Raw genomic sequence first — 57671 nt, 5'->3', positions numbered from 1 at the left:
ATTGGCTCCGCTTTCAAGCAAGATTGTATAGGACATGTCGGAAGGATTGACCTTGATAAGCCGCCCTTCCATCGTCCCATACACAAACCCATCCTTCCCGGCTACTAGCCTCGCATTGCTGAACCTTCCAGAAATCGCATTTAGGATTTTTACCGACCTAAAGTGATTCAAATAGGGATTATAGGAAAAAATTGTCCCGTCTGCCGCTCCCCAAATATCTCCGTCTGGCCCCTTTATGAGTGACATGACCATTGTGGCCTGAACAGGCAAAAAGAAGAATTCTTTGTCTTCTGGATTAAGTGGATTAAACCGGAAGAATTTTGCCCTAAACTCGGCCTGCTGGTAATTTGAATGAATGGAAGTACCGGCGTAAACATATCCATCATCAAAAAGCAGCGAAATAATGCTTTGATTGGTGATATAATCTTCGTAAACCCGGTAATCACCCGTAATTACATTGTAATCCAGCAGAAGTCCGCCCTTCTTTGAATCCTGGGCATAAGTACCCGCAAACAAATGGCTATTGCTGTAGCCTGCCATTGCGGTAATCCGTTCCTGTTTATATTTATCGAGGGCAACCAATTCTTTTACAGCGGACTGATCCCATAATTCGTTTGGAGCAATTTCTATTAATCTCGCCTTTGGATATGCACCGCCGTAAAGCTTCCCGTTCATCATAATGCCGCTTTCGAGCTGATTAATTCCTCCCAGCTGGACTCCCTTTCTGTCAATCGTATCGTATTTGGTCAGTCCGCCAGTCATAAACCCGTTTACGTAAATATGCCGTTTGTCCGGATCTGTAAATAAAGTATGAAGATTTACCGGTTGAGAAGGTAAAATTGCTTTTTGGGTTGTTACTATATTCGTATAAGGATTATAAAGATAATAAGTCCCTTCATTATCTATCAAACCTGTCAAAATATTGCGTGAAGGGTTATTTTTTAATTGGACAAAATCTAGCGACAAGGCAGTCCTCTTCCTGGGAAGCCGAGCATTAGTATTCCGGATCGTACCGCTTCCAAGCTCATATGCATAGAAATTCCCATCGTACGTATAATAAAATTCGTTTTTTTCAGGCTCCTTCGGTGAGAATCCCCTTGAGTCAGCTAAGAATTCCCTTAAATAAGCGCCGTTTGAAAAACTATATATGTTCGATCGTTTTGACGGATAGAATTTCACTACAAGCAGGTCATCAATCCGTTTCATTTTTTCTGCATAGGACTCTGAATTATATCCGTCCATTGTAATCGGAATTTTCAAGTCATATTTAATATCCCATTTAAAGAGATCCGCCAATGGTCCGGTGCTTACATAAAGATAGCTATCATCCGCATCGGCTGCAATCGACTTTGCAAATTGCTTGCCAAAGGATGCTGTGCGGATGATTTCCCTTTCACCCGTCATTTTATTAAAGGCAAAAACAGCGGCTCCGTAGGCTGTAGAACCGTATACATATTGATTGGTTACGGCCAAATCCTGAATTGTCGTTTCCGCTGTGCCGATAAGCATATCTCCATGGTCCCTAAATTCATTCGTATTCGGGTTATAGCTATAAAGATTCCCATTTGTTGTACCGCCTACCCAAACGGTTCCATTGTTATCGACTTCTATTGCCCAGGCACTTGTTGAATTCCATAGGGAAAAGCTGTGCTTTGTCTCATTTGTATTTAGGTCGACGACAGCTAAGGAAGATGGCGTACCATGAAGGATGATATATAAATACGCATTCCCGTTTTGGTCCATGCCCGCTCTAGAGGCAAGGGTGCTTAGGTTGGAAACCTGGGGTCCAAGATTTATAGGCTCCAATTTGGGCTTCTCAGGTGGCTTTTCCACTGGAGGTGGTGTTCCTTCATTGCCAGGAGGCGTTGTTGGGATTTCAGGTTTCGGATTCGCACATTTAACAGCATTTAATTTTTGCTTGGACGGTGTGCGATAGTCAATACGTTCATCCCGCTTAACATAATAGCCTCCACCAACCCCAAGATATTCCGCTTTGAAATTGTAAATCCTATATGTACTTCCCTTCTTCAATATCCGCTCGATTACTAGCTCTCCATCAATGAATCGGTAAAGCGGTGTATCCTCCAAAATCATCAATTTTCCAATTTGGCCAGACTTCAATTCAACACCATCCCAATTAATTTTTTGCCCGATTTTGATCCCTGTACAATCATACTCTGCTGCCTTCACTTGTCCCATAGGAAATACATTCATTATGATAGCTGCGACCACTACTAGAAGAAAAAGACGTCTCATATGAATAACTATCACCTCATTATTTTAAATTTCATTAGGCACAGGAAATTAGAGGGAAATTAGGATGACTTGCTCTATTATACTACATTATGTTTATGTTTGGTTATTAAAGCCAGTTACTATACTAATTGTAAACATTTCCATTTAGTGGGCATTACCATTGCAGCGGGATAACATGCGTTGTGAGGATGATAACTTTACTTTTGTTAAATGAGAAGCCCCTTTTAGTTTTATCTTGATAGTAAGTGACCTAGCTAGTCATCCTTCTCAAACTAAATACTTATTAAGTTTGTCATTTTGTCTCCCAATCACAAATAAGAAAAAAAGAGGCTGCCCAAAAGCCACGATATATGACTTTTGAGGACAGCCTCTTGAAAAATTTATGATTGGTTATCTTGTTTGGTAGTTCAATGAAAAATCTAAAACCTATTATTGAGCCGGTGTTGTTACTTTTACAATACGTCCTTCAACGGAAGGATTTACTGTTTTGTTAGGCTGCGCTTCAATATAGTCTCTTAAAATTTCCCAATCAACAAATCCGGGCTCACTTACGCGGCCTTCATCATATGCTTTCTTGAATACAACAAAACCATCTCCACCTTTAGCGGTGAAAATATTTGTCGCCACGACATAGTCTTTTTGCAAATCAAGTTGGCTATAGTTACCATTTTTGTCCTGGACTTGAACAGTCAATACTTTTTCGTTTAAAGGCTTTGAAGTGTCATAAGTGAATTTAAGGCCTGAAACTTGTAAAAATCCTCCAGACGCAGTAGGTGCATCCTTTACACCATGCTCAAGTGCAGCCTTAATTTCGCTTCCCTTTAGGGTCATAATCCCGAGTGCGTTACCAAATGGCAGGACTTTAAAGATATCCGCTAATGTAATATCTCCCGCAGCAAGGGTATCTCTAACCCCTCCACCATTTTGAAGCGCTATTACAGTATCAGGGTTTATTGTCTTCGCTTTTGCCAGCATCCCATCTGCAATAAGGTTACCGAGATTTGTTTCCCCTGTCCTTGCAGCCGGATTTCCGCCAACCAATTGAACGGATGATTTTCCAACAATCGTAGCTTGCTTTTCGTCGACCTGTGCTTTGTACGGAGCAAGTTTTGTTACCGCTTCTGCATCCGATTGAAAAACATATGGTGCATCTGGTGCTGTACTTGTTTTTCCATCAATTTGAATCAAGTTACGAGCGTGGCCAATGACTTTTCCATAGGAATCAAACTGAACATCAAGTGTTCCTAGGTACTTGTTATACTCATTCGCCTGGACAATTACTGTTGGCTCTTCACCAGTTGTATCAATGACTGGCTCTAAGAGAAGGCTATGGGAATGTCCACCCACGATAATGTCGATGCCTTCAACAGCCTTAGCCAGTAAAAGATCGTTATCTCCACCGCCATCGTTATAGCCGATATGGGTTAAAGCTATAATCTTATTAACACCTTGAGCTTTCAAAGCATCAACGGATTTTTGGGCTTCCTGGATATAGTTTTGGAAAGCAACATCGTTTCCAGGACTTGATATACTAACAGTTTCAGCTGTTGTTAAGCCGAAAATCCCAATTTTTTCTCCATTAACTACCTTAATTATAGCGTTGTAGATATTACCATCTGCCGGTGTACTAGTTACTTCAACATTTTTATGGTAAAACGCTTTCAAATTAGCATCAGCTGAGAAGTCTACGTTGGTTGAAACAAATGGGAATTCTGCTTCTTTTACAAAATTCGCTAGAGCTTCAGTCCCTAAATCAAATTCATGGTTACCGAAAGTCATCGCATCATAGCCAAGCCAGTTCATAAATTCCAAGTCAGCTAATCCCTTATATTCATTAAAATAAAGTGTTCCAGAGAAAACGTCTCCAGCATCTAGTAATAATGAGTTAGGATTTTTTGCGCGGAATTCTTTAATAGCGGTAGTTTTTCTACCGATATTGTCCAAATTGGCATGTGTGTCATTTGTATGCATGATTGATAGTGAATAACTGCTGCTATTTCCAGCTCACACTGGACCTACACCGTACGGGCGCCTTTCAGCGCATACGGCGTTCCGTCAGTGATCAAATTCTACAAATCTTATTTCCCCAACATCATTTTAACATAAATCCCCCCTATTTCCCTATATTTTTTTGTAATTTTGTAAAATATTAGGTATGCATTTTACAAAATTACAAAAACCAATCACAAATAAACGTGATTGGTTTTGGTTTTGGTAACGACATATTTTTGGGGAAATAAGTCGTAAAATAGAATTATCACTGACTGCACTTCTTCGCTCCCACCTGTTTTACCCTCTTCCCATGTTGCCATGGAAATCCAAACGGCAGATGATCAACACTACTACAAGTGCGCCGCCATTTTGCTAACGTCCTTGGTGCTAACACACCTCTTTTAGCAAAACTTCAAACGTTCCATTATTTCCTTCCCTACTTTTGATGACCTTAGGCCTCCACTATTCAGAAATGAGAAAGATCAGTTTAATAGTCAATTTTTCTGATCTCCAATCAACCATTCCGGATCGATGGAAAGATACCAAACTGTTAGCAATTCTTGGCACCCTCTACCTCACCCTGCCTAAACATGGATTCGTCTCCTAGCCATAGCCATCTTTTAAGGAGCCCCGCCTCATTCCTATGAGTACGACTTCACCTGACTTCACCCCTTTGGTCTGTTAGAACCGCACTGGATGCAGGAGGATTAGGCAATTGTTAATGACTATTCAACAAGGACAGGATTTTCACCTGTCAATGGGAAATAACAGTTCAAGAGAGCCCCATGTTTCAATAGTATCAACATGGGGCTGCACTTGACTTTTTTCACTAGCAAGCTAGCTTATAAAGTAACGTTTCGTTTATTATTGTTCAACAGTAGCAGAAAGTGCAGTTTTTGTAGCTTTTGCTTCAAAAGCTTTCACTTTGTTTTTAGAACCATCTTGTAGGTAAGTAACAGTAGCTTTAGTAGCCACAGTAAACTTAGTTCCAGCTAACTTATCAAGGTTTGCTTTTGTAAGTGTAAGTTTAATTTCTACTTTAGAAGCATCTTTGCTGTTATCAACAGTATAGTCTACTCCTGCTACATAAACTTTACCGTTGGCATCTGTGACTACAAAATCAGTTGCCTCCAAGTCACCTACAGTAGCTAAGGCTTCGTCAAATGAAACAGTAATTACCGCTTCAGTATCAGCTGTACGCTTAACAGTTACTGGATCAACAGATGCAAGCTCAGGTGCTATGCCATCTTTCACATTACCAGCTGTTACTTCCATACTATCTAACTTTTGACCAGTAATTGTTTCAAGCTTGTTAGCAACAACTCCTACAGACATTTTTGCTAGCTCGCCAGCAGACTTATTAGCAAGGTTTTCTCCTGCTTTTACCGTAACAGTTACATATGTTTGGCCGTCTTTAACTTCAACTTTGTCAACAGCAGCTACAGATGTTCTAGTCGTGTCAGTATCGCTTCCATCAACCAAGATACCATCTGCTGTTACAGTCTTAAGTTCAGCGCCAAATACAAGCTCAAGTTTATTTAGTCCAACAGCTTTCGCAGTGAAAGTAGTCGGTGCAGTATCATTTGTGATTGTGAAATTAGTTGCAAGGGCTGCGTTAATATTTCCTGCAGCATCTGCAATACGTCCAATCGTAAGATCATTCTTTGAATCAACTGCTGCATCTACAACTGCAGCTGGAGTTTCTCCACGGTACTTAACAGTAATACGTACACGCTTATTATCAGTACCAAACAATTCTACTTTATCAGCAGCTGCAAGTGCAGTTCCGTTGACCAGGTAGTTATCTTTGCTTAGTGCAGAATAAGCACCAGATGTAGCAACAGCTTCATTGAAAGTTACATAGATATACTGTTCTTTAGCTGCATCGTTTGTAACAACTTTAGCATCAACCTTAGTTAGATCGATTGGTGTTTTGTCAGAAACAGTGAATGGAACAGTAATAGCTGTCATTTTGTTCTTAGATAGGGAAGTATCAACAGCATCTTTAACTTCGATTGTGTAAGTTCCGCCAGCCAATTTAGCGCCTAGAGTTAGTGTTGCAGTCAATTTCTCGTTATCAAATGCAACGTCTGTGATTGCTGGAGTGATAGCTTTTCCAGCAGAATCTTTAATCGCAAATTTCGCAGTAGATGCATCGATTTTCTCAGAGAATGTAACTACTACTTTATTTTCTGCTGTAGCTTCAACTTTAGTAACAGTAGGCGCAACTTTATCTGCAGCAATTGTTGCAGATAGTTTAGCATCTTCTGCCATAGCATTGCCCCACTGGTCAACTACAGTGAAATCTCCAACATTTTTCAGAACAGTAACTGTCACATTGCCTTCAGGAAGAATGAAGTCTTGAGTTTTATCATCATTATCCATGAATTTCAATGTAAACTTCTTGTTGTCAGTTGTTTCAACAGCAACTGGCTTCCAAGCAGAATAAGTGTGGTAGAAGAAGTCTTTTGTTAACGCTGCTCCACCTTTTTGAGTTACAGCCTTGTCAAATTCTACAACTACTTCACTTTGAGAAGCAGATACTAGTTTCACATTAGGAGCAGCAACATCTTTCTTGTATTCAAGATCAAATGTTTTGCTCATAGCTGCAAAGTTAGCAAAATCAGCATAGCCGCTTACTTTAACTTGGTATGTTCCTTCAGGAAGGCTAGATGCGCCCAAAGTAACTGTTAGAGTACGTCCGTCTGCAGAAAGCACTTTGCTTGTAACGCCGTATACTCCATTGTTGATTAATACTTCAGCATTGTTTGTTGCCTGAACAGGCTCGCTGAATTTAACAGTGAAAGAATTTGGTCCAGTCAAAGCGATAGACTCAGCAACTGGGATAGTAACATCCATTACATTAATCTTGCTTACAACTGCTTCAGCAAGAGTCTTGCCGTTTTCAAACTTTAGGGATGTCTTAGTAGTGACTTCCACTTCGCCTTGCTGGGCAACTGCAGTTCCAAGAGTCAAAGTAGCAGATTTGTTATCTGCAGACAGCTTAACCAATGCAACAGTGTTGTTTTTAACAGTAAAGTCAGAAGTTTTTACATCTGCTTTTGAAACTGGGCTGTTGAAGTTAACAGTTACTTCTTTCAGGTTAGTTGCGCTGATGCCATCTACTTTAGGAGTAATAAGTGCATCGTATGCAGTTTTAACCTGAGCGGCAGTAGCAATCAAATATTTACCAAATTCGCTATCCTTGTCGACTTTTGGAAGGAACTCATCAACTTTAGCGAGTGCTGCTTTCGCGCCTTCAATGTCCTTTTCAGCAACTTTCTTAGTCGCTACATCGGAGTACATTTTTACTGTTACTTCTTCAGCAAGGCTGTCGCGAAGTGCTTGTGCTTCGTTTTTGAATGCTTTGATAAGAAGTTCACGAGTGGACTCGCCGTAAACACGGTGAAGGATCACTGTACGTGTCTTCAACTCATAAGAGATTTCATGGTAAAGCTTTTCTGCGCCGTTCCAGTCCTTGTCAGTAAGGGCTTTAGCAAGAGCTTCCCTCTTAGCGTCAAGAGCTGTAGCGTAGTTGTAAGCGTCGATGTATGTAACAACGCGCTTAGCGATGTAGTCATTGTAGTTGACATCCAATTGTGCAAGATATCCTTCTTTTTGAGCTCCGCCTGCTTTGTTAACAATCGCTTTCGCATTGTTGTAAGCAATTTTAGCAGCGTTATACTCTTTGTATACGTCTGCAAGGTCAGCGAATTTGCCAGTGGCTGTTACATCACTGTATGTGTGGTAAGCTTTCTTAATTTGGGTTACGGCTTTACTTACTTCTGTGGCAACGTTGGTTGCTGCATCAGCTTGTGCTGGTGCGTAAGCAACGAATGCAGAAGCGGCAACTGCAGAAGCAGCAGCTATTTTGATAGCTTTTTTCTTCATAAGTCTGGTTTTCCCCTTTCGGTATTTTAGTAGTACGACAGTTTCCGCCTGAAAGGCTAGAACTATCGCCTAACAAACTTAACGACAATTATACTAAAGCGGGCTGGAAATATCAACTAATATATGAATATCCTACCTGCACCTTAGTAATCCTGTGAAAAAAGCCAGGTATTGCGTAACCTGCCAAGTACTTTCACAATTTCTATAATAATACATATTTGTGGAGATTTCTACTTTTTTATGTATATATTTGGCGAAAGAACCATTGAAATACCTGGGTTTACTGGAAAAACATTCATATATAGGAAGATTTCATTCAAAATTTGGACATAATTTATTTTCAATTTGTAAAATTCCGAAGTTTCATCCAAATTCAAGAAGTCCAGGCTATGGAATTTAATGTGACATCCTTTTATAATCTTCAAGTTTCAGAGTTAGTCTCGGATCATCACCGATGACTTCATCGTTTAGGTCCTTTGCTTCGGTCGAGGCAAACTGATTCTAATTACCTACTAGACATTGATATAAGAAGTAACTAGCCCCTTTTTACTGGATAACAGGTAACAGTTTCATATAAAAAGTAACACCGGATTTATCTTAAGTATCTCTTTCGCTTGGAAAGTGCCCCAAAAATCGACATTTTTTTAAAAAATGGTTTGAATTATTGTTTCGTATGGTAAAATATTCTGTACTAGGACACTCTTTGGAGGTTAAGTGATGAAGAAAAAAGCAGCAGCCACTTTTGCGACAGTTGCCATTCTTTCAATGGCCTATTCCTCAAGCGCCTCCGCATCTGAACTATACACAGTAAAGAAAGGCGATACGCTTTCCGGAATCGCCGCAAAAGCGAAATCAAGCGTGGCTGATATTAAAACAATAAATAAATTGACCTCCGACCGAATCTTCCTTGACCAAAAACTTTTTTTGCCAGGCCCGGCAGTAAAAGCACCTGCCGAATTAAGCCAAGCTGGAAAAGCCACATCGGCGAAGGCAAAGACCTATATAGTCGTAAAGGGCGACTCATTAAGTGCTATTTCAGTTAAAACAGGCATTACAATCGGAAACTTGAAATCATTAAACAACCTAAAAGGCGATATAATCTATATTGGCCAGGTTCTAAAACTTGAGGCTGCTTCCACGGTTGCGGTAAAGCCGCCAACACCGACAAAGCCAGCCGACCAAGATAAAGCCACGGCTCCGCCGCCACAGACAAACAAACCTGAACCTCCTTCACAAACCATCCCGGAGAGCCTTGGAGTTTATGTTGTTGTAAGCGGAGATACACTCGGTAAAATCAGTCTGAACTTTAGAACCACAGTGGAGGATTTAAAGGGAATGAATGGTCTGGCTTCGGATATGATTCGGGTCGGCCAGGTGCTGAAGGTCCCGGCTACCGTTGAAACTGCCCAGCCCGCCACCCCTTTAGATGGGGATAAGAGCTTAACGGCAGCGGTTATTACCTTCGGAAAAAGCCTGGTCGGTACTCCCTATGTATGGGGCGGATCAACCATTGAAGGGTTTGATTGCAGCGGATTCATTTATTATGTATATAACCAGGCGGGTAACCAGCTTGTCCGACACTCGGCAGAAGGGTATTACAACCGGTCCTATGAAATTGATAAACCAGTTGCCGGAGATCTTGTATTCTTTGAAAATACATACAAAAAAGGAATCTCGCATATGGGCATCTACCTGGGGGACAACCTCTTCCTCCATGCCGATGCAGTTAAAGGTGTGACGATTACAAGCCTTGATGACCCATATTACAATTTACGCTTTGAGAGTTTCAAGCGGTTCTATTAAACTAGGAATTTTTTTATATCATTAAGTTATTCGAACAGGCACCCAAGGGTGTCTTTTTTCTTATGTTGGGAAACCTCTTGTTTTTTCTCCATCCAAGTTTACAAAATAGCTTGGAAAAATTATACTATCAATAGGATATACTGACTATTTCTATATTGTTTGCGGGACTTTCAGTTGGTTTAAAATGCCATTTTATCGGAGGAGAGTCATGAACAGTCAAATGAAGTATTTAGGCTGGAAAGTTAAAGAGCTTAGCGGTGAAGTGGCTGATAACTTGGACTTGCCCCGTAACGCAAATAAATACAGCGACCTCTATAGCCGGCTTGATAACCCCCGCTATATGAAAGGATACCTATTTTATCTGCTGGGGGAGTATCTTGCGGACCAGAGCCCTTCCTATAAGGAAGATCTTTTTTCCTTCGCAAATTTATTGGGTAGAAAGTCGGTAGGCGTAAGCGGCTCGCTTGATACGAGCATTGGCCTTTTAAATGAAACAAAAACAGCGATATTCGAACTTATTGAAAAAGAAATTGCAGCAGGTTCCATTACAAGCAGGGATCTATTTGAAAGCATTAAAATTCTCGACCCCCTTTATCACGCAGTACTTTCTTCCGTCGTTACCCATTATAACGACATTCTTTCGACGACGAGATACGCCCTTGATGAATCCGCGGAGGGCTTAAAGGTTACCCTTAATGAACTTGCGGAGCTTAAGATGGCTTTGAATGAAGCGACTATATTTGCAGTAATGGATGAGAATGATAGATTCATTTATGTGAACAGAAAGTTTTGCGAGGTTTCAAAATATACAAAGGAAGAATTGATTGGCAGTACAGCTGCTATACTCTTCTCTGGGTACCATCCAAAGGAGTACTTTGAAGAAGTTTGGGAGGATATTGGCCGCGGAAAGGTCTGGAATGGTGAAATCCTGAACAAGGCGAAGGATGGCACAACGTACTGGGTCGATACCACGATGGTTCCTTTCATTGATAATAAAGGAGAAAAATATAAGCACATCTCCATCCAATACGATATTACTGAGAAAAAGCGGACAGAAGAAACACTGCAAAAAGCCGAAAAGCTTTCAATGGTAGGCGAGCTTGCCGCAGGCTTTGCCCATGAAATCCGTAATCCGCTGACCACGATAAAAGGTTTTGTTCAGCTTCTTACCGAGACAACAAATGAAACCGTTTTCACGAAAACAATCCTGGATGAGATTGATAGAATCAATTCAATTGTCAGCGAGTTTATGATTTTCGCCAGGCCGCATCAAGCTGATTTTTCCAAGTGCAATCTTGCTTCAATTTTGCAAAGTGCTGCAAGATTCCTGGAACCTGAAGCCTTGCTTAGGAATGTTATCCTCATTACCTACTTCCCTAAGGAAGAGATTTTTATTTCCGGTGAGAAGAATCAACTGAAACAGGTTTTCCTTAATATCCTAAAAAATGCGATTGAATCGATTCCAAACGGAGGCATTGTAACCATTTCAATTGAAGAGCGGGACAAAGAGGTTTCTGTCAAAATTGAGGATACAGGAATCGGCATGACAGAAGAGCAGTTGAAAAAGCTGGGTGAGCCCTTCTTCACCACTAAAGCTTCCGGAAACGGGCTGGGCCTGATGGTTAGCTATAAAATCATTCAGGATCACAAAGGCCGTATAAATGTTGAAAGTGATGGCCCTAATAGAGGAACCGCATTTATTATTACATTCCCATATAAAAACTAAACTGAGGCTTCGCGAGGCCTCTTTTTCATTTTTGTATTCTTTAACACCATCTTTGAGATTACCCCGCTGGCTAATCCCCGTTCTTTCTTTAAATTCTTTTCGCCACCCTTCACGTTTCTCCTCACTCATTCGGCAAGCCTTGCATTTTGGTGGATTGAAACAGGTAAAAGCCTGTCCAATTTACTCCGAATTTGCTGGACGAATCTTCGTTTAGCCCTAAAAGAATCGCGGTAAAGGAAGATTAAGTAAATGAAGCGCTAAACCAGGTGGAATCTTCAAATTTTGGAGGCTCATCGCCTATAAATAAGGGGAGTTGAGAGGATGAAAATCAAGGCTGGGAATTGGAGCAGATTAACCTTACAGGAAAAGTTGTTCATTTTGCGGGCGATTAGCTATCGATCGTCCAAACTTAAGTTTTAAAGGGGATACGGTTGTACCCCTTATTTTTTTAAAAAAGTTTGACATAAACATTTAAAAGCACCCGGTGCCAAAATTGGCCGCCGGGTGCTTTGTTAATTAAGCTGATTTTTTGCCCTGTCCAGGGGTTTCCCCGGACTGTCCAGGAGGATTGCTTCCACCCTGTCCAGGCGTGTTGCCAATCTGTCCAGGAGGAGCATTTTTCTGCTTTTTCTTAACGACGCCATCCTTGTCTAGGTGGTACCACCAGCCGTCATACTCCGACCACTTGTCAGTCTGCTGGACGCCTTCCTCGTTAAAGAGGTAAGTCTTGCCGTTAATTGTGACTGGCCCGACCTGCATGACGCCATCTTCATTGAAGTAATATTTGGAACCTTCAATGGTTTTCCATCCTGTTGTTCGGGCACCATCTGATGCTGGATCGAGATAGTATTTCTTGCCATCAAGCTCTAGCCATCCCGTAACCTTTTTGCCTGCCTCGTCATAGTAGAACCATTGGCCGTTTTCCTCAACCCAGCCGGCCACGATTGCCGGCGGCTCTTCCCCAGCAATAATCCGCCCTTCGACTGTTGGTGAAATTGGGCTGTTCTTTTCGATATAGGAAGCTAGGACTTCGAAATCGACGACGAACAATTCATTGATACGGCCTTCATCCTTGGCTTTCTTAAAGGATGTGTAGCCGTCTCCGCCATCGGCAACGAATGCATTTGTTGCGACGCGGTATGTTTTGCCAAGATCAATGGCTTCGTATTTGTCGCCATTCTTCACTTCTACACTCCAAACACGGTCGTATGCCGGCTTAGCAGGGTCGTACTGGAAGCGGAGTCCTGAAACCTGTGGGAACTTGCCCTGCTTCGTTTCTACCTGTGAAACGCCATTTTCGAGCGCAGCCCAGATTTCCGCGCCTGTTAGTTCTAGGGTAACCAGTTGGTTCTCAAATGGCATTACTTCAAGAATTTCTCCCAGGGTGATATCGCCTACGTCAATGGAAGCGCGGATTCCACCGCCGTTTTGAATGGCAATCGTTGTTGGCAGCGACTCATTCGCCTTAGCAGCCATCGCGTCAGCAATCATGTTGCCGAGGTTTGTTTCCTTTGAACGGACATCATCACGGACACCGTTTAATGGAACAGTTGTGTGTCCAACTACCTGTTTCCTTAACTCGTCAAGCGGAGCTCTAAGCTCTGCAACGCGTGCTGCAGCCGCAGGGTCTGCCGCGTAATTTTTCAGTTCGAGCAGGATGCCGTTATGAGCTGTAATGACTCCGTTCTCGTCAAAAGAAACGTCAAGCTTGCCGAGATAATTCAGGTATTCGTTCGCCTGGACAATCAGCGTTGGCTCTTCTTTTTGCACGAGGATAGGCTTGTCCAGTTTTGTATGAGAGTGGCCGCCAACGATAACGTCGATGCCATCCACTTTCGCAGCGAGATCCTGGTCAGGCACATAGCCATGGTGGGAAAGGGCAATGATTTTATTGACCCCTTGCTCCTTCAGGGCAGCGACTGTCGCTTTCGCTTTTCCGATTGCATCATTGAAAACAATCTCATCGGCCGGATTGGCAAGGTATGTCGTATCGGTCGTTGTCAGGCCGAAGATTCCAACCTTTTCACCGTCGATTTCCTTGATGATGGCCGGATAAACTTTACCGCCTTCAGCATTTGCAGTAATTGTATTTTCAAAAAGCTTACCAAGCACAGCGTCTTTGCTGACATCAACGTTTGCGCTTACAATCGGGAAGTTCGCCTTAGATATAAAATTTGCCAGAGTTTCAGATGTTTTATCAAATTCATGGTTTCCGAATGTCATTGCATCATAGCTTAGCAGATTCATAAATTCAAGGTCTGCAAGTCCTTGATATTGCTTGAAGTACAGCGTTCCGGAGAACACATCGCCCGCATCGAGAAGCAGGTTATTCTTTGCCTGGCTGCGGATTTCATTGACTGCAGTCACAAGCTTCGGATACTGCTCGACATGCGCGTGGCTGTCGTTCACGTGCATGATAGTAAGATCAAGTGGTTTAGGGCCTGCAGGTGCCGGAGTCAGGTCAATTTGAGCCATAAGCGGGTCGTGGTCGCTGACTCGTCCCTGTGCCGCTGAAAAGTCTGAGTTCAAATGAACGATATCCAGTACAGCAGAGCCTGCCAAACGGTTGCAAACGAGCATATGGTCGAGTACCTGGGCATTGCCCTGATAGTTGTACGTATAGCGTTCTGGCTGCGGTACGCTTTCAATCAGATTGGTAAGGTCATCGCCTTTCAAAACTTCAAGCGGCTTGGAGAATTCAAAATCATTCAGGTCGCCAAGGACAACCACATTCGCTTCCGGATTTTTTGTTTGGACATCGGAAACGAAGTTGTTGACGATTCTCGCAATTTCAAGGCGCTGTGCCTCACTGCCAAGTACCGGCGGCTGATTTTTTCCGAAAATCGGCTGGTCCCCGCCCTTGGAGTTGAAGTGGTTAGCAATGACAATCACTTCTTCGCCGTTAAAGACGAACTCGGCTGCAAGCGGCTTTCGGCTTGAATTGAAAGCTGAATTTGTCGGTTCAATACGGCCAGGATTAAGGGTAAGTGAGCCATTTTCATATTTTACAGCCTGGCTCGCTGTTCCTTTAGGAGCACCTGTTGCCAGCTGGACCCTCTCTGGATTGTAGAGGTAGCCGACACGGATGTTCCCACCCGGTTCGCCGCCATCCTTCAGGTTTTCAGGCGCGATATCGGTCCACTGGTAGGCTGGACCCCCGGCTGTTTTTATCGCATCAATTAGAGCTTGATAGTTTTTCGACGCATCAGTGGTTCCATCATTCGTTGAACCATTGTTGTCCTGGACCTCGACAAGGCCGAGGATATCAGGCGAGTTCAGGTTTTTCACAATTGATTCAGCAATCTTCTTTGTTTTATCAACTTCAGAAGCGCGGTAGTTTTCCATATTATAAGTAGCTACTGTAAGCTTGTCCGCTTCTTTTTTAATGGTCGTTGTTTCGCGTGTTAAATTGCCTTCGACTAACTGAGGCAGGCTTGCCTTATCCGTCAGAAGTTTGTAATTTTGGAATCCGTAGCTGACAACCCCGGTAACGGTGCCGTTAAAGCTGTCACCAGTCTTGTTCACGTAGTCCTTGTCCCCCATCAGGATGTGCATCCGTTCAGGGTTCGCATTGTCCTTTGTTAAAATTGTCCCGCCTGCAATCGTGTAAGGCTTACCTTCCACCTTACCGGCAATGACAGGGATTTCTCCATACTTCTGCGGAGCGGTTGCAGTTGGATTTTCAATTGCGACACGCATTCCTTCAATGCTTTCATAAAAGTCGATTCCGTCCTCATCCGGGTCGAAAGTCCCGAACTTGTCATTATCGATAACTTCCGACGGAGGGAAGATGTCTTTTCCGATTACTAGTGCTGCCGGAAGTGGCTGGTTCTTGCTAATAACTGATACGGAAGCCCCTGTACCTGCGGCATTTAGCTCTGTCATTGCCAGGTCTGTTTGCAGTTTATCAGAATAGCCGTCGAGCACCCATTCCTTTACCAGCCCATCAACGGATACGAGATCGCCAACTTTTACATTATGGGTTGGTTTATAAACCAGAATGCCTTCGGAAGTATTCGGATCGGTATCGGGTGTTACGGATTGCATATAAAAATTGCTTGCATCCACTACATACGTAACAATTCCCCGTACGCCTTTTACGTTTTGGTCTTTATATGGTGATTCATGTGAGCTTCCTTGAATTTGGTGAATCTTCAGCCCTTCCGGAGATGGTTCCGGATCAGGTCCGGTTTCTCCAACGAAGCTCATCGCAGTTGGAGATTTCAGGCCCGGAACGGTGAAATACGCTTCCAGTGAGCCTGTGACAAGGATTTCCTTACCTTGGTTGATAGGATTGGACTTCAAATTAAACTTTGTCCGGAAATCTCCGGAAGGAAGCTGTACCGGCAAAATTTTAGCCGGGTCCCTTTCAGTTGCGGAGTCAGCAATCGCAATATTGGTATCCCCATCAAATGGAGCATCAAAATCGTAGCTTTTCGTTCCCTTGGTGAATGCAACAATATACCCCTTAACTGTTGCTGTCCCCTTGTTATTCGCAATCGCCTGAGCGACTGTTATATAGTTTTCTTCAGCGCCTGCTTTGCCAGCATACGGAAAAACCGTGCCAGCCAGCATGGTTAAAATGGTTGTTAAAATGAACAGTTGCCTTTTTAATGCTTTCAAATCGTGTTGCCTCCTTTTTATACCAAATTATTTTGTCTTCTATGCCCTTGCTGGAATAGAGATTGCATACCGCCGGACAAATATGGTAAAGGTAACACTTATCCCCTCCCGGATACTGATTTACTCAATTCCACGTCCCATTTTAGCCTACTAATAGTAATACGCCTATAGGGCAAAGTTCATAATTATTGTAAATATTCCAATTTTTTGTCGACTAAATTCCGCAAATTCCTTGCCTCTTCTCCCTCCATTTTCCTATTGGCCACTCAGTATTGGTAAGATGCTGCCTGAAAACGCTTTTTCCCGTCATTATTTGTTGAACGATTCTCTATTCAGTTTCCATGGAGGAGAAAGTATAGTGAAGGTGTTGGCAGAAAGTTGGTGTTTGCCGAAATATGAATAAATGAACAAGACGGGAGTGAACTTTGATGAAAATTCAAGTGAAAAGCTGGAGGATGCTATCTGCGGAAGAGAAGCAATTTTTATTGAAGGTGCTCAGCAACCGTTACAAGTGATAGAACGGATCTCCAACTATAAGGATGAATGAAGGCAGTGGAATCCCGCCGCCTTTTTTAATTGCTTAAAAAACCCCCTGCTTCGCTTTTGAAAAAATCTTCGAGAACACCCATTATTTTGCCTCTATGGGTGAAAATACTATATGATAACTTATAGAGTATGAAAAAGGGGATTGTGTATATGAAGGATGAATTGCGGTATATTGGCGAGAAGATTATCGAAAATGATCATTTGATTGCCAAGAATGTCACGGATATCCTGGACAAAAATGATACATTCCGACTGCCTAGCCATGAAATTACCCTAGAGAGAAAGATGGGTTTTTGCGCGGAATTAATTTCTTATTTCGGTGAAGCATTAACAGGGAACAGAGAACCAGTCTTTACCAAGGTTGAGAATTGGGGAAAGAAAGCCGCGGAAATTGCTATTCGCTACCAGGTTTCCTTGACGGATTCGCTGCGCAGTATATCGTTTTTCCGTACGGTGATTTGGGACGTATTTTCCGACGAACTTGAGGAAAAGCAATTTGCGGCAATTACGATGCTTGATGTCTCCAAAATCATCGATCCGCTTCTTGACCGGATATCCAGTATCATCGGAGAAGAATTTGAGATTCATACCAACAGGCTGATGGATGTAGCGTATACCGCGCTTGAAGAGCTTTCCGTACCAGTGGTTCCAATTGTGGAAGGCATCGCGGTTGTCCCGCTGGTTGGATCGATTGACACAAGGCGAGCAAGATTAATCATGGATGTATCTCTTGCGGAGAGCACCCGCCTGAACGCCAGGCAAATCATTTTTGATATTTCCGGAGTACCTGTCATTGATACGATGGTTGCCGACCAGTTGTTCCAGATATTCAACGCGCTTAGGCTGACCGGGGTTGAAGCGGTGGTCACGGGAATCCGCCCGGAAATTTCACAGACAATTGTAAGCCTGGGCCTTGATTTTAGCCAGATTAAAACACGGGCCACGATGCGCCAGGCATTAAGCGATTTTGGTGTCCAAAAATGAATCATGAGGCGATGCCAGTCTCCATTTTAGAAAATAGTAAAACGCCTGCCCAAATTGGGGCAGGCGTTTGATTTTGTTGTTTGGCTATGGCTCGCAGCGCGCCTATTCGCCCATCTTTATGCTTGTTTCCTGGAAAGCCGCTTTTTTCCGGGTGCCCGTTTCAATTGCCCAAGCAAGTATTAAAACTCCGGAGAAAAGTAGGGCAGCCCATTCAAAATAATACCATTGAATCGTCATCAGGATATCATACACGGAATGAACGGCAATCAACAGCCAAAGATTTCGGGTCCAAAGCAGCAACAGGCCTAGTATGAGCCCCATATCCGTAAAAGTGGCAATCGTTCCGACCGTCACGCTCAATGGCTGGGGGTTCGCAAGAGTGTGCCCAATTCCGAACAAAAGCGAGCTTATAAAGAGAGCCGCCATCAGGAAAACTTCCTCTGGCCATTTCGCCCATTTCTGCGGAAAGATTCTTTTAACTAGCAAAAGGAAGAGAATCATATACGAAATGCGGTACACTTCTTCAAATCCCGCCAGAGTATCGGAGAGAAAATCATAACCGGCAAGATCAAACCATTCCAAAACCGGGTTAACGCCCGCGTCCTCCCCGGTGATCCCTTCCATCCCGCTTTCGATGATGGAAGCGGACTCCTCTACATATTCCGTATAGCTTTGGTTAAATTCCGGGTATAGAATATTTGAATAAAAATTAATGACGATTGCCCCTAAATAAAATAGCAAAAAGACAACTGCAAATTGGGAAACAATCTGCCTCTTTGGAACACTTGCCCCAAAACCGAAATATGGTTCGCTTTCCATACATGAAAGCATGCCTCCAGTTTCTTGCCTATCTGCTCTCTTTCGCGAAAGAGCAAACCTAGGATGCAGCTTCCAGGCCAAAAAGATGGAAGCAACCATGATTAAATTATAAAAGTCCGAGAAAAAATAGCTGTACCTTGATAAATATAGAACTGCCTCAGATCCGACTGTGACCAGGAGCATTAACACGAAAAGCCGTTTCGAAACCGGCTGTACAAGATCATTAATCAAGTTTTCTCCCCGCTCTGAATTAGATTGTTTTGGCCTGAATCATTGCTCAGGCCTTTTTATTTCATATCCTGGGCAACTTCTAGCTAGCCAGCAATCTAGCCAGAATAAAGCCGAGGCCGTTCACAACAAGGAGAAACAACCCGCATCCAAGCACCCATTTTCTATTGAATTCCATAAGTAGCTCCTTATCTTATTTTCCACTACTTTACCATAAGTTAAAGCTTCAAGCATTAACATTTTTCCGTTCCTAAAAAGCTATTCACACAGTAGTTTCGACAGTGCAAAAGTCAATCAAACGTTTGAATGAATTCTTTGTTTTCCTTGCTACAGGAGCAATTTTAACAGAAAGCCATTGCAATTAAAGTCGAAAATTCTCCTTAGTTAAATTTCTCTCATTCAATTCATTTCAGCTGCCCTGTGGTTCCAGGGCAGTTTTTTTGCGGTGAAATGACTAGTGGAATTTAGCTATCTATATAGTAGGCGTCTGACACCGACTAGACGGATAAACAAATTTTAGCAATTTATCACTAGCCACTATTGGGATATGACTAGCAAAATAAGGCTATCTCCTATTCGATAAAATTAGTAGGGGTCTGGCCCCCACTAGATCCACAACCAATTAGTAGCCATTATTCACTAGTCACTATCGGGATGCGACTAGCAAAATAGGACTACCTCCATTCGCAAAAATAGTAGGGGTCTGGCCCCGACTATTTGCACTTTTACAATATAGTAGTATCCCACTAGTTATCCGTAAGCGTTCACCCCTCCAAGGAAAGCATTACCGATGTTTCAACCAAAAAAACTGCCGGCTAGCCCGCCGGCAGTTCCACTTATTTCGTGTCTTCTTTTATTTCAAGCAATTTCTGCCTCAGGCCGGTTTCCATCAGAGCGAGGTCATGTTCGGCCTGGCGACGCTTGATGCGACCTTCTTCCTGGATACGGAGTGTTTCCTCGAGTGTGGAAACAAGGCTTTCCTGAGTGCGCTTTAATGTTTCAATTTCGACAATGCCGCGTTCGTTTTCACGTGCTGTCTCAATTGTGTTGGTCTTCAGCATCTCGGCATTTTTAAGCAAAAGCTCGTTTGTGGTCTTTGAAACCTGCTTTTGGGCTTCGACCGCATGGCGCTGCCTGATTAACGTCAGGGCGATGGCGACCTGGTTCTTCCAGAGTGGGATGGCGGTCATAATGGATGACTGGATTTTTTCCGCGAGCGCCTGGTTCGTATTTTGAATCAGCCGGATTTGCGGCGCACTCTGGATTGTCATCTCGCGGCTAAGCTTCAAATCGTGGACCCGCTTATCGAGCCGATCGGCAAACTGCAGCATGTCGTTGACTTCCTGGAACTTCATCTGGTCTCCCGAAGCCTCGGCATCCTTCTTCATTGCAGGTATGACCTCACGCTGCATCTCCTCATACTTCAATTCACCAGCAGCAATATATACATTCAACGCATTGAAATATTCCTTATTATACTCATAGAGCTTTTCAAGCATGGCGATGTCGGCTAGGAGAGCATTTTTACTCCGATCCAGCTTTACGGATATCCGGTCAATCTGGGCTCCGGTTTTTTGATACTTGGACAGCACCTCCTGAATGGAGTTGGACATTTTTCCAAACATCCTGGAAATTAGTGATTTTTTCCCCTCGCTCAGTTCATCCGGGTTCACATCGGACAGGCGTTTCATCAACTCGTTAATGATTTCCCCGATTTCACCAACATCCTTCTTCTGGACATGCTCAAGCATCGTATTCGAAAAGGTAAGCAGCTTTGACTGGGCCTGTGTCCCGTAGGAAATCATCGCCTGGTGGTTTTTCGGGTCAATCTGGCTTGCGAGCTGCAAAGCCCTCGCTTTGTTTTCTTCGGGAAGTACATCAATCAAGCGGACCTGCTTCCCCTCCCCTGCAATAGGAGCCGGTGTGATTGCTTCGTTTTCCTTCGCCCCGAATGGGTCCGACAATATATCATCCAACAAATGATTCGTATTCATGGAAGCTGAATTGTTCTCGTTCATTTGAACCTCCTGTTTTCTTCAATGAATTTGGTGCTTTTTTGATTTTCAAGCGCCTGCTTCGCCACGTCAATTTCAAAATCGAGCGTGTCGATGTCATCCTTAATGATATGGTACAAATCCTGTTCGACTGCCTCAGCCAGACTGTCGAGTGTACGCTGTGTTTCATGAAGCATCAATTCCAGCTCTACGTTCCGCTTCGGCTGGGAGGATAGAAAGGCATATTTTTCAGCTAGCTCAATCAGCGAGTCGAGGTGGGAAAAATAAAAACGCTCGGCCTTGTAAAAACGCCTCGGTTCATCCTTTGTCAATTTGTATATCTTCTTCGTTACCCTTAATAAGTCAACCCGCTGCTTCAGGGACGGAAGATTTTTAATCGAAAAAAGGGCTTTGTGAAGGCGGCTGATTTTCCGCTTCCCTTCTTCTAAATTTTGCTTAATATAACGATATTCCTTCCGGCTCAGCCGGTGCTGCTTCAAAAACTGCGAATTTGTATACATGCCTACCGTTTTGTATGCGGTGAGCCCCCCGGCAACGGATATCCCGGCAGACAGCGCCCAACCAGCTTCAAACCCGAAAACACTGACAAGTCCGGTGACAAAGGCCGTCGGGACAGCGATGGAAGTCCGTAATAGAAACGATAAAAATGGATTCATATCAATATCGACTCCTGACTCTATTGATCCTGTACAGGTTAGTACGTTCAATACACTGCAATTGTTTCACGAGAGGTAACTTTTTTCTAAAAATTCTCTGTTTCCTTAACAATACACGAAAAATCCATCTGTTTCCACAGCCTTGATATGTAATGGGAACTAAGGCTTAAGACGTAGTCGTCAAGCCTTGTCGAAATAAAGTTTCAATTTTTGCAAAATAAGCAAAAAATGCGTTTTCCATCCCCTAATTGAATAAAAAACGTCATTACTCCCCTATGAAAACCTCCTTTTGGCTCTGTTTTCGAGCCGAAAATTAAGTTTTCGCGATTCGCCAAACAATTTAGCGAAATGTATGGTGGACTTACCCGGGAATACAGTGGCAAGCGCGCTTTCCTGAAAGGGAAAAATTGTGGAAAGCTTTGAACAGATTGCAGACCAGTTTACACCGATGATTTACAGTATCATCCGATCTCTTCACATTTATAAAAACAAGGAGGAATTTTTCCAAACCGGCTTGGTTGCCCTTTGGGAGGCGGCTAATGGCTATGAATCAGGGAAAGGGCAGTTTGAAAGCTATGCGTATCGATATATTAAGGGAAGATTGATGACCGAGTTGACCAAGGCTGCAATCCACGAAGAAAAGATGGTTTACCCTGATGATGAGTTCTGGGAAACGGCCGGCGAATCCTCCATTGGCGACATCCTCTCCAAGCAGCTAATTCTCTCGTATTGCGATTGCCTGACTCCAAGCCAAAGAAAGTGGGTTCTTTATACATGCATACATTGTTTATCCATAAAAGAAATTGCAGAAAAAGAGAATGTGAGCATTTCCGCGGTCAAAATCTGGCGTAAGGAGGCAAAACAAAGGCTAAAAGATAACATACATTTGACCTAACTCCATCATTCTCCTAAACTAGGCAAAATGAAAAAGAGGAGTAGCCGTTTTTAGGCACTCCTCTTTTTCTTCTTATATTGTATCCGATTGGGTAATCGGCATATTTTTCAAATCTACTTTTAGGTCTTCAATCATTTTCTTTGATGTCATTTCGGTTTCAGTTCGTCCCTTTTCATAGGCCTTTTTCATTATTTCTAAAAAAACGCTTTGGCCGTCTTTTTTACTGTTCTCTTTCACTTCGCCATTTCTCCTCCTTTTTCACTCATTTTCACCATTCTATTAAAAAAAGTGTCAAATGTAAATCAGCTTCCAGTATTTACTTACATGGTAATTTTGTGACAAATTTCGACCTGAAACCAGAAATTTCTTTGGATGGTGAAACTACTATTCCCGCTCCTTCTAACTTTGAAACTGGCAAATCCTTTACAGAGGATCTCTGCCCAACCGCCGAGCAGAGATAGTGGCCTGTTTCCTCTCTTCACCGAAAAATATAGTATGGGGTTTCTGTGAAGCGCCGATTTTGGGTATAATGAAAGAATATGGTTTTAGCCCAAAGTGGGTTCCTGGTACGTTGGAAAATAGGTATATACCAGGTTAATCGTTAGGGCGTATAAATTTATGGTCCGTTCCATCCAAAAGGAGGGCGGGAACCGGGTTCATTTTTACAACATGGGGGTGTTCGGATGCGGAATGAGGGATTGGCATTGGTGTCGGAGCGGCTCCGGGATATACTTTCGCCGCATTCCGAGGAGGATGCGCGGCTGATCCAAAAAGGAATGCTTTTGTATAGGCAAGGGCTGGTTTCACAGCTCCGGATTGATGAGGACATAATAACGGCAGCGGTTCAGGACGTGGTACCAGTAAGGGTACGGCTTGAACAGCTGTTCATTGAGATGAGTGAATGTTCATGTCCGGCGCGCGGCCTTTGCCGCCACCAAATCGCAGTGTTCTTCGCTGCTTATGGGCGGGAAGGCAGTGTTGCGGAGTGGATCGAGGATTGGAGGTATCCCGTCCGGGAGAAAAAGGAAGCTGTTAGAATGGGAATGCAGCGCGCCCGCGCCATCATGAAGGCGACTGGAGTAGTGGATCGGGATTATCAGCTTTGGGTAGAGTCGTTTTCTGAGAGTTTCACTTCTATTATGCGATCGAAAAAGCATTTGAATCCGTATGTTGTGGGCGAGCTGTTCGGGGTGTACTGGCGCCGGGTCAGGGCGGGTTCACCGAGCGGCGAGGAATGGGCGCTTCTTTATGAGCTTGCCGGAATTGTGTTTTCATTCCGTGAGCTCGCGATTTTGTCCAGGGAGTTTGGGCATCCGGAAGATACTGCCGAGCGGTATTATGGGCATTTGTTTGCTGAAATGGAAACAGATGCGGGACGAATTGCCAGGAAGCTAGCAAGCCGGGCGTGGCCGCTTTCGTTTGACCCTTTTCTAGAAAAATTGAAGGATGATGCACGGGATTTGCTGACGTCCGTTTCGTTGGTGCCATATGAACGGATATTCCTTTATTTAGGCCTTTGGTCGACCTTATTTAAAAAAAGGGATAGCCTGGAGGCAGAAGCCGTTAAGCTTGCCGAAGCCGGAAACACCCTTTTAGAAGGGGTAAACCGGCATCCTTTGCAAATTGCTTCCGCACATATCCAATTCCTTCAGAAGGAAGATTCCAAGGCGCTGGGATTCCTGGCTGGACTCACTGAACAGCAAATGGCCCCCTACCTCCTGAACTGGATCGATGAATTGTCCTTTCACAAGGAGTGGAACCGTTCCGGCCCGTACATTGAGCTTCTATCCCAGAATTTAAAAAGCACACTGTCTTTCATCAGCGGGTATCAGGGGCGGTCCCAATTTGTCAAAAAGGTGCTCGACTCCGCCATTCCCTATGTTGAAGGGACGGGCCGCAACGACGTTCTGGAACGACTCCTTCAGCAATCTCTCCCCTATAGTTATTATGAATATGGGGGCCTTCTGTTCGAGCGGGGCGATTTTTCAAAGTGGGCTGACCTTCAGGTTTTCATGGGCTATCAATACGCAGACCTTCCAACAGCGAGGCTGAAGGTGCTGGAAAAGGAAAATCCGGACGCGGTGATATCGATGCTGCACCAGGCTGCCGCAAAACAGATTGCAACAAAAAACCGGCCGGGCTATAGGAATGCGGTCCGGCTGTTGAAGAAGCTTCGGACGCTATATAAAAAACAAAAGCGGCTGGATGAATGGGAAACGTTTTTTGAAGAACTATTAGAGCGGACAAGGCGGTTGCGCGCTTTCCATGAAGAATGCCAAAGGAGCAAGCTGATTAATGTATAAAGAGCCGTTAATAAAGTTGATTGTCAGGATTAAGGATGAAAGATGCCTGTTGGCGGCACAAGGAATAAATGGCGGATGGCTTTCCCCCGATGCGTGGAAGTATCCGTTATTCAGCAGCCATCCGGAGAGCTATTACGGGGCATTTCTCGACCCAGTGAAGGAAAGCGGGATTGAAGTGCTTGAGCTGAATGCATGGCAGCTGGCCACCCTCTTTGCCCGAGAATCGTTCAACCGTTTTTTTGAATGGGACTGGGACGAGGCGGCTGAAATCTGCCTCGCTTCGGCACATATACTTTATGAAAGCATCCTTGAAAAGGAATGGCTGCCGGACTTCAAAGCGTGGGAAGCAGGAACGTTTCGCTGGCAGCTCCCAGCAAGGGTGCGTGACGAGTTTGACAGCTCGTTCTGGGAGCAGTATGTAGCCAATGGAAGCTTACCGGGCCCTGCGGGTGGGACGGAGCTAACCGCCTATGATTTTATAGAGGATTTGTACAATCTGGCACTTGATGCTTATCTGACCCGAAATACGGAAATGCGGGAGTTGTTTGGGCCAAAGCTTGAACTGCTCGAAAGCAGGAATATCCCGGCGGCTACTCTTGCTCGGTATTTTGATGAGGATAATTGGCTTGAATGGGTAGGAATTAAGGAAAGCGGAGTCCCTTTCACGGTTGGCCTGCGCCTTGATGAACCCGAAGACGGCGAAGGCTTTTGGCTGCTCGAGACATTTTTAAGGAGTAAAAAGAACCCGGATGAGCTGTACCGGGCTGACGAACCTTCAATTCCTTCCTCATGGAGCCCATTTTTGGAAAAGGCCGCTCGCGAAGAGGAACGCTGGGTGGAGCTACTTCCATCCCTTGGGGTATACGGCAGGATGAAAACTTCCCTTTCCGAAGAAGAAGCTTGGATTTTTTTGACTGAGTCCAGCGAAATCCTGCTGGCACTTGGTGTCGAAATCCTTCTGCCTGGCTGGTGGCAGGCAATGAAGAACGCGAATCTGCGGGTTAAAGCATCACTGAAGGGTACATCGAGCCACCGCCCTTCCTTTGTTGGCCTCAATGCGATGCTTGATTTTAATTGGCGTTTCTCTATGAATGGAGTTGATTTGAGCGAGGAGGAATTCCATTCATTGGTGGAAGAAAAACGACGGCTTGTCTTTGTACGGGGCCGATGGGTCAAACTCGACCCACAGTTCATCCGGCAAATGCAGGAAATCATGAAAAAGGCCGAAAAGGAAGGCCTTCATGTGCGCGACCTGCTTGAACAGGAACTTCTCGAGGAACCTGAAGGCGACGACCTTGAAAACCCGCGTGCTTTTGCAAAGATCCAGATTGAACTAAACCGGCAATGGAAACAAATGATAAAGCAGCTCGGTGAAATTAAGGAAATCCCGCTCGCCAACGTACCTGCCGGGTTGAATGGGGCGCTCCGGCCATACCAGCAGCTTGGTATGAGCTGGCTCCTGTTCCTGCGCAAATTTGGCTTCGGCGCGGTCCTGGCAGACGACATGGGCCTCGGTAAAACGATCCAGCTGATCTCTTACCTTCTTTCGATAAAAGAAACCGCTGAAAAAGGAGCGGATGGCCCATCACTTATAATTTGCCCGACATCCGTGCTTGGCAACTGGCAAAAGGAGCTTGAGCGATTCGGGCCCAGCCTGCGCGTGCATTTGCATTATGGAACAAACAGGCTGAAGGGTGAAGCCTTCGCCGAAACGGCAGCCGGCCATGATGTCGTACTTACATCGTATGGACTGAGCCACCTGGACGAAGAGGAGTTCAACCGGATTGAGTGGTGCGCGATTGCAATTGACGAAGCGCAAAATATTAAAAACGCAAATACGAAGCAGTCACGGGCGGTCCGAAAGCTGCGTGGCCGCCACCATATTGCCTTGACCGGGACCCCGATGGAGAACCGCTTGTCAGAGCTTTGGTCGATTTTAGATTTTACAAACCACGGCTATCTCGGAAGCCTGGGACAGTTCCAAAAGCGCTTTGTTATCCCGATTGAGAAGGATGAAAAAGCTGAAAAAGTCCGTGAGCTCCAAGGCTTAATCCGTCCTTTCCTGTTAAGGCGGACGAAAAAGGATGAAGACGTAGCGCTCAATCTTCCTGATAAGCAGGAGCAAAAGGAATATTGCCCGCTTACCGCCGAACAAGCCTCCCTGTATGAACAGTTGGTCCAGGATACGTTCACACAGCTCGAGAAGCTGACCGGATTTGAAAGAAAGGGCATCATTCTCCAGCTCTTAAGCAAGCTGAAGCAGCTCTGCGACCATCCCGCATTGTATTTAAAAGAATCACGGTCCGAACGTATTGCTGGAGCTTCGAGTGGTGACGAGGGAACTGCCAGCCAGAGAGAAAACGGTACAGCAGCTGAGAAAAGCTCTGCTATTGTGCCAGCTTCCGGAAAAAAACTAAGGGGGGTTTCCTCCACCGGCCGTGACTTGATAACAAGGTCCGCCAAAATGGAGAAACTCGTTGAACTTGTTGACGCCGTACTTGGCCAGGATGAAAGCTGCCTTATTTTTACCCAGTATATTGAGATGGGGGAAATGATCAAAACAGCGCTAAAAAGGAAGTTCGGAATCGATGTGCCGTTTTTGAACGGCAGTGTTCCAAAAACAAAGCGGGATGAAATGATTGCCCAATTCCAGGAGCGCGCATTCCCTGTATTCCTGCTTAGCCTGAAGGCAGGCGGTACCGGTCTGAATCTTACGGCTGCCAATCATGTTATCCACTATGACCGCTGGTGGAATCCCGCCGTCGAAAACCAGGCCACTGACCGTGCCTACCGGATTGGGCAGCAGCGTTTCGTCCATGTCCACAAGCTGATTTGCACTGGGACGCTAGAGGAAAAAATTGATGTGATGCTCGAGAAAAAACAACACCTCAATGACCAAATTATCCAAAGCGAAAATTGGATTACCGAGCTTTCGACTGAGGAATTACGTGACCTTATTGTCCTGAAATAAGCTGGTCCATAGCAAAAGGGAAAAGGCCGCTGAATTGGCAGTTCAGCGGCCTTTTCCTATATAACAGGGGGTTTTTAACAAGTATGCACATTTTAAAAACATATATACATGTCAGTAATGATTTTATTAGGGGACCATAAAACCTCCATTAAAATTCTGACAAAAAAATCCGGCGGGAAGCCGCCGGTGCAGTTGGGGTAGGATTCGAGGGGCAGATTGATTTTGTTTCTGAAAGGGATCATGGTGAAGATATTTTTAAAGGGAGGAGCTCTTAGGCAGGAGCCTAGTCGTAAGTGCCAGGCCAGATGAGGGGACTAGAGGTGGAAGAGGAATCCTTTTTCCTTTAAAGGCAGCTGTGGCAATTGCGTTGGGCAACCGTTGCATGTTCGTTTCCAGTCGTTTTCGTATTCATCAAGCCTTCTTTCAAGCTGAAGAATCCGGCTATGCAGGCTGCTAACATGCTCATTGGTTTTTCCAGTCATTCTAATCAGGCTTTCGAGCAGCAATTCAAGGCTTTCCGCTACATTGCTCTTATTCCTATCCAAAAGGAAATTCCTCCTTGCCACGGGCGGATGGTTCCCTTTCAAAAGTAAACGGAGGCGGTGAAACCGGCTGGGAGTCGTGGAAGGAACCGCTGGCTGGTGCCGTTTCACGCAGAGGCGGATGGAAATGGCCCTGACGCGAATCGGGCTCTGGCTGCGGCCGGTGGAACTGTTCTTGCCCGGTTGTCGGCTCTGGCTGCGCGCGCTGGAACTGACCTTGCCCGACCGGCTGCTCCTGGTGGCGGAATGGAATAGATTCAGTTGAAGGCTCGTTGTTTTGATGGACATCCATCCCGGGAACGGGAACGGACCTTGTATTTTCTGTTTCATGCGATGCTGCTCCTGCCGGCTTGCTACTAAGGAAACGAATCGATTCGGCAACAACCTCAGTCACATATACCCGTTTTCCTTCCTGGTTGTCATAATGCCGCGTATGGATCCTTCCCGTGATGCCGACCACCGACCCTTTCCGGCAATAGTGGACGGTGTTCTCCGCTGCTTTTTTCCAAAGGGTGCATTGGACAAAGTCTGTATCGATTTCGCCATTACTGTTTTTGTATTGCCTGTTCACAGCCAGTATGACATTCGACACCGACGTACCTTCCGATGTGACCTTTAATTCGGGATCTTTAGTCAGCCGCCCTACCAGGGTTACTTGGTTAATCATAGTTCCAACTCCTTTCGTCGATGCGTCCATCTTAACGCCTGAAAGTGAAAAAAGTAAAACTGTGAAAAATGAATTTCGGGGCCGATTTTTGCTAAAAAAAGCGCTTTTCCACGCCTAAATACTCCCTTTGCAAGTGGTTTCCCGCAAATTATAGCGAATTTGGCCACTGGGCAAGTTATTTTTCGACAAAACGGATGCCATCGCTATTTACATTGACTATGATATAATACAGGCAAAATTATTGTAGGGAGAGGTGCTGGAGTGAAAACATTTAAACTGGTGTCACTTGAAATCCTTGATGGTGAGGATACAACCGAAATTCCCTTGGAAAGCGGCCTGATTATTAACAAAGAAGATGTGCATTCCAACTGGCTTCTTGAAGCCTATACAGAGCTTGGCCTTTATGATTATTTTAAGGCGCTGGAGGATGCCGGCAATGAGTTTATTGTACAGGCTGTCATCACGAACAGGGAGAATGATCCGGCTTTTTTCCAGACAAGGGTTTGCTCCTTGAAAAAATTCGAACAGCATATCAGCGTCCTCCTGCAAGGGCGCTTAAGAAAAACAAAAAATAATTATGCGGAAGTCCTCCTCGGCCAATTGCTGGATCAGGGACTCAACGGAAATATGCTATTGGATGAGTTCAAGGATAAAATACAGAGGAAACCGAAGTTGAAACAACGGAAATCCGAGGTTTAATACGTTATCGCAGTCGGGCAGCTCCATTGGGGCTGTTTTTTTAATTTTGGGGATTATTATTGGCGGCTGGCTTGTGGCAGATTTGATTCCTTTCGACAGTGAGGAATTCAATCAAACGTTTGATTGAATTTTATGGAGTGCCCGTCCTACATGGGCTTCGCCAACCATGCGCCTGGGGAATTGTCGGATGCTTGCAGTGAGGCAAGAACTTAATCAAAAAAAGGCCGGAAGCTTCCCTCCGCCCTACTTAATCAACTGTTTCTCCATTATCGATGTTTTTTCATGTTGTTGGTATTGTCATTTGTATCGCTTGGCAAACCATCCTCGTCCACTCTTCCGTCGTTATCCGGATCCACGTCGTTCCCTTTATTGTCATGGATGCGGTCCTGAGGAGGAGGGGGATTTTGTTCATCGTCATTTGTACCGCAGCCTGCGAGAGTAAGCATCGCTGCGAAAATCGTTCCTGCGAAGAGTATGCAAAGCTTCTTCTTCATGGTATAAGCCCCTTTCGCTTTGTCAGTTGTCAGGCCATTGCCTTCTCTTACAATGCCCTAAAATGAAAGGAACTTGCATCAAGGTATGTACGTCCTTTTAAATCCAACAGAGGAACCTGATAAAAAAGCCGAATTTGCTGAAGTTTGGCCGCTTGACCGAATAAGCTGCCTGTTTGACCGAATCCCTCACGAATCGCTCAATATAAAGAACAAATTCCAAAAAACTAAACATACAGTGCCAGTTCCAGTCTTGTAGGAGGGTATGCGGCACTGTATGCTTTAATGTACTACTAAATAAACCATTTCCAGAAATGTAAACCTCATCTAACCTAAAATGAGGAAAAAGACCCAAAATAAAAAGGGCCAGGCACCCAAATGGGACGAAAAATGTCCCACTGTGCGCCTGGCAGCCAATTTATTTTTTCTGGTCGATTAGGGCAAACATGATTTCGACTTCGCATGCGAGTTCGCCATCAACCGTGGCGATTCCTTTGCCTTTTCCCATTGGACCGCGGAAACGGACCATTTCAACTTCAAGTCGAAGCTGGTCGCCAGGAAAGACTTGCTTTTTGAAGCGGCAATTGTCGATGCCCGTAAAAAAGGCTAGCTTGCCGCGGTTTTCCTCACGCTTCAGCATCGCGACTGCTCCGACCTGGGCAAGCGCTTCAACAATCAGGACACCCGGCATGACTGGGAAGTCCGGGAAATGGCCATTGAAGAATTCTTCATTCGCACTTACATTTTTTATACCAACTGCTCGCTTCCCCTCTTCAATTTCAAGAATTTTATCTACAAGCAAAAACGGATAGCGGTGAGGGATGATTTCTTTAATTTGTTTGATGTCAAGCAATTTTAGTACCTCCTCATAATACGAACTAATAGATTCATTTTACGTTTTCCATATAAAAAAAGGAAGGGATATCTCCTTCCTTGATTATTTTTTGGTTATAAGGTCACGGATATGTGTCCATGTCGATTGTTTAAATACATCTCCGGCATCTCCATCCCCAATCACACCATACCCGAACATAGCCCCGCCAACCGCGCAGACGGCAATTAGAAGGATGAACAGGATAATCCTGAGCCAGATTGGAATCAGCCTAATCCGGACATATTTCCTGTTTCCGGTGGCTTTGGCAACTCTCGCCTTCTTTGCTTTTTTATATTGTTCGCGTGTTTTCGGATCCTGCTGCTTATATGAGATAGAAGACATAGTTTACTCCTTTTAAACGGGAATCATGGCCAACACTCTTTGCCATTTCTCCTTTTTAACAATAACGAATCGAACCGATTAAGCCCTATATCACTATTATAAGGAAAAACAGCAAATTAAACATCCTTTTTCACTAAAACCCATATTTAGGAACAAATTTGAACAATTCAAGCCTTTTTATTCTGGTGCACGCAAACATTCCTATATGAGGAAATAAAGGCATCTTCAAACAATATCATGAACTAAATTAACTTTTCATAAAGTCATGCAAAATACAAAAAAGCCCAGCGATCAACTCCGCCAAGCTTCCTGCAACTTTTATCCGAATTTTCTTTTTGCAATCCGGTCGATATTATCGAGCATGACGCCAGTTCCAATAGCAACGCAATCCATCGGGTTTTCAGCCACCAATACCGGTACCTTTAGTTCCTCGGCAAGGAGCTGGTCAATTCCGTGCAAAAGTGCTCCGCCTCCGGTCAGGATGACGCCACGGTCAATGATATCGGCGGAAAGTTCCGGCGGAGTGCGCTCAAGAACACTTTTGGCAGCCTGGACGATTACCGCGACAGACTCACGGAGAGCCAGTTCAATTTCCTCGGAATGAACCGTGATTGTACGAGGAAGCCCGCTGACCATATCACGGCCTCGGATTTCCAATGACTCATTGCGTGAACCTGGGAATACAGTCGCAATCTTTATCTTGATGTCCTCGGATGTCCGCTCTCCGATTAGTAACTTATACGCGCGTTTAATATAGTTCAGGATTTCCATATCAAAGTTATCGCCAGCCATTTTAATGGAAGAGGAAGTGACAATATCGCCCATTGAAAGGACTGCGACATCTGTCGTTCCTCCACCAATATCGACTACCATATTGCCGCTCGGCTGAAAGATATCCATTCCCGCTCCAATAGCTGCCACCTTCGGCTCTTCCTCAAGGTAGATTTTCTTGCCTCCGCTTTTTTCAGCAGCTTCCTTGATTGCCTTTTGCTCAACACTTGTGATGTTCGTTGGGCAGCAGATTAGGATGCGCGGCTTGGATAAGAAACCTTTGACATCGAGCTTGTTAATAAAATATTTCAGCATTGCTTCGGTTACATCAAAGTCAGCTATAACCCCGTCCTTCAATGGGCGGATCGCAACGATATTGCCCGGTGTACGCCCGACCATGCGGCGGGCATCTTCCCCAACGGCTAGAACCCGATTCGTATTTTTATCAATAGCAACAACAGATGGCTCATTCAATACAATTCCACGGCCCTTTACGTGAATAAGCACGTTGGCCGTTCCAAGATCAATCCCAATATCCCTTGCAAACATTGCTAATTCTTTCCTCCTCGAAAAACGGAATCCACATACTGTCCTAATTGTCTATTGTATCATAACGGTTCCGTTTTCCATAACTTTTCCGGAGGCTTATGCGGAAATTTGAAGAAATTTGTTAATTTTTTATGAAGGGTCTTTTTTACTTTACTGGCTCGCTTTCCGCATCTTCTTTCTGGTATTTCATCTTTGTTGCTTCCCCTCCCCGCAAATGGCGGATTGATTTATGGTAATCAAGGATTTCCTTCACTTCGTTTGCAAGCTCGGGACTGATTTCTGGCAATCTTTCTGTCAAATCTTTATGGACTGTACTTTTGGATACGCCGAACTCCTTCGCAATAACGCGAACTGTTTTCCTCGTCTCCACGATATACTTTCCAATCTTGATAGTTCGCTCTTTGATGTAATCGTGCACACCACTCGCCCTCCCTTAGGTTGGATGTGAGAAGTGTGAAATGAGACCCGCTTATCACTTCGACGAAATTCTGCCTCCGCACCTATAAGCTGGTGCGGTCAGAAAGCAGCCGCCTTTTTTACAAAAAAAAGCACTGCCTTCTGGCCCTGTGAGGTCTAAACAAATCTTCGGCTAAATACATATTGTCCGCAAACGACTCCTCACCTCAAACACTCTCTTGTACAGGTTTGTAACAGTTTATTAGCTTGGATAGGCGAATATGCACAAGGGACAAGGCGTACGTGGAAGTTTTTCGGAAAACCTCTAATAATTCTCAAGATTGCTAAAAAACAAAAGACCAGTTTTCCTTATACGGCAAACAATTAGAAGAGCTTTTAAACACGAACCAGGCAAAAGAAGATTCTGCAGCTGAAAGGCAGCGCCAACCGTCTAGAAGGCAAATGTTCCGAGATTTCTAAATTGCCCCCCCTGTAGATTAGTGGAGTTTTCAATTTGTAGGAACAAGGGACCAATTTAGTATGTTATTTTCTTTTCAAGATTTTATTTGATACAATAACCATAGGTTTTTGAGCGTCCCGCTATTTGGCAGCGGGGCACTTTAACATGTTCAATACAGGAGGCTATTATGACTAAATTACGATTTGCCGTACTTGGATGCGGAAGGATCTCATACAAACATATTGAGGCTCTGATTAATAACGCAGAAGACGCAACACTTGTTGCAGTAAACGATATCGTCGAGGAAAAGGCCCTTGAAAGAAAGAAACAATACGAGGATAAATTCCCAAATGCGGATGTCAAGGTGTATACAGATTACATAAAAATGCTTGAAAACGAACAAATTGATGTGGTCACAATTGCGACAGAGAGCGGATACCACGCCAAGCATGCTATTGACTCCATCAACAGCGGCGCCCATGTGATGATTGAAAAGCCAATGGCGCTTTCCGTCGAAGATGCAGATAAAATGATTGCCGTCGCAAAGGAAAAAGGCAAGAAAATCTGCGTTTCCCACCAGAACAGGTTCAATCCCCCAATCCAAAAGCTGAGAAGGGCAATTGAGGAAGGCCGTTTTGGGCGCATTATGAGCGGTACGGCACGGATTCTGTGGACGCGGGATATGAACTACTATAAGCAGGCCCCATGGAGAGGGACAGCTGAGCTTGATGGCGGAACCCTGATGAACCAGTGTATCCACAACATTGATTTGCTTCAGTGGATGCTTGGCAGTTCTGAAATTGAGCGGATCCATGCCGAAAGGGAAACCTTCTTGCGTGATATCGAAATGGAGGACTTTGGCGCAATTCTAATCAGGTTTAAGAACGGTTCAATCGGAATCGTCGAAGGAAGCGCCGTCGTTTATCCGAAAAACCTTGAAGAAACACTGAGCATCTTTGGCGAAAAAGGAACAGTCGTCATTGGCGGTCTTGCAGTCAATGAAATCAAAACATGGCAATTTGCCGACGAACGCGACTATGATAAAGAAGATACAAGCACTGATATTGACAGCGTCTACGGCGAAGGCCATACTCCGCTTTACAAGGATTTCATCGATGCTATCAACAACAACAGGGAACCTCTCGTCAACGGTGAAGAAGGCAAGAAAGCGATGGAAATCATCCTTAAGGCATACGAAGTTTCACCTAAATAAAGATGACAAAAACACAGCCGGCCAGGCTGTGTTTTTGTTATGACACTGGATTTTGGAAAAATGCATAGAAACTTTGGACCCTTCCATGTTCCTTTTGAACCATTATCTCCAGACTTCCTCCAATGTATCGCGAAAAAGGCGGTTAAGCTGCTCGGTCGGGTCATCAATTTTAACATCGAGTGTTTTGGAATAAGCCTCAAGGTGGTTAATTTCCTCTTCAATAAAGTGATTAATTACCCCAATCTTTGGCTCCAGGTCGAGTTCGTCACCGGCAATTTTCCGCTTCAGCAAGATTAAGATTTCTTCTTTTAGATTCCCACTTGGGATGATGTCTTCGACCAGTTCCCTAAACTCCATTGGCGGAACTGTATTGTATTTTTCAATCCATTTTGCCGCCAGTATTGGGCGGAGTACGTAAAAGTACTTCTTGATTTTTACGGAAGAGCCTTGGAGGTAATCTCGGTAATTCCCCTTGGCCATATTCAAATAATGGTGGATGCCCGAAGCCGGTGAGTAAATGCTACTGTTCAGTGCCCTCAATTTATCGGCTGTTGTGCCGAAATGGTAATAGACAATGCCAGACCGGAGCCACTCGAGCAATGGGGGGTTGGATTTCCGAAATAGCCTCAATGCCTTTGTAAGCTCCCAGCCACTGACATCCAGCAACCCATCAATCGGAATGGAAATAGGGTCGTGCGCCGGAATTTCAATTACATCCCTTTTCTGGTCGATCGATAAATACCAGTCCTTTTGATGAATGTAGATAAACCGAACATCGTAATCGCTGTCTTTTGATGGAAAACCCCAAGCCCGGCTTCCAGATTCACAGGCAAACAATATTTTGATTTTGTAATCTTTCTCGATTGTTTCAAGAACTTCACGAATATGCTCTTTCAAAAGAATCCCTCCTATCTTTTAAAATTGGCTGGGCTAAAATCGACTGTATCAGCGGTTGCGGATGATTTATCCAGCCGAAACACCTGGTTTATCCCACTCTTAACAGGCAGTAAGACCCCCTACTGATGGAAGGTTCACTTTATCAGCATTTGCATGGACTCTATCAGCCGATGGAAGGCTTTTATCAGCGGATGTAAGGGGTTAATCAGCATCCAAAGAATTTACCCATCCCCACTGGGTTTCTCATTAGTATAACAAAACCAGGGAGTCGGTCCCCTGGTTCATTTACTAGATATAAATCAAATTTTATAGCCTAATAGGTTTTATTTATCACCGTCAAGACCGTTTCAGCACACAAACCAACTCCAAACGGTCATGAGAATCCTCCGAGTCAACCAAATCACTCTTAATTACTACTCCAGCACCTCAATTAACACCTTCACCGCATCAAGCAGATCCCTGTCGCTCCAGGACGGAATGGTTTTTTTACCGGCTACCGCAAGTTCATGCGATGCCGGGATATGGACGAAGCCAGCCGGTATCCGATTATTAGCGGCAGCCAGTTCATGGATTGCCGAATACATGACATTGTTGCAGAGATATGTTCCGGCAGAATTTGAAACCTCGGCCGGAAAACCGCTTTCCTTCAATGAGTTTACCATCCGCCTAATTGGGAGAGTTGAAAGATAGCCGTCCGGCCCGCCTTCGACAATCGGAGCGTCCTCTAACGCAACCCCATTGTTATCAGCGGCGCCGTCCCGGCAATTAATCGCAATCCGTTCGGGCGTAATTGATGAGCGGCCGGCGGCAAGGCCAAGTGAAACAATCGCATCGGGCTCTGTTTCTCGCATTTTTTTCAAAAGCCGCTCTGAAGCTGAATTGTAGTCAACCGGCAATAACAGCCCTGTAATTTTATATCCGCCAACTTCCTGGCCGTCCAACGCCGAAACAATTTTTGCGGTCGGATTAATCGGAAAGGACAAAAATGGCTCAAAGCCTGTCAAAAGCAGGTTTTTCATTAAAAATTCTCCTCCTACCAGCTAGCAATGCTTCCATCGGTCCGGTGCTCGGTACCGCCCGTCAGCACGCCGGTCTTCGGATCCCGGACAATAATCTGTCCGCGCCCGAAGCCGCCTGAGTCATAGGCAACCGTAATCGCATGCCCTTTGGCGGCAAGCTGCTGAATTACATAATTCGGGAACTCGTGCTCCACATCGACCCTAAGCCCCTCGATCCACTGCCAGCGCGGCGCATCCAGGGCTGCCTGCGGGTTCAGGTCGAAATCAACCATATTCATTACGACCTGTACATGCCCCTGCGGCTGCATGAAGCCCCCCATCACGCCAAAAGGCCCGATGGCTTCCCCGTCCTTCGTAATGAAGCCTGGAATGATTGTATTGTAACTCTTTTTCCCCGGCTGGAGGCAGTTCTCATGGTCCGGGTCGAGCGAAAAGTCGACACCCCTGTTCTGCATTGCTATCCCGGTGCCTGGCACCACAATCCCCGAGCCAAAGCCCATATAATTGCTCTGGATAAAGGAAACCATGTTCCCTTCCCCGTCAGCGGTTGCGAGATAGATGGTGCCTCCTTTTGGCAAGCTGCCGGGCTCCGGCACCTGGGCTGTTCCTTGTATATTCGCCCTTGCGTTACTCGCATACTCGTCTGATAAAAAGTCCTCTACTTTCGCCCTCATTGTGCGAGGGTCGGAAATATATGCCTTGCCATCGGCGAAAGCCTGCTTCATCGCCTCAAGCTGAATATGAATGGAATCCGGACTTTCGCGGTGCGTAAAATTGTATTCTTTTAAAATATTCAATGCCATCAGGGCAATCAGTCCCTGCCCATTCGGCGGGATTTCCCAAACGTCATATCCTTTGTAATTGACGGATATCGGTTCGACCCACTCCGCATGATAGGCTGCCAAGTCCGATTCGCCAAGGAAGCCACCTGCCGCTAGTGAAGCCGCGGCAATTTTTTCGGCAAGCCGGCCACGGTAAAAGCTTTCTGCCTTTGTCTCCGCAATTTCCCGGAGTGTTTCGGCATGGTCGCGCGACTTCCAGATTTCCCCTGGCTCCGGCGCCCTGCCGTCTGGCGTAAACAACCTGAACCATTCATCGAATTCCGGTCCGTTCAGCCTTGTCTGAAAAATTTTATGCGCCCGGGCCCAGTACTTCCCTGTTATTGGCGATAACGGAAAGCCATTTTCCGCATATTCGATCGCCGGACGTAAAACCTCTGTTAGAGGCAGCCGGCCAAACCGCTCGGACAGCATCGCCCAGGAAGACGGTACTCCGGGAACTGTGACAGGGACCCAGCCGGCCAAAGGCATTTTATCATGCCCCAACTGCTTTACCTTATCAATGGTAATACTTTCGGGAGATGGACCGCTCCCATTCAAGCCGTAAAGCTTGTTCTTTGTCCAAACCAGTGCGAATGCATCGCCGCCAATCCCGTTTGACGTCGGCTCGACCACCGTCAGGCAGGCAGCCGTCGCAATGGCCGCATCAATCGCATTCCCTCCCTGCTGAAGGATGCGCAGCCCGGCCTGGGCCGCAAGCGGCTGCGATGTAGCAACCATTCCGTTTCTCGCAACCGCCGCCATCCGGCGTGATGCAAATGGATAATTTAGTAGTGACAAACCCTTTTCCCCCCGGCAAAAGAACATAGTTTTTTAAAAACATTGCCTTCTGTTGACACTTGGAGCCATGGTTTCAAATTGGTAAAACTGGAAATACTTCGTTACACGAAAAGTATACCAAATGACCTATCCAGCTGTCTAAAGGTTCTGAAAAATATTATTTTAGTTTATGAGTATTACCATTAAGAATAAGGAGGCTTCAATGAGGCAGTTTTCGCGAGTGCATTGGTGCTACTTGGGACAGTGCCATGAAGACACTTTCATATGAGTTTTCCCCTTAAAACTGTCTTCATCTGCTTCATGAAGACAGTTTCAATTGCTTTTCCCCCTCCAAACTGTCTTCATCGCGTTCATGAAGACACTTTGAATTGCTTTTCTCTCTCAAAACTGTCTTCATCCGGGAGATAAAAATAACTCTCACTGGACAAAACCTGTTAAACAACACACCGGATTACTCCCATTTCCCAAAAGTGAAAGGACTTATCCTCCGAAGCCAAAACAAAAAGGCGGGAAATAACCCCGCCTTCCTAAAGGGGCACCATCGAATCGGATGGTGCTTTTTCATTTCCATCATGGTCAACCACTGCAATATCCTCGCCCACAAAGCTCCTCGGTCTCCAACCATTCCCCGATAGCTCTTTTTTACGCAAGATCCTTATGAAGAATGTACTGTTCGCCAATCCTGCCCATGATTCGCCTGCCCCGGTCCTCGAAGCCGGACTTTCGATATACATGCTGCGCAGCCAGATTTGTGTGGTTAACAGCGAGGACAATTTCCGTCTTATCGGGAAAATGCTGTTCAACAAAACCAGGCAGCTGTCTGAGAGAAAGGCTTGCAATCCCCAGGCCCTGATAACCGCAATTAATAGAGTATCCTCTCAATAGGATGGCATGGGGATTTGCGGTGAATGAAGATATTCCCTCCCCCTCGTGGAGGACGAAAAAGCCGGCAGGTTTATCATTGAATAGAATCACAACAGGATGCCTGCCGTGGGACTCCTCGCACGCTCTCAACGCATCCAAAGGCATCGCTGTGAACTTTTGCTGCTCTTCCGGCAATAGATACGCTTCGAAATACTCCCGGTAGCTCTCGCTGTAAAAAACTAGAGCCACCGGTTCCGCTACAGTCCGCCTTTCCATTCCAGCCCCCCTCTTTGTCTAATCTTTATATTTCACGGTGCTTTCCTTATTTTTGCGCTTCTGTAAAAATGTTTTTAACAAGCTTGACAGGGATTTGCGAGCCGCCGCGCTTTTGGACATTCTCAACGAGCATGGCAACGAGCATATCCCCGGCTTCCGCATTGTAAGCGACAAACCAGCCGTTTTCTTTTCCGGTTTCGCCTTGAACCGCTTTAATTTCAGCGGTTCCCGTTTTCCCGGACAATGGATAGCCCTTTATTTCCGCGGTCCGCGCCGTACCGCCCGGGTCGGATACAATTTTCCGGAGAATCGGGCCGACAGTTGAAGCCGCCTCCGGAGAAATTGCTTGTTCCTTCAGCAATTGTCCATGTTGGTCATCCAGAAGAAGGATAGGCTTGATCATATTCCCCCCGTTCAGGAACGGTGTATACGTAGCCGCCAAATGGACAATATTCATCTCCAGCTGCGCTTGGCCATAGCCGGCATCCGCTAGCAGGATATCCTTTTCAAGCGAGCCGGTTTGCGAGGCCTGGAGCGGGAATGGAAACCCGAAATCCTCACCAAAGGCAAACTTATTCATGCCTTCGGTAAAGCCCTCTTTCCCAAGCTTAATCGCTGTCTGCGCAAAATAAATATTGTCCGAGAACACGAGCGCCTTTTCAAGATTTACATTGGCGGCTTCATGCACCCTCGTAACATAGTAGCCTCCCCATGAGGCGTCCTTTTGCCACTTTAAACCTTTTACATTCATCACATCCGCCGGATTAATCGCCCCCGCGGTCAGTGCCGCTCCTGCAACGATCGGCTTTATAACCGATCCTGGCGCATATCTTTTATTGAATCGGGTGTTCTTCGGCGTATTCGGGTCATCGTCAAGAGCCTTCCGTTCGGCGGCCGACATTCCGAACACCTCCTGGTTCGGGTCGAAGGACGGCGAACTGACTAGCGCCAGCGTTTCCCCTGTTTTCGGATTTATCACAGCTGTTGCCCCAACCTCACCCTTCATCTGGGCGGTGATTGTTTGTTGCAGCTCGGCATCGACCGTCAGCTTGACAGGCTGCCCGTTCACAACCGGCTTTTCAGCAAGCACTTCCTGTCCGCCGCCTTCCTTGTTAATCACAATCTGGACGCCAGGCTCGCCGCGAAGCTGCTCCTCGAACACCTGCTCAATGCCGCGCTTCCCAATTATATCTCCGCTGGAATAGCCCTTCCCCTCAAGCTTCTCGAGCTCTTCAGCTGTCACCTTTCCCACAAAGCCAACTAGGTGGGCGGCCGCCTCCCCGTATGGATAAATACGCGACTCGACCTTTTTTGTCTGCACCGGTTTCAGCTTAATCAGTTCCGAAATCAGAGCCTCATCGTTCATCGATACCTTCTTTAGCGGAACGAAATAATCAGGCTTAACCCAGCTTGCGGTAGCCGCCTTTTCAATGCTTTCCGATGTCATGTTAAGCAATTTTCCAAGCTGGGCAATCGTTTCGGATTCCTGCCCTTCCATATCCTTTGGAACGATCCCTACCTCGTAAACTAACCCAGTCGTTGCAAGCGGATTGCCTGTCCTGTCAAAAATCTCCCCCCGCTCCGGGGCCTGTGTTGACAGGGAGATTTTATCACCCTTTCCAAGCTGTGGGAAAATATAATTTGTATTCCAATCAACATACCAATCTTCTCTCTTATCCCGCTCTTCTTTTACAAGGAAGGCATCATGGCCAAACTCAATCGGGCCAGCTATGCTGTCCATTTTTGCCGCATAGCCGTAAGCAACCTCTTCGCCATCTTTCTGCTTATCCTCTTTCGGCTTTGTAAAGCTGACCTTCAGATTGTTGATCTGGAGATCTCCATAAATTTTTTTATATCGTTCGGTAAAATCCTTTTTACTAATTGAAGCCTTGGCATCCTTTGACAGATACCCATACATTTCATCAAAATCCTGCTTGTTCCAAAGCTCTACATAATGGGAAAAGCGGTCTGCCGGGTCAGGTTTTTTCTCCGTACAGCCGGCCAGCGCAGCTGCCAGAATCACCGCGGAAACTATCATGAACAGCCTTTTCATCACCCATCCCCCTTGTCATTTTGTCTCATTTTACCACAGTTTGCCGGAATTCCTGAAAGACGACACTTGGCTGGCAATAGCGATTTCCGGATTCCTTTGGCTTTTTTCTCAAAAAAAAAGAGAGGGTTGCCCCTCCCTCTACAACATATGATTATGAACTTTTATTATCTCCGGTTTTGTTAGTGGAGTCGCCGGATGGAGCATTAAGCCCGTCCTCAGTCGATTCGGCATCTTCTTCATCAGCAGGGGCCTTGCTTTGGTCATCACCCTCGGTTGCTTCTTTCTTATTGGAGGGTTCACCGGTCTGCGCTTCTTGAAGCGAGCTCAGCGGCTTTCCAAAGTAGTTGTTTGGATTGACTGCTACGCCGTCCTTGCGAATTTCAAAGTGGACATGCGTCCCAGCTTTTTGATTCACCTGGCTCTGGCCTGCCGCTGCGAGTGACTGTCCCTTTTCTACCAGGTCGCCAACCTTGACTTTGATATCTTTTACGGACTGATATTGTGTTACAATACCTTTGTCATGCTGGATATCAATCACATTGCCAAGCATGCCATCCTCTTCAACCCTAGTGACCGTGCCGCTTAAGGAAGCAACGACATCAAACTCAGAGCCGTCTTTCATCGCAATATCAAGGCCGGTATTCGTCACATAGGTACCGTTGTATACGACCAATGCATCTTGCTGCGTTTTAGGATCGGCTGAGTTTTCATAGAATCCTTTTTTAACAACCGCCTTATCCTTGTCAGCTACCGGCATCGCGAAGTTCTCCAGCGATTTGTTTACCTCAAGGGCAGGCTCGTTGAACTTCCTCTTGGCGTTTTCAGTAGTCTTGTAATCGTACTTTTCTGCTGAATCGCCGCTCATTTGATACCAAAGGACACCTGTCAGAATGATTGCCGCACTTGCCATGTAGACTGCCGGGACTACCCAGCTCTTTTTTAGAAAACGTTTAAAACCTCGAGAAGATTGCTTTTTTTCTTCCTCTCTCATTTTCATCACCTCAGCAATCATTCTGAACACAATGGTAGAATTATATACATTCCCCGAAAGATTTTTTGGAATATTTTTTGTAATTCAACTCAGTTTTATGCATCAAAAGGAGGATTTTTATGAAATTTATTTCCAGGTGGACGGCCAGGCTACTCCCTTTCATCTATATGGCCATGATTTGGATCATGTCCAGCCTGCCAAGCAACCACTTTGTCGAACTCCCTGATTCCTCGGTTGACCGTACCATCAAGGAATCCCTTCACCTGGTCGAATTCGCCATCCTATATGGATTGTTCGTCCTGGCATCTCTCACTGGGAAAAGAAAGTTCAAAAGAAGTATAAATATGCTTCTCGCGGCCGCTGCGGCCCTTTACGGGCTCACGGATGAAATCCACCAGTCTTTCTACCCCTATCGCTCCGCATCGCTATTTGACCTATTCAAAGACGTTCTGGGAATAGCAGTTGTGTATTACTTTGTGGATGGTGCTCTATTCAAAGGAAAGTTTACGGGACTGGGAGGACTGCTTTGGAAATGGAAGAAGTTCACGAATTGTTAGAGCCGGGGTTGTACTAAACGGGAAATCAATGGCTGACTATATAATTGAAACTGGGATAGAGGCAGAAAGATGGATTTTTTTATTCCATTTCTCCCTCTATCCCTTTTATAATGCAATTTTACGCACCGTATAAACCCAAACAAACAAAAAAACCTTAAAGTAAGGGTTTCTATAGCTCCCTAAACTATCATTAAGCCGATGCGTACTATAGTACACATTTGTTTTTTCAGGTGAACTTATTAGCTGTAAAAAGTGGAAACCATGAACGAGAAACAGAAACAGCCGGCCCATGGTAAAGGCCGGCTTCCTAAAAACCATTTATTATCTTCTAGCAGAAGCCGTAACAGCAGACAACAGGTTATCGGCAGGGCTGATTTCAACCCCCTGGTAGAAGTATTTGACGATTTGCTGGTAGGTCTTCCCTTCAGCAGCCATTCCATTCGCCCCATATTGGCTCATTCCTACGCCATGCCCGAAGCCGCGGGTGTTGATGACAATTTCATTTCCATGCCGCTCCCATGAAAAATCTGTTGATCTGAGATCAAGCTCATCGCGAATTTTTCTCCCAGTCAGTATTTTTCCATTGAAATCAACTTTACCAATTCGGTTGCCCGCTGTACGGCCAATTATTTTTCCAATTGTGCGGGAATTGCCGATTTTCACCCCAAGCCTTTTTTCAAATTCCGGCACCGCGATGCTTATCTCGTTCTTGAATTTTGGCGAGTTCTTATCCCAGGGACTCTCTACGCTACGCAAGTATGGGAAGGCATTCTCCCAATAGTCCTCAGAGTTCTCTGTATATCCGTTGCTTGTCGAGAAAAACGTCGCGGTAATCGCTTTTCCGTTATAAGTTAGGATTTGGCCGTCGGTCGACCGCACAGCTTGAGCTATTTTTTTCTTTTTCCAGGTATAATCCTTCCCCCATATCTTCTTCATATCCGAATCATTTTTAAAAACCTGGTGAATTAATTCAGAATCGCTCACCTGTGCCCCTTCCGGTAATCCAGATTTATCCTCTGTCATCAACTGTTTGACGATATACGTCCTTGCTGCCAGCGCCTGTGCCTTCAAAGCTTCTTCCTCAAACTCCGCTGGCATTTCTGCTGCAACCACTCCCTCGAGATACTTGTTTAGGGGAAGTTTTTCAATCTTCTTTTGCCCTGTCCTGTATACTGCGACTTCTACTGCCGCATCGGCTGCTATTCCGCTTTCCTCGCCATTTGGGGCTTGCTGCAGTTTTTCCCCTGGCATCCCATTAACATGGCTGTCCTTGAAGGGAAGGACAAGCAGGGCTGGAATGACCAAGGTTACTGCAAACAGGAAGGATGTTAGTGCGAAGAAAGGTTTCAAGTTTTTCATGATTGAGCCTCCATTTGAAAAGTAAACGGCCGGCATGGCGGCTGCGCTTCATTAAAACATATGGGCGTGGACAAGCGGTTATGACTAAAAATCGGATGGTACTGCAGGACTTAAAAAAAAGAAAAGCCGAAGAAATGTATCTGTCAGACATCTGACAGCCCTTCCTTCAGCTTTCCATTTAGCGGCGGTCTATGCCACCTATTTAGTAAATAAAATTATGCATTCATATCGGAAATAAGTGTTTCTTCTTCCTCAAAAACTTCCACTGTATCTTTTACGCGCTCTACATCCGCTCCCAGTGCCGCAAGCTTCTGATGGAAATCCACATAGCCGCGATCTAGATGCTTCAATTCCGTTACCCTGGTCATACCTTCCGCTACCAATCCGGTCAGGATAAGCGCTGCTGCCGCACGGAGGTCAGTTGCCGCGACTTCCGCACCCTGAAGGTTCGACTTGCCAGGAATAATGACGGAACGCCCTTCAATTTTTATATCTGCATTCATACGGCGAAATTCTTCGACATGCATGAACCTGTTTTCAAAAACAGTTTCCGTAATCATCGAAGTGCCTTCTGCACGGAGAAGAAGTGCCATCATTTGCGATTGCATATCAGTTGGAAAGCCTGGATGTGGCATCGTTTTGATATCGACAGCCTTGAGCTTCTCAGGGCCGATTACCCTAATGCCATCCTCTTCCTCAGTAATGGTAATCCCCATTTCCTCCATTTTTGCGATCAATGAAGACAAATGTTCTGGGACTGCCCCTTGAACAAGGACATTGCCACCTGTAAGTGCCGCTGCGACCATGAAAGTCCCCGCCTCAATCCGATCCGGGATGATTGCATGGTCAGCTCCAAACAAGACATCTACGCCTTCAATCCTAATGGTGCCTGTACCGGCGCCGACAACCTTTGCACCCATCTTGTTCAAAAGATTCGCAAGGTCAACGATTTCCGGTTCTTTTGCCACGTTTTCAAGGATGGTTGTGCCTTCCGCAAGTGTCGCTGCCATCATGATATTTTCCGTAGCTCCTACACTCGGGAAATCGAGGTACACCCTCGCACCCTTTAAACGGCCGTCTACTTCCGCTTCAATAAACCCATTTCCTACCTTAACCTTTGCTCCCATGGCTTCAAAGCCTTTCAGGTGCTGGTCAATCGGGCGCGACCCAATCGCACAGCCTCCAGGCAATGCCACGCGGGCACGGCCATTACGGGCCAAAAGTGACCCCATTACAAGTACAGAAGCGCGCATCTTTCGAACATATTCGAATGGCGCCTCCTCTTTCAACTCTCTGGATGCATCTACAACAACTTGATTATTTTCAAACACTACTTCTGCGTTTAAATTGCGTAATACTTCGTTGATCGTATATACATCGGAGAGAGCCGGGACATCACGTATAATGCTTTTTCCATCACTGGCCAACAATGTTGCAGCGAGTACAGGCAGTACAGAATTTTTGGCACCCTCAACCCTGACCGTACCATTCAGCCTATTTCCGCCGCGGACGATGATTTTTTCCAAGTGTATTCCCCTCCGCGTCCAAGTTCACTATATTAATATTCAACAGTAATGAGGGGGGTTCCGACTGTAACAGTCGCATTGTCTCCCCCTCCCGAGCGAACAGCGATTTGCACGTTCATTCCATTTTTAAAATTGTCCATAAACCATGGCGATAAAGCCGATATCGAGATGAAATCTGTTTCCCTGATTGCTTCGGTTTCAACCGCATTTAATCGTTTCATTATGTTGCTTGCTTTTTGGGATAAAGCCTTTTCCATTCTATCATCGAAAATGCCAGTGATACAAGAGAAAATTGACGGTTCACCACGAAATATGTCATGCAGGCGATTCTTGAATCCATCCCTTGCAAAAAAGGCTTCGCTTTCTTCATTCCATTCTCCGCCCGCGACCTTATATATTATATACGCATTTGCCTCATGGGGTGTGCGGGTAGAAATAATTTGAAGATATTCCCTGCCATAAACTGAAGCAGGTGATACCGCGGCAGCTTCCCATTTTCCACTGGATGATGTGACAGACCATTTCCATCCTGGAAGCTTGTCCTGAAGCTGTTCTGCATATTTCTCCAATTCCCCGGGTGAATTGGAGTCTTCAATTATTTCCCGTGAATAAACCGTCCACTCCTTAAGCAAACTATCTTCGGCTTCCAATACTGCCGCGAGCTTAATAAGTTCCGGTGCACTGTCAGCTTCAATCGTTTTATTCCCATGTTCCAACATAACAAAACCAACAATGGCAAATATTGATAAAACCAATTTCATTTTCATGCGCCCGCTCCCTTTCCCCTCATTTACATTTTTACCAGGGAGAAGTAGGGCATACATGGGAAATCTCGTCACTTTTTGACAAAGTGAATGCATTCTGCGAACTTTGTAGAATAATGCACAATATTGATTGTACTCAATATTCGCCAGCTTGAACACATGTATTAAGTCCTATATAAAGGCTATTAGCAGACCAATCCAAAAATACCTATTGCTCTGAAGTTCTGTAAGTGAATTGGTATTCCGGGGCATAATAAGATACGCCGGTGCAGATCATCCACTGCTTTAGTCAAAAATAGCTGGAAGTTGTCGGGACAGAAGAAGGTAATCGAGGAAAAAATTACTCACAGCGGAGCCAATCGCAATTGCCAGCAATATGTATAAAATCCTGGCTTGAAGCACCCTGTTTGCCCGTAAAAGCTTATCAAAATTCAACGATTGGATCGCCCACCATGCCAATGTGATGCACAAAAGGTGTACTATAATCCCAACTAGCGCCCCTATTCCAATATCTGCAATCAAGTTAATCCCTCCTTATCCTGCCTCCGCTCTCCTATTCGGGTGTTTATTTAAAAGATGATCCAGTTATCAGGAAAAACACCAGGAAATATAAGGGAATTTACAGAGGGGTTCCCTTGTCTGTTTTCGTTTAGTGTGAAATAATCAGTAATGATATGATAATAGAAAAAGCTGTCCCCTTTATAGCCTCTCCCTCTACCATTGTATGGATAGCAGGAGAGAAAAGCAATCTTTTAAACTGCCTGTTCAGAGCAGACAAAAATGAAGTAATTGGTACATAAAATATTGATATGAAGGTGATTTTATGAAAAAGGTAAGAAAGGCGATTATTCCTGCCGCAGGGCTTGGAACGCGCTTTTTGCCTGCGACAAAAGCGATGCCAAAGGAAATGCTTCCTATCGTCGATAAGCCCACAATCCAGTATATCGTTGAGGAAGCAATTGAATCAGGCATTGAGGACATCATTATTGTTACCGGTAAGGGCAAGCGAGCCATTGAGGATCATTTTGACCATGCATTTGAACTGGAGCAAAATCTGCTCGAAAAAGAAAAATTCGAATTGCTTGAAAAAGTACAGGCTTCTTCCAATATGGTTGATATTCATTACATACGCCAAAAAGAACCACGCGGTCTAGGGCATGCTGTATGGTGCGCCAGAAACTTCATTGGCAATGAGCCTTTTGCCGTCCTGCTGGGTGATGATATCGTCCAGGCTGAGGTTCCCTGCCTGAAGCAGCTGATTAATCAATATAACGACACGCTGTCTTCTGTAATTGGAGTCCAGCGTGTTCCAGAGTCGGAAACACATCGATACGGAGTGATCGATCCACTTGAAGAATACAACCGCCGCTATCAGGTTCGGCAGTTTGTTGAAAAGCCCAAGCCGGGTACCGCGCCATCAAACCTGGCTATTATCGGGCGTTATATTCTTACTCCGGAAATCTTCATGTTCCTCGACAAGCAGGAAATTGGTGCGGGAGGAGAGATCCAGCTAACCGATGCAATTCAAAACCTGAACGAAATCCAAAGGGTATTTGCCTACGAGTTTGAAGGGAAAAGGTTTGATGTCGGTGAAAAGCTGGGTTTTATTGAAACCACCCTTGAGTTTGCGCTGCAAATGCCCGAGCTTAAAGAGGATTTGATTGCTTTTATGAAAAAGCAGCTCGAGCTTCATGAAAAATAAGGGGTTTCCCCATTCGCGTTTTTGATAAAAAGCTTATGTTTATTTCTTTCCATTTAATATAAAAGGGCTGACTTCCTACACAGGAAGCAGCCCTTTTTTTCCTTGCTATATGATTCCCCTTTGTACCTTCCATGTACCAGCCTTCCCCCAAAGGCGGTTGCATGGCCTTCCTTTCCGTCGTATCGCTTTCCCCAAAGCAGCCACGCCGGTTTACAGCAGCTAAGCAGGTTCATAGAGAAATTTTTAAACAATCCCTCACCGTAAAACCCATATAGCCTAAACGCCCACAGAAGATTACTTCAATAATTCCCCGAAGCCACCGAAATTATTGTGCAGGAAATCCAGCGCGATATTCGGCATGATTCCGAACAGGACACTCGCCACCACGGTAATGGCCACAGCCGCCAGGATTCCAGCAGGAATTTTGAACGTTGTTTCATCTGTCGACGGACGGAAGAACATTTGTGTCAATATCCCGAAATAGTAAACATAGGATACAACGGTTGTTGCAATCATGATGGATGCGAGTACATAATGCGGATTCTCTTGGTCAATGAATGCGCTCATAAAAATATTCATTTTGCCAATGAACCCCGCAGTTCCCGGGAATCCTGCCAGTGATAGAATCAGGATGCCGAATGCCGATGCAAGTACTGGTGCTTTTTTGTAAAGGCCGGCGAAATCCTTGATATCATCCGATCCAGTCTTTTCACTTATTAGCTGGATGATGGCAAAAGCCCCGATATTCATGAACGTGTATGCCACTAGATAGAACCAAATCGCATCAAACATAAAGTAACTGAGCGATGTAAACGCCACAAGGATATACCCCGCATGAGCTATGCTTGAGTATGCAAATAGACGCTTGATATTGCGCTGCCTAAGCGCGACAACGTTCCCGATTATCATTGTTGCCGCAGCCAGGAATGCAATGTAATCCTGCAATTTTAATAGAATCGGCATGGATTCCGGACCTTCGGAAACGGCCATCCCAAAGACGGTCAGCATGATTCTGATAAGAAGGATAAAGCCCGCGGCTTTGGAAACGACACTAAGGAATGCCGTCACAGGAGTCGGAGCTCCCTGGTAAACGTCAGGCGCCCACATATGGAACGGCGCTGCCGCAAGCTTAAAGGATAGGCCCACCAGGATCATGAAGAAGGCAATGGCAAGCAGGTAAACGTGCTGTCCAACTGCAATAGTCGAAACTGTGTTGGCGATTTCCTTCAGATTTGTCGAGCCGCCAATCCCATAAACATAGCTCATCCCAAACAAGGTAATTGCTGTCGAAATACCGCCGTTAATTACATATTTCATTGCTGATTCATTCGAATTCAGCTGGTTCCTGCGCATTCCTGCCAGGATATAGGAAGAGATCGACAATAGCTCAAGACCGACAAACAACGTAATCAAATCACCGCTGGATGCCATGAACATTGCACCAAGAAGGGCAGTCAGGAACAGATAGAAAAATTCGCCCTTGTATTCGGAAAATCCGTCCTTGGGTTCGTAATGGACAGCCAACAGCATGACCAACGCCGCTCCGCCAAGGAGGATGAACTTAAATACTTTTCCGAAGCCATCAAGCCTGTACGTATCCGCCAGTATGGATGTTACTGGTGCATCCAGCATGCCAGCCAGGGAAATCCCGGCTGCTACGATGGCAGCAATTGACACCCAGCCAAACATTTTCCTGTCTGTTTCTTTTGGCAAAAATAAATCTAGGATGGTTAAAAGCGCGGCTGTACCGAGTATGATGAACTCAGGTGCCATAATGCTCCAGTTGTACGATAACAATTCTTCTAGTTCCATTGTTCATCAACCCCCCAACCCAAGCATGATTGTTTTTAGTGCGGATTCCAACGGTGAGCTAAGGACACTTGGGTATACGCCGATTAGAACAATCAGGAACAACAGTGTCAATGCCGGCACATATTCGATCCCCTTCAAATCAAGGACCCCCGTAAAATCACGGTGCGGCACTCCGTAGGTCATGCCAAGGATTGCCCTGAGAAGGTAGGCGGCAGTCATGATAATGCCGATACAGCCAATTGCTGCAAGCACAGGCATTTCCTTAAATAAACCGAGGAAAGCCATGAACTCGCTGACAAAGCCCGACATGCCCGGAAGGCCAAGTGAAGCCATCCCTCCTGCAAGCAGTATACCCGCGGCAATTGGCATTCCTTTTGCCAATCCGCCCAGATTTGCTATGAGCGATGTATCTAGGCGTTCATAGAAAATCCCAACTAGGAAGAACAACAGAGCCGAAATTAAACCGTGCGATATCACCTGGAAGATTGCCCCTTGGATTCCCGCTTCATTCAATGCGGCTAGGCCGATTAGGACAATACCCATATGTGAAATCGAAGAATAGGCTAGAACCATTTTGAAATCCTTCTGGATGAATGCCAGGAATGCTCCATAAAGGAGATTTACTACGCCAAGTACAGCAAGCAAAACGGCTAGCTGCTTGAACTGTTCAGGGAAAATCCCCATCCCGAAACGAATCAAACCGTATGCGCCAATTTTCAAGAGAATACCGGAGTGGATCATAACGATAGCCGGCGGTGCCTGCACGTGGACGCGGAGCATCCAGCTATGCAGCGGGAAAATCGGCAGCTTTATTCCGAAGGCAATCAATAAGCCAATAAAGAGTCCCATCTTCATTCCATCCGAGATAGGGGCCATCAGTTGAGCATCCGGATTTGCCATTAGTTGTTCAAGCAGGCCGATATTTGATGTACCGGTTCTCGTGAACAGAACCATAATGACAATCAACAGGATAGCGGAGCCAAGCCCGTTGTAAATCAAAAAACTATATGCGGCTTTTTCCTTTTCGAAATAACCCCATTTTCCAATCAAAAAGAACATTGGAATGAGTGTCAATTCAAAAAAGAGGAAGAAAAGGATCAGGTTTTGCGCTGTAAAGACGCCGAGCATACCGACCTGGAGCAGCAGGAAAAGCATGAAATAACCTTTCCACTCCCTTTTAACCATGCTGGACGCAAGAGCCGCAAGTGAAGCTACAACAGATGTCAGTACAATCATTAGGAGTGAAAAACCGTTAATTCCTAATTCGTAATAAATGGAAAAGTACTTCTCTCCCATTTGCTTGAAACCGCCAAACTGAATCCAGTCGACCCTCGTGGAGAAATCGTCCAAATCCTTCCCAGCCAGGTAATGCGCGTAGGCTGCGAGCGATAAAAGCAGGGCCGGTAGGGTTGCGATGAATCCAACCAGCTTAATCATTTTCTCATTCGACTTTGGCAAAAATGCCAGCGCGACAATGCCGAGCAATGGGGAAAATACCAATATTGTCAGTATATAAGAAAGGTTCATTGCAAGTACCCCCCGGTCAGCGCGAAGATGACTGTCAATACTGCAAGCCCGATAAAGGCTACAGCGGCATATGTCTGGACCTGTCCGGATTGAAGCTTCGAACCGGCTTTAGAAAATCCACGGACCGTGCCGGCAACTGCGGCTGCAATGCCTTCAACAAGGAAAACATCGATATAGCGGAACAGATGGCTAACCGCCTTTGTCGCATTAACAATCGTAAGCTCGTAAAATTCATCAATAAAGTATTTGTTGTACAGAACCCTATAGGCCCCAGGAGCCGCAGAGCTGAGCCAGTCTCGGGATAGCGAGCGTTTCCCGTACATTAGCCAGGCAAGGTAAATGCCGGCTAGAGAAACAACTGTTGCCGCAATCATAATCCAGGCCGGGCCTTCGATATGGCCATGTCCCAACGCTGGGTTTCCTTCTACAAGCCAATCACCAAGGAACGTACCAAACCATGGCGTATTAACGTAACCAGCGACAACAGCCAGCACGCCAAGTACTACCATTGGAAGAGTCATAGTTCTAGGTGATTCGTGAACATTCTTTACATTCGTACGGGATTCGCCCCAGAAGACCATGAAGAACACCCGGAACATGTAGAATGCTGTAAAGAATGCTGCGATTAACGCGAGCAGGAACAAAATAGGATGGCCGTTTTCCCACGCGGCAATCAGGATTTCATCCTTACTAAAGAAACCGGAGAACAATGGGACTCCACTTATCGCGAGTGTCCCAATCAGGAATAGCGGGCCTGTCAGTTTCAGTTTTTTCCAAAGGCCGCCCATTTCCTCAATGTTCTGTGTATGGACTGCATGGATGACACTTCCCGCTGCAAGGAACAAAAGAGCCTTGAAGAATGCGTGAGTCATCAGATGGAACACGCCGGCAACGTAACCGGCCGAACCGAGTGCAAGCATCATATAGCCAAGCTGGCTGACCGTAGAATAAGCAAGCACACGTTTGATGTCCTTTTGGACAAGGCCTATGCTGGCCGCAAATATCGCAGTAAATGCGCCGATAATCGCTATTGTCAACAGGGCCGTTTTACTGGCTGCAAAAAGCGGGAACAAGGCTGCTACCAGATAGACACCCGCGGCAACCATTGTAGCGGCGTGGATAAGAGCCGAAACAGGCGTTGGGCCTTCCATCGCATCCGGAAGCCATGTATGGAGCGGGAATTGGCCGGATTTTCCGACAGCGCCCACGAATATCAGGATGGCGATAAGGGTCAGCATCCCCGCGGTAATCGCTCCAGCTTCCACCGCAGCAAAAATTTCATCATATTCAAAGCTCTTAGTTTGCCAGAACAGGAGTATCATGCCGATCAGTAGGCCAACATCCCCTATCCTTGTCATAATAAATGCTTTTTTGGCAGCCGCCTTCGCCTCTTCCTTGTAAAAATAAAAGCCGATCAAAAGGAAGGAACCTACTCCGACTAGCTCCCAGAAAATATACGTTTGCAGGAGATTCGGTGAAACGACAAGGCCAAGCATTGCAAAAGTAAATAAACCAAGATAAGCGTAAAAAACCGGAATGCGCTCGTCGCCATGCATGTATCCTTTGGAATAGATATGTACAAGACAGCTAACGAGAGACACGATAAACAGCATTAATGCATTTAGTTGGTTCACTTCAAAGCCCGCTGTTAATTGAAAATCTCCTATTGAAAGCCAGACGCCCTCGGATTTATATGTAGGCGCCGAGAATCGGTCCACCAGCACCGCCACCGACATTGCCAGCGATGCGATTGTAAGCCCAATCCCTACAAAGGCGCTCGACTCTTTAAGCCGTTTGCCAAATAGAAGAAGAATCAAAAATGATAAAAGCGGGAAAAGCGGTATGATCCATGCATTTTCCATCAATACACTATCCCCTTTATGAACGCGCGTTCTGATGCAGAAATTACTCTGGCTGCGCGCCTGATTTCACCCTGCCACTCAGGGCTTTCGCAGGTGCAGGCCCTGCGTGGAAGAATCCTGGGCAGCCTGCTAGCAGCGTTGGCAGCCCTTTTTTATAATCCGGATGAATCACATTTAGTTTTTCATTATATCCATTTCGTCTATGTTCACTGTTTTCCTGTTCCGATACAGGGAAATCAGGATAGCCAGGCCTACTGAAGCCTCGGCTGCCGCCACAGCCATGGCGAAGAGGGTGAAAATCTGCCCGTCAATGGATGGGGCGATTCCAAACTTGCTGAACGTCACAAGGTTGATGTTAACCGCATTCAGCATAAGCTCAATGGATATAAGGACGATAACTGTGTTCCGTTTGGTCAGGGCACCGTAAAGGCCAATGCAAAACAGTATCAGGGCAAGCGCGAGGAAGGCAGAAGCAGGAACTCCCGAGTACATTATTCCGCCTCCTTATTGTCTTTTTTTGCAAGGATGATCGCGCCGACAAGCGCAACCAGCAATACAACCGAAGCAAGCTCGAACGGGATGATGAATTTCGAATAAAGCGTTATCCCAATCTGCTCCGTATTGTTAACATGAAGCTCAGTAGAACCGGGGCCGAGATCAAGATTATAAATCCCCATATAGACTGCAAAAGCAAAGCCAGCGACCGCAAGCATCAGGATGTATTTCCTCCATTTTCCCGTACTTGGCTCACTTTCATCATCATGCTTTGTCAGCATAATACCGAACAGCATAATGATTGTTATGGCCCCAGAGTAAATAAGAACTTGGGCACCAGCCAGAAATTCCGCCGACAGCAGAACAAAGATGCCGGCAATGCTGATAAACGTAAATACAAGAGCGACAATCGTGTGGACCACCTTCGTCAGGTTCAGCAAGAGCACGCCCCCGATGACTGCCACTAGCGCAAGTGACATAAATGCCAGAAATTCACCTGAAATCATGCCTTATTCACCTTCCGAACATTCTCGTCATTTTCATCCAGCCATTCAAGGTTTTTAAAAAGGTTATCCCGGCTATATTCGGCAAGCTCGAAATTATTCGTCATGACAATCGCTTCAGTCGGGCAAACCTCGGTACATAAATCGCAAAGAATGCAAATTTCAAAGTTGATATCATACGTATCTATGACTTTACCCTTCTTTGTAGGATCCGGATGTTTCTTGCCTGTCAGTTGGATGCAGTCTGTCGGACAGATGTTGGCACACTGGTTGCAGACGATGCATTTTTCAGGATAGAACTTCTGGATTCCCCGAAACCGGTCCGGTAGTGGAAGCGGTTTGTTTGGATATTCATATGTGATCTTTTCCTTGGTCAGGTTTTTAAGGGTATACTTTAAGCCTTTTGCCAATCCAAGCATGTTTTTCACCCCTTTGGTGCGTGATAAAAAGAATTCCATATTTCAGCGGAAATGCCGGTCCAGCATTTCTTATCCACGTTTAAAACAAGTCAAAAAGCTCCTTGAGCAGCGCTGTCAGGAATACGTTTGCCAGTGCGACCGGCAGAAGTACCTTCCATCCAAATTCCATCAATTTATCTGCCCGGAAGCGCGGGTACGTAACGCGGAACCAAATCAGGAAAAAGATGACTACGCTGAACTTAAGCGAGAACCATACTGCGCCTGGAATGAAATCCAGGAAAGACAGCGGCGGCAGCCAGCCACCAAGGAAAAGAACTGTGGTAAGTGCAGCCATCGCAAACAGGTAAACATATTCCGCAAGCATGAAGAACGCCCAGCGGAAACCTGAATATTCAACATGATATCCAGCAACAAGCTCGGACTCCCCTTCTGGAAGGTCGAATGGCGTCCTGTTCAATTCCGCAACAGACGCAATCATGAATACAATGAACGCGATCGGCTGGAGCAGGATGTACCAGTAATTCCGTTGTGCCTCGACGATGTCATTCAAATTCAGGCTGCCTGTAAGAAGAATAATCCCTAAAACGGACATGACAAGCGGAATTTCATACGAAACCATTTGCGCAGCCGCCCTCATTCCACCTAATAGGGCGTATTTATTGTTGGAAGCCCATCCACCGGTAACAATCCCAATCGTGGTGATGCCTGATATAGCAATATAATATAGAAGTCCGACACCAATATCGGCAAATTGGAACTTATCCGTAAACGGTATGGCCGCAAGCACCATGAACGATGGAGCGAAAGCTATGACAGGGGCCAGGATGAAGAGAGGCCTGTCTGCCACCTTTGGGATAATATCTTCTTTTAATAAAAGTTTCAATACGTCGGCTACAGTCTGGAGCAGCCCCCAGCGGCCGCCGACATGGTTAGGGCCGTGCCGAAGCTGCATATATCCCATTACCTTGCGTTCTGCAAGAATTCCATACGTTACAAATCCCAGCACCACAAACAGAAAAACGGTTGCTAGCAGGAAGAATATCCCGAAATTAAGTAGTCCGGGGGTTGAGGTAAGAAGTCCTTCTACCATTAACCGTCCACCTCCCCAAGGACAATATCAATTGCTCCAAGAATGGCAACCATGTTCGCCATGTTCTCCCCAACAAGCAGCTTCGAGAGAATCTGGAGATTATAGAATGATGGCCTTCTGAATTTCAAACGGTAAGGCTCTTTTTTTCCATCGCTAGCGATATAACAGCCAATTTCCCCACGCGGTGATTCAATCCGGACATAAGCTTCCCCTTTTGGGGCCTTGATGATTTTCGGAACCTTTGCAAGGATTTCCCCGCCTTCCGGGAATTGTTCGCAGGCCTGTTCCAAAATCTTCAGGGATTCCTCAATTTCCCGAATCCGCACATGGTAGCGGGACCAGCAATCCCCGCCTTCCTCTGTAATTACATCAAATTTGAATCTGTCATAGATTGAGTATGGCTCGTCTTTCCTTAGGTCGAATTTTACGCCCGTACACCTAAGGCTAGGGCCGGTGAGCGAGTACTGGATTGCCTCTTCCTTTGTGTATCGCCCAACTCCTTTCACTCGGTTCATGAAGATTTCATTACCGGTGACAAGCTGATGGTAGCCCTTAAGCTGCTCCCGCATATAAGGAATAAAGTCCTGAACCTTTTGGATCCAGCCTTCTGGTGCGTCCCATTTCACCCCGCCTACCCGCATGTAATTGAAAGTCAGCCTGGCACCCGACAGTTCATTCAGCATGTTGATAATCATTTCCCTTTCCCTGAAGGCATAAAGGAACGGACTTACAGCTCCCATATCCAACAAGTAGGTACCCCACCAGACTAGATGGCTTGCGACCCTATTCAATTCCATCGCAATGACCCTCAAGTACTCAGCCCGCTCTGGGACTTGAATGCCCGTCATGGTTTCAACCGCATGGCAAATCACATAGTTGTTCGTCATCGAGGAGATATAGTCCATCCGATCAGTATATGGGATTATTTGGGTGTATTGCAGATCTTCCGCGATTTTTTCTGTACCCCGATGCAAATAGCCAATGACCGGCTGTGCATGTGTAATAATTTCCCCGTCAATCTTGACGACTAGCCGGAACACTCCGTGGGTACTCGGGTGCTGCGGCCCTACGTTGAGCAGCATTTCTTCAGTACGTATCATTGGTTACACCTCGACGTCGTATTGCTCGTAGTCTTTTCTAAGTGGATGGCCAACCCAATCCTCACCCAGCAGAATTCGATGTAAATGTGGATGCCCAGTAAATGTAATGCCCAGTAAATCATAAGCCTCGCATTCAGGCCAATCTGCTCCCGCCCATAGCGGCTGCAGGGATTCAATTGTTGGCGCGTTACGGTCAATCTTCACTTTAAGAGCTACTGATTGCCTGTTCTTATATGAGAAAAAGTGCACATATAGTTCTAAATGGGTTTCAAAATCACTGCCATGCAGTTCGGATAAATAATCAAATCCCAATTGTTCATTAAACTTAAGGAACTGGGCCACCTTGTAATATGTCTCTGGTTTGACTATAAGTGTAGGAACATCTTTTGAAAGTTTATTAATATAGTAATCTTCAAGAACATCCTTTCCAAGATGTTCTTCAATGACTTTTACATACCTATCAAGGTAAGGCTGGTTTGACGATGGAGCTGCAGGCTTTGCTGTTTCGGCCTCTCCTCCATCCT

General features: G+C 45.4%; 44 protein-coding genes (1 of these 44 only partly in view). 10 read left to right on the top strand and 34 right to left on the bottom strand.

The features are described 5' to 3' along the window. The 3 genes from AR337_RS10160 to AR337_RS10150 all read right to left on the bottom strand — a co-directional run. Positions 1–2256: the 5' portion of a WD40 repeat domain-containing protein gene (locus AR337_RS10160; RefSeq protein WP_156424360.1), read on the bottom strand. The gene continues 87 nt to the left of window position 1, outside the view; 2256 of the gene's 2343 nt are visible here — the first part of the coding sequence; its start codon is at positions 2254–2256; its stop codon lies beyond the left edge, outside the window. A gap of 429 nt (positions 2257–2685) precedes the next feature. Then, on the bottom strand, positions 2686–4227 hold the full coding sequence (locus AR337_RS10155; RefSeq protein ID WP_082686920.1) for a bifunctional UDP-sugar hydrolase/5'-nucleotidase: 1542 nt from the start codon (positions 4225–4227) through the stop codon (positions 2686–2688). A gap of 885 nt (positions 4228–5112) precedes the next feature. Continuing rightward, positions 5113–8139: an Ig-like domain-containing protein gene (locus AR337_RS10150; protein ID WP_059171898.1), complete on the bottom strand. Its 3027-nt coding sequence runs from the start codon at positions 8137–8139 to the stop codon at positions 5113–5115. Positions 8140–8856: 717 nt separating this feature from the next. Between AR337_RS10150 and AR337_RS10145 the strand changes: the two genes are divergently transcribed. Together AR337_RS10145 and AR337_RS10140 are read left to right on the top strand one after the other, a co-directional pair. Continuing rightward, on the top strand, positions 8857–9942 hold the full coding sequence (locus AR337_RS10145; RefSeq protein ID WP_059171897.1) for a LysM peptidoglycan-binding domain-containing protein: 1086 nt from the start codon (positions 8857–8859) through the stop codon (positions 9940–9942). Between the two features lie 208 nt (positions 9943–10150). Then, complete coding sequence (locus tag AR337_RS10140; protein ID WP_059171896.1) at positions 10151–11668, top strand: ATP-binding protein; 1518 nt, start codon at positions 10151–10153, stop codon at positions 11666–11668. Between the two features lie 516 nt (positions 11669–12184). Here the strand turns inward: AR337_RS10140 and AR337_RS10135 are convergent. Continuing rightward, positions 12185–16291, bottom strand: coding sequence for a 5'-nucleotidase C-terminal domain-containing protein (locus AR337_RS10135; protein ID WP_059171895.1), 4107 nt, complete (start codon positions 16289–16291; stop codon positions 12185–12187). A gap of 696 nt (positions 16292–16987) precedes the next feature. On the opposite strand from AR337_RS10135, the gene AR337_RS10130 reads away from it, so the two are divergent. After that, complete coding sequence (locus AR337_RS10130; protein ID WP_059171894.1) at positions 16988–17821, top strand: STAS domain-containing protein; 834 nt, start codon at positions 16988–16990, stop codon at positions 17819–17821. A 102-nt stretch (positions 17822–17923) separates the two neighbouring features. Here the strand turns inward: AR337_RS10130 and AR337_RS10125 are convergent, their stop codons facing one another. The 3 genes from AR337_RS10125 to AR337_RS10115 form a co-directional block, all read right to left on the bottom strand. Beyond that, positions 17924–18871: a CPBP family glutamic-type intramembrane protease gene (locus AR337_RS10125; protein WP_059171893.1), complete on the bottom strand. Its 948-nt coding sequence runs from the start codon at positions 18869–18871 to the stop codon at positions 17924–17926. Between the two features lie 833 nt (positions 18872–19704). Beyond that, a complete protein-coding gene (locus AR337_RS10120) occupies positions 19705–20886 on the bottom strand; it encodes a toxic anion resistance protein (protein WP_059171892.1) in 1182 nt (393 codons plus the stop codon). Then, a complete protein-coding gene (locus AR337_RS10115; RefSeq protein ID WP_059171891.1) occupies positions 20883–21539 on the bottom strand; it encodes a 5-bromo-4-chloroindolyl phosphate hydrolysis family protein in 657 nt (218 codons plus the stop codon). The genes AR337_RS10120 and AR337_RS10115 overlap by 4 nt, the downstream gene beginning before the upstream one ends. A 409-nt stretch (positions 21540–21948) precedes the next feature. Here AR337_RS10115 and AR337_RS10110 point away from each other — a divergent pair, with 409 nt between their 5' ends. Continuing rightward, complete coding sequence (locus AR337_RS10110; protein ID WP_059171890.1) at positions 21949–22434, top strand: sigma-70 family RNA polymerase sigma factor; 486 nt, start codon at positions 21949–21951, stop codon at positions 22432–22434. Between the two features lie 72 nt (positions 22435–22506). Here AR337_RS10110 and AR337_RS23115 read toward each other — a convergent pair whose 3' ends face one another. Beyond that, positions 22507–22671: a hypothetical protein gene (locus tag AR337_RS23115; RefSeq protein ID WP_156424359.1), complete on the bottom strand. Its 165-nt coding sequence runs from the start codon at positions 22669–22671 to the stop codon at positions 22507–22509. A gap of 446 nt (positions 22672–23117) precedes the next feature. Here AR337_RS23115 and AR337_RS10105 point away from each other — a divergent pair, with 446 nt between their 5' ends. Both AR337_RS10105 and AR337_RS10100 read left to right on the top strand, forming a co-directional pair. After that, complete coding sequence (locus tag AR337_RS10105; protein ID WP_059171889.1) at positions 23118–24737, top strand: SWIM zinc finger family protein; 1620 nt, start codon at positions 23118–23120, stop codon at positions 24735–24737. After that, entirely contained in the window at positions 24730–27708 is a 2979-nt protein-coding gene (locus AR337_RS10100) for a DEAD/DEAH box helicase (protein WP_059171888.1), read from the top strand. The genes AR337_RS10105 and AR337_RS10100 overlap by 8 nt, the downstream gene beginning before the upstream one ends. A 314-nt stretch (positions 27709–28022) precedes the next feature. Here AR337_RS10100 and AR337_RS10095 read toward each other — a convergent pair whose 3' ends face one another. Next, positions 28023–28253 carry a hypothetical protein gene (locus AR337_RS10095; RefSeq protein ID WP_059171887.1) on the bottom strand — a complete coding sequence of 77 codons (231 nt, stop codon included), beginning with the start codon at positions 28251–28253 and terminating at the stop codon, positions 28023–28025. Beyond that, on the bottom strand, positions 28246–28917 hold the full coding sequence (gene ssb, locus AR337_RS22695) for a single-stranded DNA-binding protein (protein ID WP_082686919.1): 672 nt from the start codon (positions 28915–28917) through the stop codon (positions 28246–28248). The genes AR337_RS10095 and ssb overlap by 8 nt, the downstream gene beginning before the upstream one ends. Before the next feature lie 261 nt (positions 28918–29178). Between ssb and AR337_RS10085 the strand changes: the two genes are divergently transcribed. Further along, on the top strand, positions 29179–29616 hold the full coding sequence (locus AR337_RS10085; RefSeq protein ID WP_059171886.1) for a YwpF family protein: 438 nt from the start codon (positions 29179–29181) through the stop codon (positions 29614–29616). Between the two features lie 266 nt (positions 29617–29882). Here the strand turns inward: AR337_RS10085 and AR337_RS10080 are convergent, their stop codons facing one another. The 5 genes from AR337_RS10080 to spoIIID all read right to left on the bottom strand — a co-directional run bounded on the left by AR337_RS10080 (position 29883) and on the right by spoIIID (position 33061). After that, positions 29883–30110, bottom strand: coding sequence for a hypothetical protein (locus tag AR337_RS10080; protein ID WP_059171885.1), 228 nt, complete (start codon positions 30108–30110; stop codon positions 29883–29885). 415 nt (positions 30111–30525) lie between these two features. Then, positions 30526–30960, bottom strand: a complete 435-nt coding sequence (gene fabZ / locus AR337_RS10075) for a 3-hydroxyacyl-ACP dehydratase FabZ (RefSeq protein WP_059171884.1) — start codon at positions 30958–30960, stop codon at positions 30526–30528. Positions 30961–31044: 84 nt separating this feature from the next. Beyond that, positions 31045–31323: a DNA-directed RNA polymerase subunit beta gene (locus tag AR337_RS10070; RefSeq protein WP_059171883.1), complete on the bottom strand. Its 279-nt coding sequence runs from the start codon at positions 31321–31323 to the stop codon at positions 31045–31047. A 318-nt stretch (positions 31324–31641) separates the two neighbouring features. Further along, the gene (locus AR337_RS10065) at positions 31642–32643 is read right to left on the bottom strand and encodes a rod shape-determining protein (protein ID WP_059171882.1); all 1002 of its coding nucleotides are present in this window, start codon (positions 32641–32643) and stop codon (positions 31642–31644) included. Positions 32644–32788: 145 nt separating this feature from the next. Further along, positions 32789–33061: a sporulation transcriptional regulator SpoIIID gene (gene spoIIID, locus AR337_RS10060; RefSeq protein ID WP_053368343.1), complete on the bottom strand. Its 273-nt coding sequence runs from the start codon at positions 33059–33061 to the stop codon at positions 32789–32791. A gap of 625 nt (positions 33062–33686) precedes the next feature. Between spoIIID and AR337_RS10055 the strand changes: the two genes are divergently transcribed. Then, the gene (locus tag AR337_RS10055; RefSeq protein WP_059171881.1) at positions 33687–34712 is read left to right on the top strand and encodes a Gfo/Idh/MocA family protein; all 1026 of its coding nucleotides are present in this window, start codon (positions 33687–33689) and stop codon (positions 34710–34712) included. Positions 34713–34814: 102 nt separating this feature from the next. Here the strand turns inward: AR337_RS10055 and AR337_RS10050 are convergent, their stop codons facing one another. From AR337_RS10050 to AR337_RS10025, 6 genes are all read right to left on the bottom strand, one after another. Beyond that, positions 34815–35609 carry a nucleotidyltransferase domain-containing protein gene (locus AR337_RS10050; protein WP_059171880.1) on the bottom strand — a complete coding sequence of 265 codons (795 nt, stop codon included), beginning with the start codon at positions 35607–35609 and terminating at the stop codon, positions 34815–34817. A 413-nt stretch (positions 35610–36022) separates the two neighbouring features. After that, positions 36023–36628, bottom strand: a complete 606-nt coding sequence (locus AR337_RS10045; RefSeq protein ID WP_059171879.1) for a pyroglutamyl-peptidase I — start codon at positions 36626–36628, stop codon at positions 36023–36025. A 14-nt stretch (positions 36629–36642) separates the two neighbouring features. Next, on the bottom strand, positions 36643–38247 hold the full coding sequence (locus AR337_RS10040; protein ID WP_156424358.1) for a gamma-glutamyltransferase family protein: 1605 nt from the start codon (positions 38245–38247) through the stop codon (positions 36643–36645). Between the two features lie 642 nt (positions 38248–38889). Then, positions 38890–39387: a GNAT family N-acetyltransferase gene (locus tag AR337_RS10035; protein WP_059171877.1), complete on the bottom strand. Its 498-nt coding sequence runs from the start codon at positions 39385–39387 to the stop codon at positions 38890–38892. 46 nt (positions 39388–39433) lie between these two features. Then, positions 39434–41440: a penicillin-binding transpeptidase domain-containing protein gene (locus AR337_RS10030; protein ID WP_059171876.1), complete on the bottom strand. Its 2007-nt coding sequence runs from the start codon at positions 41438–41440 to the stop codon at positions 39434–39436. 151 nt (positions 41441–41591) lie between these two features. Next, positions 41592–42431: a M23 family metallopeptidase gene (locus tag AR337_RS10025; protein WP_059172228.1), complete on the bottom strand. Its 840-nt coding sequence runs from the start codon at positions 42429–42431 to the stop codon at positions 41592–41594. A 119-nt stretch (positions 42432–42550) separates the two neighbouring features. Between AR337_RS10025 and AR337_RS10020 the strand changes: the two genes are divergently transcribed. After that, positions 42551–42988: a VanZ family protein gene (locus AR337_RS10020; RefSeq protein WP_059171875.1), complete on the top strand. Its 438-nt coding sequence runs from the start codon at positions 42551–42553 to the stop codon at positions 42986–42988. A gap of 321 nt (positions 42989–43309) precedes the next feature. On the opposite strand, the gene spoIID is transcribed toward AR337_RS10020, so the two are convergent. From spoIID to AR337_RS10000, 4 genes are all read right to left on the bottom strand, one after another. Beyond that, on the bottom strand, positions 43310–44347 hold the full coding sequence (gene spoIID / locus AR337_RS10015; RefSeq protein WP_059171874.1) for a stage II sporulation protein D: 1038 nt from the start codon (positions 44345–44347) through the stop codon (positions 43310–43312). A gap of 215 nt (positions 44348–44562) precedes the next feature. Continuing rightward, a complete protein-coding gene (gene murA, locus AR337_RS10010; RefSeq protein WP_059171873.1) occupies positions 44563–45873 on the bottom strand; it encodes a UDP-N-acetylglucosamine 1-carboxyvinyltransferase in 1311 nt (436 codons plus the stop codon). 32 nt (positions 45874–45905) lie between these two features. Further along, on the bottom strand, positions 45906–46640 hold the full coding sequence (locus AR337_RS10005; protein ID WP_059171872.1) for a YwmB family TATA-box binding protein: 735 nt from the start codon (positions 46638–46640) through the stop codon (positions 45906–45908). Positions 46641–46922: 282 nt separating this feature from the next. Continuing rightward, positions 46923–47159 (bottom strand): DUF1146 family protein, encoded by a 237-nt coding sequence (locus AR337_RS10000; RefSeq protein WP_059171871.1) that lies wholly within the window; start codon positions 47157–47159, stop codon positions 46923–46925. 301 nt (positions 47160–47460) lie between these two features. Between AR337_RS10000 and galU the strand changes: the two genes are divergently transcribed. Next, positions 47461–48339, top strand: a complete 879-nt coding sequence (gene galU, locus AR337_RS09995; protein WP_059171870.1) for a UTP--glucose-1-phosphate uridylyltransferase GalU — start codon at positions 47461–47463, stop codon at positions 48337–48339. A gap of 294 nt (positions 48340–48633) precedes the next feature. On the opposite strand, the gene nuoN is transcribed toward galU, so the two are convergent. From nuoN to AR337_RS23730, 9 genes are all read right to left on the bottom strand, one after another. Further along, positions 48634–50151 carry an NADH-quinone oxidoreductase subunit NuoN gene (nuoN, locus tag AR337_RS09985; RefSeq protein WP_059171868.1) on the bottom strand — a complete coding sequence of 506 codons (1518 nt, stop codon included), beginning with the start codon at positions 50149–50151 and terminating at the stop codon, positions 48634–48636. A 6-nt stretch (positions 50152–50157) separates the two neighbouring features. Continuing rightward, on the bottom strand, positions 50158–51678 hold the full coding sequence (locus AR337_RS09980) for an NADH-quinone oxidoreductase subunit M (protein WP_059171867.1): 1521 nt from the start codon (positions 51676–51678) through the stop codon (positions 50158–50160). Further along, a complete protein-coding gene (gene nuoL / locus AR337_RS09975) occupies positions 51675–53543 on the bottom strand; it encodes an NADH-quinone oxidoreductase subunit L (RefSeq protein WP_059171866.1) in 1869 nt (622 codons plus the stop codon). Before nuoL ends, AR337_RS09980 begins: the two co-directional genes overlap by 4 nt. A gap of 171 nt (positions 53544–53714) precedes the next feature. After that, on the bottom strand, positions 53715–54032 hold the full coding sequence (gene nuoK, locus AR337_RS09970; RefSeq protein ID WP_059171865.1) for an NADH-quinone oxidoreductase subunit NuoK: 318 nt from the start codon (positions 54030–54032) through the stop codon (positions 53715–53717). Next, positions 54032–54541: an NADH-quinone oxidoreductase subunit J gene (locus AR337_RS09965; RefSeq protein ID WP_059171864.1), complete on the bottom strand. Its 510-nt coding sequence runs from the start codon at positions 54539–54541 to the stop codon at positions 54032–54034. The genes nuoK and AR337_RS09965 overlap by 1 nt, the downstream gene beginning before the upstream one ends. Then, positions 54538–54957 carry an NADH-quinone oxidoreductase subunit NuoI gene (nuoI, locus tag AR337_RS09960; RefSeq protein ID WP_059171863.1) on the bottom strand — a complete coding sequence of 140 codons (420 nt, stop codon included), beginning with the start codon at positions 54955–54957 and terminating at the stop codon, positions 54538–54540. The genes AR337_RS09965 and nuoI overlap by 4 nt, the downstream gene beginning before the upstream one ends. Before the next feature lie 79 nt (positions 54958–55036). Beyond that, complete coding sequence (gene nuoH / locus AR337_RS09955) at positions 55037–56047, bottom strand: NADH-quinone oxidoreductase subunit NuoH (RefSeq protein ID WP_059171862.1); 1011 nt, start codon at positions 56045–56047, stop codon at positions 55037–55039. Further along, entirely contained in the window at positions 56047–57147 is a 1101-nt protein-coding gene (locus AR337_RS09950; RefSeq protein WP_059171861.1) for an NADH-quinone oxidoreductase subunit D, read from the bottom strand. The genes nuoH and AR337_RS09950 overlap by 1 nt, the downstream gene beginning before the upstream one ends. Before the next feature lie 3 nt (positions 57148–57150). Continuing rightward, positions 57151–57671: NADH-quinone oxidoreductase subunit C (locus tag AR337_RS23730; RefSeq protein WP_253701603.1), on the bottom strand; the 521-nt coding region annotated here is incomplete at its 5' end.

This window comes from Bacillus sp. FJAT-27445 (genome assembly GCF_001510665.1).
GTDB lineage: Bacteria > Bacillota > Bacilli > Bacillales > Cytobacillaceae > Bacillus_D.
This window is presented reverse-complemented; position numbering and strand designations above follow the sequence as displayed.

Excerpts from the sequence above, each read along its gene's own strand:
- AR337_RS10065 (WP_059171882.1), bottom strand. The coding sequence starts at position 32,643 with ATGTTTGCAAGGGATATTGGGATTGATCTTGGAACGGCCAACGTGCTT.
- AR337_RS10035 (WP_059171877.1), bottom strand. The coding sequence starts at position 39,387 with ATGGAAAGGCGGACTGTAGCGGAACCGGTGGCTCTAGTTTTTTACAGC.
- nuoH (WP_059171862.1), bottom strand. The coding sequence starts at position 56,047 with ATGGTAGAAGGACTTCTTACCTCAACCCCCGGACTACTTAATTTCGGG.
- galU (WP_059171870.1), top strand. The coding sequence starts at position 47,461 with ATGAAAAAGGTAAGAAAGGCGATTATTCCTGCCGCAGGGCTTGGAACG.
- nuoN (WP_059171868.1), bottom strand. The coding sequence starts at position 50,151 with ATGGAACTAGAAGAATTGTTATCGTACAACTGGAGCATTATGGCACCT.
- AR337_RS09950 (WP_059171861.1), bottom strand. The coding sequence starts at position 57,147 with ATGATACGTACTGAAGAAATGCTGCTCAACGTAGGGCCGCAGCACCCG.
- AR337_RS10130 (WP_059171894.1), top strand. The coding sequence starts at position 16,988 with ATGAAGGATGAATTGCGGTATATTGGCGAGAAGATTATCGAAAATGAT.
- AR337_RS10055 (WP_059171881.1), top strand. The coding sequence starts at position 33,687 with ATGACTAAATTACGATTTGCCGTACTTGGATGCGGAAGGATCTCATAC.
- nuoK (WP_059171865.1), bottom strand. The coding sequence starts at position 54,032 with ATGTACTCGGGAGTTCCTGCTTCTGCCTTCCTCGCGCTTGCCCTGATA.
- nuoI (WP_059171863.1), bottom strand. The coding sequence starts at position 54,957 with ATGCTTGGATTGGCAAAAGGCTTAAAGTATACCCTTAAAAACCTGACC.
- AR337_RS10115 (WP_059171891.1), bottom strand. The coding sequence starts at position 21,539 with ATGAATCCATTTTTATCGTTTCTATTACGGACTTCCATCGCTGTCCCG.
- AR337_RS09965 (WP_059171864.1), bottom strand. The coding sequence starts at position 54,541 with ATGATTTCAGGTGAATTTCTGGCATTTATGTCACTTGCGCTAGTGGCA.
- ssb (WP_082686919.1), bottom strand. The coding sequence starts at position 28,917 with ATGATTAACCAAGTAACCCTGGTAGGGCGGCTGACTAAAGATCCCGAA.
- AR337_RS09980 (WP_059171867.1), bottom strand. The coding sequence starts at position 51,678 with ATGAACCTTTCTTATATACTGACAATATTGGTATTTTCCCCATTGCTC.
- AR337_RS10080 (WP_059171885.1), bottom strand. The coding sequence starts at position 30,110 with ATGAAGAAGAAGCTTTGCATACTCTTCGCAGGAACGATTTTCGCAGCG.
- AR337_RS10120 (WP_059171892.1), bottom strand. The coding sequence starts at position 20,886 with ATGAACGAGAACAATTCAGCTTCCATGAATACGAATCATTTGTTGGAT.
- AR337_RS10030 (WP_059171876.1), bottom strand. The coding sequence starts at position 41,440 with ATGAAAAGGCTGTTCATGATAGTTTCCGCGGTGATTCTGGCAGCTGCG.
- spoIID (WP_059171874.1), bottom strand. The coding sequence starts at position 44,347 with ATGAAAAACTTGAAACCTTTCTTCGCACTAACATCCTTCCTGTTTGCA.
- AR337_RS10155 (WP_082686920.1), bottom strand. The coding sequence starts at position 4,227 with ATGCATACAAATGACACACATGCCAATTTGGACAATATCGGTAGAAAA.
- AR337_RS10145 (WP_059171897.1), top strand. The coding sequence starts at position 8,857 with ATGAAGAAAAAAGCAGCAGCCACTTTTGCGACAGTTGCCATTCTTTCA.
- AR337_RS10045 (WP_059171879.1), bottom strand. The coding sequence starts at position 36,628 with ATGAAAAACCTGCTTTTGACAGGCTTTGAGCCATTTTTGTCCTTTCCG.
- AR337_RS10100 (WP_059171888.1), top strand. The coding sequence starts at position 24,730 with ATGTATAAAGAGCCGTTAATAAAGTTGATTGTCAGGATTAAGGATGAA.
- AR337_RS10140 (WP_059171896.1), top strand. The coding sequence starts at position 10,151 with ATGAACAGTCAAATGAAGTATTTAGGCTGGAAAGTTAAAGAGCTTAGC.
- AR337_RS10025 (WP_059172228.1), bottom strand. The coding sequence starts at position 42,431 with ATGAGAGAGGAAGAAAAAAAGCAATCTTCTCGAGGTTTTAAACGTTTT.
- AR337_RS10150 (WP_059171898.1), bottom strand. The coding sequence starts at position 8,139 with ATGAAGAAAAAAGCTATCAAAATAGCTGCTGCTTCTGCAGTTGCCGCT.
- AR337_RS10105 (WP_059171889.1), top strand. The coding sequence starts at position 23,118 with ATGCGGAATGAGGGATTGGCATTGGTGTCGGAGCGGCTCCGGGATATA.
- AR337_RS10020 (WP_059171875.1), top strand. The coding sequence starts at position 42,551 with ATGAAATTTATTTCCAGGTGGACGGCCAGGCTACTCCCTTTCATCTAT.
- AR337_RS10005 (WP_059171872.1), bottom strand. The coding sequence starts at position 46,640 with ATGAAAATGAAATTGGTTTTATCAATATTTGCCATTGTTGGTTTTGTT.
- AR337_RS10070 (WP_059171883.1), bottom strand. The coding sequence starts at position 31,323 with ATGTCTTCTATCTCATATAAGCAGCAGGATCCGAAAACACGCGAACAA.